This window comes from Paenibacillus tengchongensis (assembly GCF_008973665.1).
Lineage (GTDB): Bacteria > Bacillota > Bacilli > Paenibacillales > Paenibacillaceae > Paenibacillus_AQ > Paenibacillus_AQ tengchongensis.
Window position 1 is genome coordinate 288,357 of sequence record NZ_WACP01000003.1, and the last position, 56,437, is coordinate 344,793.

The window sequence follows — 56,437 nt, forward strand, 5'->3', positions numbered from 1 at the left end:
TCCGCGAGAAATACGCCCTGTATGAGAACAAAATCTGCACCGGAGACGACGGCCCGCGCTGCCGCGGATGCATCGAACTCCGTATCGCCGCCTCAGGCTATGAAATTGCGCTTGGCCGGGGCGACCATTACAGTTATTCCCGCACTCCCTGACCATTCCAGACAAACATCCTGATTCTCACTCCATTCTCAGCATACAAGTGAAAATATTCACGTAACATGATGATTATACCTGTTATAAGAACTTGTATTCCGCGATTCAGCAATACACAACCTGTATTACCTAACCCCCAGCTTCATTCAAACAAGGGAGGAACCCATATGTCTACTTTACCAAAGCAGAATGCGCTAGGTTTTTTCGAGATCCGGCTGGAATCCATCGGCGGGCTCGGAGCCAACCTTGCCGGTAAAATGCTGGCCGAGACCGGAGCGATTGAGCTCGGGCTGAACGCGGCCAATTTCTCATCCTACGGTTCGGAGAAGAAGGGAACACCCGTCAAGACCTTTGTGCGGTTCTGCGATCCCGAGGTGGAAATCCGCGACCACAGTCCAATCGAGGAGCCGCATGTCGTGGCGGTGTTCCATGAAGCGTTGTATAAGACGGTCAACGTGGTCAGCGGACTGCCGCTGGACGGGGTTGTGCTGATCAACACCACCCGGGACTTCGACGAGGTACGTGCCGACCTCAAGCTGGAATACGGCACCATCGCCCTGGTGGATGCCATGGGCATCGCGGTGGAGGAGAAGACGAAGGTCAACACCTCCATGCTGGGCGCGCTGTTCCGGATCTGCGATTTTCTGGACCCGGAAGCGATGCGCGCCGTCATCCGAAGAACGTTCGAAAAGAAGTATCCGCATCTCGTGGAGCCGAATCTGCGCACCTTTGACCGCGGTTACAATGAAGTGAAGTTCAAGACCTATGAAGCGCCGGAGGGTACGGCGGTGAAGCCCTTCAAGCGGGCCCAGTCTATGCTCGGGTACCGGACACAGCTGCCGGGCGGTCTCATTGCCGCACAGGCCAACAGCATTCTGAAGGACCTGAGCGGTTCGCGGGCGGGAATGATTCCCGTGTACGACGCGGATACCTGCATCAGCTGTGCAGCCTGCGACAACGTCTGCCCGGATTACTGCTTCGTCTGGGAGCCGGCCGAGGATAAGCGGGGAAGAGTGCAGCAGTTCCTGCGCGGCATCGACTACCAGTACTGTAAAGGCTGCCTGAAATGTATCGATGCCTGTCCTACGGACGCACTGAAGAGCACCCGCGAAGAGGTCGGTTATGCCGAGCAGCACCGCGTGGCCCAAGTATTCATATAGGCGAAAGGGTGGAGAAGAGAAATGGCAATCAGCGAAAATGAACTGACCAAGGCGTTGCCTGCCGAGCAGGTCACTTATTTTGAATCGGGCAATGAAATGGCGGCAACGGCCGCCGCACAGATCAATTATCATATTATGGGCTACTTTCCGATTACGCCGTCCACAGAGGTCGCCCAGTACCTCGACCAGATGAAGGCCCGCGGCCAGCATGATATCCAGCTGATTGCTGCTGACGGCGAACACGGCTCGGCCGGCATCTGCTACGGCGCGGCGCTGGCCGGTGCGCGCGTCGTGAACGCCACCAGCTCCCAGGGCTTCCTGTACATGCTGGAGCAGCTGCCGACCCAATCGGGTACGCGCTTTCCGATGGTGCTGAACCTGGTGACCCGCGCCGTCAGTGGACCGCTGGATATCCGCGGCGACCACTCCGACCTGTATTATGCGCTCAACACCGGCTGGGTCATTCTGACAGCCAGCACCCCGCAGGCGGTATACGATATGAACATTATCGCGCTTAAGGTGGCGGAGCATTCCAAGGTGCGGCTGCCCGTCATCGTGGCTTACGACGGCTTCTTCACTTCCCACCAGAAGCGTAAGGTGCAGTATTTCAAGGACAATGAGACTGTCCGGAACTTCGTCGGGCCGAATCCGAATCCCGGTTATCCGAATGTGTCCGACCCGGCGCATCCTGTGACCATCGGGGCGCATATGGGCGGCGACGATCTGCTCAATAACCATTATCAGCTGTCGGAAGCGCTGTATGCAGCGGAAGAGGTATACGAGGAAGTGGTCAGGGAATATGCGCTCCTGTCGGGCCGTGAATACAAGGTGCTGGACCTGTACCGCATGGAGGACGCGGAAGTCGCAGTCTTCCTGCTCAATTCGGCGGCGGAATCGGCCAAGGATACGGTAGACGCTCTGCGGGCGAAGGGGATTAAGGCCGGGCTGATCCGTCCGAATATTATCCGCCCGTTCCCGGCGGAGCAGCTGCGCGAGGCGCTGAAGCACGTGAAAGCGCTGCTCGTCGGCGAACGCGCCGACTCCTACGGCGCGGAAGGCGGCAATCTGACGCATGAGATCCGCTCAGCGCTGCAGGTCGATCCGGAGAACGAGACAGTGGTTCTCTCGCGGGTCTTCGGACTGGGAGGCAAGGACTTCTATGCCGACGACGCCCAGGCGTTCTTCCAGCTGGCGATCGAGGCCGCCGAGCTGGGTTATGCAGCGAAGCCGTTCGACTATCACGGCTACTATCCCGGCGAAGAGAAGAACACTTTGCAGCCGGTGATGGAGCCGCCGCACGGCGACGCCTTCAAGACTGGGCTGATCCAGGTGACGCAGAATGAGGAGACCGGCCTGCTGAAGGTGAAGCTGCCGCCGCTGCGCCAGCTGACCGCCAAGCCGCACCGCCTGGCACCGGGCCACGGCGCTTGTCCAGGCTGCGGCGCGCTGTCCGCGCTGGAGCTGTTCTTCAAGGGCATTGAAGGCGATATGGTCGTGCTGTTCCAGACGGGCTGCGCCTACGTGGTCACCGCCAGCTATCCGTATTCATCGCATAAGCAGACCTTCGTGCACAACTTGTTCCAGAACGGTGCGGCCACCGTCGCCGGGATGGTCGATGCGTTCTATGAATTGAAGCGCCGGGGCGAGATCGAAGTCGCGGACGATCTGACCTTCGTCATGGTGTCTGGCGACGGCGGCATGGACATCGGGATGGGCGCTACCGTCGGCGCAGCGCTGCGCAATCATAAGATGATTATTCTCGAATACGACAATGAGGGATACATGAACACCGGCTCCCAGCTGTCCTACTCCACGCCGATCGGGCACATGACGAGCACCTCGGGCGTCGGCAAGGCCCAGAAGGGCAAGAAGGGCCATCACAAGGATACGGCGCAGATTCTGGCGGCCTGCAACATCCCTTATGTATTTACCGCCGCCGAGTCGAACCCGCAGGATCTGCTGCAGAAGGCGGCCAAAGCCCAGTGGTACGCCAATAATGTCGGCACTGCTTACGGAAAGATTCTGTGCGCCTGCCCGCTGAACTGGAAATCGCCGGACGATAACGGAACCGAGCTGGTCAAAGCGGCCGTCGACTCCTGCTTCTTCCCGCTCTATGAAATTGAGCAGGGCATTACCAGCCTGACTTATAATCCGGAGCTGAAGAACAAGCGTATCCCTGTGACCGATTGGCTGAAGGGTATGGGCAAAACCAAGCATCTGCTCGGCGATGCGGAGCTGCTGCAGGATTTCGAGGCGGAAATCGAACGCCGCTGGACCCGGCTGAAGCTCAGAAGCGAGAATGCGCTGCTCTAAGCAGTCGTGACCCGTGGGCGGTTCCGCTTAATATAACTTGATTGAAGGGAGCTTTAATCATGGAAGAGCAACTCACCTCCGGCTGTGGAGCTACAGCCGAAGCCGATATTGATGAGAAGCTGGAGAAGATCGAAGCGGCCATTGAGCAGTTCCGAAGCATCAAAGGCGCGCTGATTCCGGTCCTGCATGAAGTGCAGGATGTGTACGGCTACCTGCCGGAGAAGATTCTGCAGATTGTCTCCAGGGCGCTGAACCTGCCGATGAGCGAGATCTACGGGGTGGCTTCGTTCTACCACTTCTTCTCCCTCACCCCCAAGGGAGACAACATTATCCGGGTCTGCATGGGCACCGCCTGCTACATTAAGGGTGCCCAGGCACTCCTTGACCGGTTTAGCACCGAGCTGAAGGTCCCTGTGCAGGGGACGACAGAGGACAACAAGTTCACGCTGGAAGCGACGCGCTGCCTGGGTGCCTGCGGACTTGCACCGGTGCTGACCATCGGCGAGAAGGTGCATGGGCGGCTGGTGCCGAACAATGTGCCGAAAATTTTGAAGGAATACTGATGCTCACCCTAGCGCGCGGGCGCGCGATTTTAAGTGGAGGTGCCTGACATGAAGCTGTTAACGGATCTTGATGCAATCCGCACGCTGGCGAAGGGCCGGCTCGATAACCGCAGGATCACCGGGCAGACGCCGGAGTCCATTCAGTACCGGTCCGTGATGGTCTGCGGCGGTACGGGCTGCACATCGTCGGATTCAAATGCCATCGTCGATGCGCTGAACCGGGAGATTGAAAGCTTAGGCATTCAGAATAAAGCGGAGGTGGTACGCACCGGCTGCTTCGGGCTGTGTGAGCTGGGTCCGGTCGTAATTGTGTACCCGGAAGGGATATTCTACAGCCGGGTAGAGGTGAAGGATATTCCGGAAATTGTGGAGCAGCACCTGCTGTATGGAACACCCTACGAGAAACGGATTTACGAGCAGACCAAGAAGGACGGCGAGCTTCTTAATTTTGAGGAAACTGATTTCTATAAAAAACAGGTGCGCATTGCTTTGCGGAACTGCGGCACCATTGATCCCGAGGTCATTGATGAGTACATCGCCAGCGATGGTTATACGGCGCTTGGCAAGGTCATTATGACGATGACTCCCGGCCAGGTTGTTGATACGGTTAAGCGCTCCGGCTTGCGCGGGCGCGGCGGCGGCGGCTTTAACACCGGGCTGAAGTGGGAATTCGCCGCCAAGCAGGAGAAGACGCAGAAGTTCATCATCTGCAATGCCGATGAAGGTGACCCCGGGGCCTTCATGGACCGTTCTATTCTGGAAGGCAACCCCCATGCCGTCATTGAGGCGATGGCGATTGCCGGGTATGCGATCGGGGCGAGCCAGGGCTTTGTCTATGTGCGGGCGGAATATCCTATAGCCGTCCAGCGTTTAATGAAAGCGCTTGATCAAGCCCGGAAATATGAGCTGCTCGGCGACAATGTGCTCGGCACGGGGTTCAAGTTCGACATCGACGTCCGGCTCGGCGCAGGGGCCTTCGTCTGCGGGGAAGAGACGGCGCTGATCCATTCCATTGAGGGCTTCCGGGGGATGCCGACACCGAAGCCGCCGTTCCCGGCCGTACAGGGGCTGTGGAACGAGCCGACAATTATTAACAATGTGGAAACGCTGGCCAACATTCCGCAGATCATCCTGAACGGGGCGGACTGGTATGCCTCTATCGGAACGGAGAAGTCCAAGGGCACGAAGGTATTCGCCCTCGGCGGCAAGGTGGTTAACACCGGACTTGTCGAGGTGCCGATGGGTATCACACTGCGCGAGGTCATCTTCGAGATCGGCGGTGGCATTCCGAACGGCAAGAAGTTCAAGGCTGTGCAGACCGGCGGTCCTTCCGGCGGCTGTCTGACCGAAGAGCATCTGGACTGTACCATCGACTTCGATACGCTGACCAGCCTGGGGTCCATGATGGGCTCCGGCGGGATGATCATTATGGACGAAGATACCTGCATGGTCGACGTTGCCCGGTTCTACCTCGATTTCACGCGCGACGAATCCTGCGGCAAATGCACACCCTGCCGGATCGGCACCAAGCGGCTGCTGGAGCTGCTCGACAAGATCACCGAGGGGAAAGGCACGCTTGCGGACCTCGATAAGATGGAAAGTCTGTCGCTGCAGATCAAGAATTCGTCGCTGTGTGCGCTCGGCCAGACGGCGCCTAACCCGGTCTTGTCCACCATCAAGTACTTCCGGGATGAATATGTGGCCCACATTACGGAGCAGAAATGCCCGGCAGGCGTCTGCAAATCGCTGATTTCCTATGAGATCGACGCGCAGCTGTGCAAGGGCTGCAGCCTCTGCGCCCGCAAATGTCCAACCGATGCCATCAGCGGCAAGCCGAAGGAGCCGTACGTCATCGAGAAGGCCACCTGCATCAAATGCGGCGTCTGCTTCGATGTCTGCAAATTCAAAGCCGTAATGATAGTCTGACAATAGGAGTGATCGGGTTGAAGACGATTAATATAACCATCGACGGAATCGATACGGAAATTCCCAAGGGCATGACCGTGCTGGAAGCGGCGCGCGGGCTCGATATTCAAATTCCCACCCTGTGCTATCTGCAAGGCGTCAACCACTCCACCAGCTGCCGGGTATGCGTGGTGGAGGTAGGCCCCAGGCTAATCGCCTCCTGCACGCTGATTGCCGAGGAAGGCATGCAGATCCGCACGAATACGAAGAAGGTGCGCGATGCCCGCCGGACTTCGGTGGAGCTCCTGCTGTCCGACCATGAACGCGAATGCCTCAGCTGTTCCCGCGGCGGCAGCTGCGAGCTGCAGTCGGTCTCGAATGATCTCAACATCCGCCAGGTGTCTTATGTCGGGGAGAAATCCAGCCAGGAGAAGGATTATACTTCTCCGGCCATCCTCCGGGATGCAGCGAAGTGTATTCTGTGCGGCCGTTGTGTCGGGGCCTGCGGAACCCTGCAGACCGTTCATGCTATAGGCTTCGCGGGGCGCGGCTTCGATACGGTGATTTCCACCGCATTCGGCCGGCCGCTGGCGGAATCGACCTGCATTAACTGCGGCCAGTGCATCATGGCCTGTCCCGTCGGCGCGCTCAGTGAGCACGAGAATATCGGCGATGTCTGGAACGCCATCGCCAACCCGGCCAAAACCGTGGTCGTGCAGACCGCTCCGGCGGTGCGCGTAGCACTCGGGGAAGAGTTCGGAATGCCGATCGGTTCCCGCGTCACCGGCAAGATGGTGGCCGCACTGCGGAGACTGGGCTTCGATAAGGTATTCGACACCAACTTCGGCGCCGACCTGACCATTATGGAAGAGGGGACAGAGCTGCTGAACCGGCTCGGCAGCGGGCAGAATCTGCCGCTGATGACCTCCTGCTGTCCGGGCTGGGTGAAGTTTGTGGAGCATAATTTCCCGAATATGCTGGATCATCTCTCGACCTGCAAGTCCCCGCATGAAATGGAAGGGGCGATGGTGAAATCTTATTTTGCCAAGAAGGAAGGGATTGCGCCGGAGGATATTGTCGTCGTCTCGATTATGCCCTGCACCGCCAAGAAGTTCGAGAGCGGCCGGGACGAATTGTCCGGCGGCGGGCTGTCTGATGTCGACTGGGTGCTGACGACCCGGGAGCTGGCGGCGATGATCAAGGAGGCCGGGATTGATTTCGCGAACCTGAAGGATGAGGCCTTCGACAATCCGTTCGGCGAGGCTTCGGGCGCCGGAGTCATCTTCGGGGCAACCGGCGGAGTCGCTGAAGCGGCACTGCGTACCGTGTTCGAGCTGACCTCCGGGCAGGAGCTGGAGACGGTCGAGTATACGGCGGTCCGGGGGATGGAGGGCATCAAAGAGAATGTGATCGAGCTGCCGGGCGGCAAGGAGATCCGGACAGCTGTGGTTCACGGACTCGGCAATGCCCGTAAGCTGATGGAAGCTATAGAGCGGGGCGAGAAGAGCTACGACTTTATGGAGGTCATGGCTTGTGCAGGCGGCTGTATTACAGGCGGCGGGCAGCCGATCCATGATGCGAGAACCGTGGAGACGGTCAATATTAAAGCGGAGCGGGCGAAAGGCATTTATTCCGAGGATGAGGCGCAAGAGATCCGCAAATCGCATAAGAACCCGCAGATTCAGAAGCTGTATGCGGAATTTCTGGGCAGCCCCGGCGGCCACAAGTCCCACGAGCTGCTGCATACTCACTATCTTGTGCGTTCCCGGTTCTGAGAGCAGGTTTCATCGAAGAGAATACTGGTCTGACCAAAATCAATTTTGCCTAAAGTGCAACTCGGGAGGTTGACGCCGTGCGGAAGGAATTGGAGGCGGCACATTTTATCGACGATGAGGAAATCCACCGGAGCTTGCGGGAAGCCGCAGTCAAAGCCGGGGACCAGGCCTATGTCCAAGAATTGTTGGCAAAGGCGCAGGAATGCAAGGGACTGACCCACCGGGAAGCGGCCGTGCTGCTGGAGGTTACCGATCCGGAGGTGCTCGCCGACATCTACACTTCCGCCAGGGCGGTCAAGGAAAAGATATACGGCAACCGCATCGTCTTGTTTGCCCCGCTGTACATCAGCAATTACTGTGTCAATAACTGCGAATACTGCGGTTACAAGCACAGCAACAAGGATTTCGAGCGGCGCAGGCTGCAGATGGACGAATTGGCGGAGGAAGTGCGGGTGCTGCAGGAGCTGGGGCACAAACGGCTGGTGGTGGAAGCGGGGGAGGACCCCGTGCATTGCGGGATTGATTATGTCGTGGAAGCGATTGAGACCATTTATGCGGTCAAGGTGGATAACGGCAGCATCCGGCGGGTGAACGTCAATATTGCGGCCACCACCGTCGAAGACTACCGGAAGCTGCATGATGCCGGGATCGGCACCTATATATTGTTCCAGGAAACGTACCATAGGCCCACTTATGCGGAGCTGCACCCGCAGGGCCCGAAGAGTGACTATGACTGGCATACCACGGCGATGGACCGGGCGCAGCTGGGCGGGATCGACGATGTCGGTGTCGGGGTGCTCTACGGACTGTATGACCACAAGTATGATACAGTCGCCATGCTGATGCATGCGGAGCATTTGGAGGAACGTTTTGGCGTCGGTCCACACACCTTGTCCGTACCACGCCTGCGCGTAGCGGAAGGTGTTAATTTGAAAACGTATCCATACCTGGTGGAGGATGCGGAGTTCAAGAAGCTGGTTGCCGTGCTGCGGCTGGCGGTGCCTTATGCGGGAATGATTCTGTCCACCCGCGAGGAGCCGGGGTTCCGGGATGAGATCATCAAGCTGGGAATTTCGCAGATCAGCGCAGGCTCCAGCACCGGTGTCGGGGGGTACATGGAAGCGAAGAAAGGGAATACCGCACGCTCCAAAGAAAAGCCCCAGTTCGAGGTCAGCGACCACCGCTCACCCGAGGAGATTATCTATAGCCTGTGCCGCGACGGCTATGTTCCGAGCTATTGTACTGCCTGTTACAGGGAAGGGCGCACGGGCGACCGGTTTATGCGGCTGGCCAAGTCCGGACAGATTCATAATGTATGCCAACCCAACTCTCTGCTGACCTTCAAAGAGTACCTGCTGGATTATGCCGGGGAGGATACCCGGGCGCTCGGCGAAGAGATTATTCGTCAGGGGCTGGAGACCATCCCCAAAGAATCTGCGCGGAAAATCACACTCGACCGGCTGAAGCGCCTGGAGCAGGGCGAGCGGGATCTGCGGTTTTGACGGATTTATTGCCCAATTTCCTGTTTCAACACGAAGGAGGAAGAAGCGATGCAAACGATACTGCCTACGGGCAAGATGCATATTTCAGTGTTCGGCCGAAAAAATTCGGGCAAATCCAGCCTGATCAACGCCCTGACCGGAAGCACCTCGCTGATGGTGGGCGACAAGCCGGGGACGACGACCGAGCCGGTCTATCAAGCTTTTGAGATGGATAAGGTGGGGCCTGTCATGTTTGTAGACACCGCCGGCATCGACGACGAGACGGAAACGGGGCCGTTTCTGGTGCAGAAGACGCGCGAGGTGATGGATCTCACCGATCTTGGCATCCTGATCTTCTCGGAGGAGAGCGACAACTTCAAGCTGGAGAAAGAGTGGTACCGCGAGCTGGATAAACGCCATATTCCCGTCATCGGCGTCATTACCAAGACCGACGACCATTATGTCGATACCGATTCGCTCAAAAGAGAGCTGGACATCCCGATCATCAAGGTAAGCGTGAAGCGGAACGTGAATCTCGGCGGGCTGCGCTATGCCATCCGGGACCGCGCGCCTGCTGAATTTGAGCGCAGCAGCATTGTAGGCGATCTGGTGAAGCCGGGTGATGTGGTGGTCATGGTGGTGCCGGAGAAGATTCCGGCCCCGAAATACCGGCTGGTCGCCTCCCAGCAGCAGATTCTCCGCGACCTGCTCGACCATCATGTGCTGGCGCTGACGGTAACCGAAGCGGAGCTGCCGGTGCTGCTGATGGATCTGAAGGTGCAGCCCGACCTGGTTATTACGGACTCACAGGTGTTCGGCATCGTCAATGAGATTCTTCCGGCCGAGGTGCCGCTGACGACCATTGCCGTGCTGATGGCGCGCTTCAAGGGCGATCTCGATACCTTCGTCGCCGGAACAAAGGTGATTGCCGGCTTGAAGCCAGGCGATAAAGTTCTGTTGTCCGAGGCGTGCATCCATCATCCGCACAACGGCGAAATCGACCGCGCGCTAGTCCGCGCCAAGCTGCACGAGGCGGCAGGCGGTGCACTGCAGATTACCTCAAGCGTCGGACCGGAATTCCCGGAGGATATTTCCCGGTATAAGCTGGTCGTCCACTGCGGGGGCTGCATTTTTAACCGCAAGCAGCTGATGGACCGGCTCGCGCGTTCCGGAGAGAAGGGAGTGCCGATTACCAATTACGGCATCGCCTTTGCTTACTTCAACGGCATCTTGCCGCGTGTGCTGGAAGTGCTGCATAAGTGAAAAAAGGCACAAACATTTCCCGCGCTCATCATCGCCGGGAAACCGATCATCTGGGCAGCCTGGATTTGCCCGCTGACGCCTATTACGGACTGCAGACAGCGCGGGCGCTGGAGAATTTCCCGGTCAGCAGCCGCCCGGTTCATCCGCAGCTGCTGCACGGCCTGTTTACAGTGAAGAAAGCCGCAGCGCTGACCCACTTGAAGCTGGGCAGCTTCCCGGAGCCGGTTGCCCGGGCTATCGCAGAGGTCTGCGATGAACTGCTGGCGGGAAATTACAGCGCTCAGTTCCCGGTGGATGCACTCCAGGGCGGTGCCGGGACATCGACCAACATGAATGTGAACGAGGTAATCGCCAATCTGGCGGCTCTAAGGCTGGGCGGAAGGTGCGGAGACTATTCACTGGTTCATCCGCTGGATCATGTGAACCGGCATCAGTCGACCAATGATGTATATCCGGCCGCCCTGCGGATTGCTGCCATCGGTCTGGTGCGGCGCGTAAGCGCCGCTTTTGCTTCACTGCAGGAGACGCTGCAGGAGAAGGAGCAGGAGTTCGCCGGTGTGCTCAAGCTGGGGCGGACAGAGCTGATGGACGCTCTGCCGATGACGGCGGGGCAGGGCTTTGGTGCCTATGCCAAGGCTATTGCCCGGGACCGTTGGCGGCTGTACAAGGCGGAAGAACGGCTTCGCGAAATTTCTATCGGCGGAACGGCTATCGGGACGGGCCTGAACGCTCCGCCGAAATACACGTATTACATGACCGACTTTCTTCAGGAACTGACCGGATATGGTCTGGCTCGCAGCGAATATCCGATGGACCAGACGCAGAATATGGATGTGTTTGTTGAGGTGTCCGGGCTGCTCAAGACGGCGGCCGTTAATCTGCTCAAAATCACGGGCGATCTGCGCCTGCTGGCCAGCGGACCGGCAGGCGGGCTCGGGGAGCTGGAGCTGCCGCCAGTTCAGGCAGGCTCCTCCATGATGCCGGGGAAGTGGAATCCCGTCATCGCCGAAATGGCCGGCCAGGCCGCCATGAAGGTCATCGCCAACGATACGGCCGTGACGCTGGCAGCAGCGGGTGGACAACTGGAGCTGAACGCCTTCACGCCGCTGATCGCGGATAGCCTGCTGGAATCGCTGGACATTCTGGCGCGCGCCGTAGAACTGCTTGATGAGCGCTGTGTGCGGGGTATCCAGGCCAATGCCGGCCGTTGCCGGCAGATGCTGGAGAATTCAACGGCACTAGCCACCGCTTTAGTCGGGCATATTGGTTATGAGCGTTCCGCTGAGGTGGCGCTTCGTGCAAGACGGGAGAATATAACCGTGCGTCAGGCCGTTCTTGAGTCCGGCCTGCTGTCTCTGGAGCAAATTGACCGGATTCTCAGCACAGAGGAAGTAACCCGGCCGGGAACTCCCGGATGTTAGCGCGGCACAGGTTTATGATCCACGGAATGAGAATAAGGAGAATGAGGATAAGGAGAATACTGCATGAGTCTGAACGACACGCCCCGTTCCGGCCGCCTGCATATCGCCCTCTTCGGCAGGCGCAACGCCGGTAAATCGAGCATCATCAACGCAATTACGAAGCAGGATATTGCCGTCGTCTCTCCGGTTAAGGGCACCACCACCGATCCGGTATACAAGGCGATGGAGCTGCTGCCGCTCGGTCCGGTGGTGTTCATTGACACCGCCGGCCTGGACGATGAGGGGGAACTCGGCGAGCTGCGCAAGAAAAAGACGCTGGAAGTGCTGACCCATACCGACATCGCGCTGATTGTCGTGGACGCTGACTGCGGTGCGGGTGCACTGGAGCGTCAGCTTGCCGCAGACATCCGCAGCAAGGGGATTACGGTCATCGGCATTCTTAATAAATGCGATTTGGTGGCGGGCCTGAGCGGCACGGGTCCGGAAGCGGTTGCGGCAGAGGTCCGGCGCATGGAAGAAGAGCTGGGCCTTACGGTAATGCCTGTCTCAGCCCGGGAGCGGTACGGCTTCAAGGAACTGAAGAAGGCGCTGGCCAACGCCATTCCGGACGAAGAGGATAAGTTCCGCATTGTCGGAGACATCATCGCCTCGGGTGACCTGGTTGTGCTGGTGACCCCCATCGACAAGGCGGCGCCCAAAGGCAGGCTGATTCTGCCGCAGCAGCAGACGATCCGCGACATTCTGGAGAGCGATGCGATTGCTGTTGTCACCAAGGAGCATGAGCTCAGGGAGACGCTGAACAGCCTGGGCCGGAAGCCGCGGCTGGTTATCACCGATTCGCAGGTGTTCCTGAAGGCGGCGGCGGATACGCCGAAGGATGTGGCGCTGACCTCATTCTCGATCCTGTTCGCCCGGAATAAGGGCGATCTGGAGGAGCTGGTCCGGGGCGCCCGCGCCATCGGACGCCTGCAGAGCGGCGACAAAGTGCTGGTCGCCGAAGCCTGCACCCACCACCAGCAGCCGGATGATATCGGCAGGGTGAAGCTGCCCCGCTGGATTCGCCAGGCCTGCGGCAAAGAGCTTCAGTTCGATCACGCGAATGGAATGAGCTTCCCGGAGAACATCACGGAGTATGCGCTGATCGTGCATTGCGGCGGCTGTATGCTGAACCGCCGGCAGATGCTGTGGCGGATAGAGCAGGCAAGGGCAGCCGGGGTGCCGATCGTGAACTATGGCGTAGCCATCGCTTACGTGCAGGGCATTCTGGAGCGGGCGGTCGCCCCCTTTCCCCTGGCACGGCTGGCCTGGGAGGAGGCAGGCGAACAGCCGCAGCTTCACTGACATGAATAGGGACTGATCCGGCTGCCGCAGGGCGGCGGGGATCAGTCCTTTTTTTTATCCATGAAATATATAAAACAGTGCGCATAATAGCATAAATACTTATAAGTACATATTTTAAAAGGTAAAATCTGCGTTGAAATGCTTATTTTCACTTGTCAAATCTACTTTATCGCAGTACAATCACTTACATAAACGCACAAATGCATAAATGTTCAAGTGAATAAGTGCATACGTGCAAATCCAAGAGGAGAATGTCCATGTTCCAAGAAGAACGGATTCAGGCGATTTCCGAGTATCTGACCCGGCACCAGCGGATTGATATCAAAGAGATTTGCCGGCGGTTCGAGGTATCGCGGGATACGGCCCGCAGGGACCTGCTGCGGATGGAAGAGCTCGGGCTGATTCTGCGCACGCATGGCGGGGCTGTGCTTCCTCCCAAAGGCGGAGCCGAGGTCTTTGAATATAAAGAGCGGCTGGAGCGGGAGTCGGACGAGAAGCGGGAGATCGGAATCTGTGCTGCTGCCCTGGTCAAGAACGGAGACCGGGTGCTGATGGACGCCTCCACAACCGTCCAGTTTGCCGCCGAGCATATTACTGCCGAGCAGATTGTGGTCGTGACCAATTCCATCGACATTGCCGATGTCCTTTCCCGTAAGCCGTCTGCCCGGACCTATCTGCTCGGGGGCGAGCTGAATGTGAAGCACCGCTTTCTGTTCGGCCAGTCGACCATCGACAAGCTGGCGGATTACCAGGTCGATAAGCTGTTTCTGGGGGCCTGCGGGATTACGGCGGAAGGCTTAACCTTTCCGTACGAAGAGGATGGGGTAGTCAAACGGGAAATGATCAAGCGGGCGGAGCAGGTCATCGTGCTGGCGGATCATACGAAGTTCGATAACCGGATGTTCTACCGGATTGCCGGCCTGGAGGCCATAGATTTGCTGATTACCGACCGGAAGCCGGAGGAGAAGATGCTGCGGCTGCTGGAGGAGCATCAAGTGGAACTGATAATTGTACCGGAGGATGATCAAGATGATTAAACTGATTGCTACCGATTTGGATGGAACGCTGCTGGACCGCTCACGGAATATCAGCGCTGAGGATTGGGCGGCGGTGAAGACGGCGTTTGAGGAGGGCTACCATTTCTGCGTGGCTTCGGGAAGAATGAATGCCGAAATCGTGCAGCTGATGACGGAATATGAAGGGCGTTATTTTACGGTGGGCCAGAACGGGGCGACGATTTACTCGAAAGAGAAGGAGCTTGTGTACCATGCGGCATTCGAGCCGCAGATCGCTGCACAGATTATGCGGACCGGCAAAGCCGCAGGCCATCTGAATCATTTTGTCCATTGCGCGGACGATTCCTATTATACGGAGGAACGCAATGCGGAAACGCAGCCGATTGAGGCGCGGATTATGACGGGCTGCACCGGGAATGCCCGGCTTGTACAGGATCTGGAGAGCGGGGAGCTGATCAGCTGCAAAATCTCCTTCTTTGGCGAATGGGAAACGCTGCTCCGTCTGCAGGATAACCTGCGGGAGCAATTTCCCGGCAAGCTCGAGACGTTTACCTCGGAACGGGATGTACTCGACATCATGCCGCTGAATGTCAGCAAGGGGACGGGGCTGCAGCATCTGCTGGATACCCTTGGGCTGGAGCCGCAGGAGATTGCCTGCATCGGGGATTCCTTCAATGACCTGCCCATGTTTGCGCTGACCGGACACAGTTATGTAATGGCCGGAGCACATCCTGATGTGAAGAAGCAGGCGAACCATGTGGTCCGTTCCGTTGCCGAGGCCATCGAGCACATTCATGCCTACAACCGGGAGCAGCGGGCATGTGGGTGCTAACTGGAGTGCTGTTGTGGGTATTCCTTTGCGGTTCGGTACTGCTTGCAGCGTTGTGGGCGGTGCCGGACGGAGGGAATGGAGAAGTGCGGACCCGGAGCATCAACGCTTCTAACCGCGATCCGTTCTCATTTCTATTTCATTAAGGAGTCAGTATGAAAAAAGTCAACGAAACCGCGCTTGTCTTTGCTTTCACATTAATGGCCATTGTACTGGGGACGACAGAGTATATCATCGTCGGATTATTGACGGAAATTGCCGCCTCGCTGAAAGTGACGGTGGCCGCTGCCGGGGCGCTGGTCTCCGGCTTTGCCCTGGCTTACGGGATCGGCACACCGGTGCTGATGACGTTCGTCAGCCGGTTCCCGAAGAAGCGGACCATCCTGACGCTGATAGCGCTCATCGTCGGCTTCAACCTGCTTAGCGCGGTCTCAACCACGTTCTTCTGGCTGCTGGTCACCCGGATTATCACTGCCATTCTGTGCGGGCTCAGCATTTCGCTGGCCTTGTCGGCGGTCAGTGTACTGGTGTCTGCAGAGCGCCAGGGCAAAGCGGTATCCTATATTCTTGGCGGCTTCGGGATTGCCAACGTACTCGGCGTTCCGGTCGGCACCTGGGTCGGGCAGCACTGGGAATGGCCGGCCGCTTTTGTGCTGACGGCTGCTCTCGGCAGTGCAGCGTTTCTGCTGAACTGGATGACGATCCCGGCTCATCTCCCCGGCTCGCAGGCTTCGCTGAAAGAACAAATCGGACTGCTCGCCGACAGGCGGATCCTGCTGGCCCTGTTCATTCCGATTCTCGGCATCGGCGCAGCTTTCTCACTGTACACTTATGTCCGTCCGCTGATGGCTGACTTTATGGAGGTCGCTCCATCTGCGGTAAGCGGGGTGCTGCTGGCTTACGGCGTGGCAACCATCTTCAGCACCTGGATGGGCGGGAAGGTAGCCACAGGCAACTCGGTCGGCAAGCTGCGGATTGTCTTTCTGGTACAGGCCGCCGTTTACGCCGTATTTTATTTTGCCGCACCGCTTCCCATACCGGGGCTGATGATGCTGATCCTGTGCGGAGCGGTATCGAGCCTGCTCAACGTAACCGCACAGCTCTACCTGATTGAGCTGTCGGTGGAGCGCTCTCCGGCCTCGCGCGACTTCGCGGCTTCGCTGAATCCGGTGGCCTCCAACTTCGGCATCGCCTTCGGCTCGGGCGTCGGAGGCGTGGCTATGGAGCAGGCCGGAGTTTCGGCTCTCCCCTGGACGGCGATGATCATCGCGCTGGCGGCCTTTGCCGTAACAGCGGTCAGCTACAGTCTGCGCCGCAAAGCGCAGACGCGGCAGCGGCAAGAGCTGCCGCTCAATGTCTGATTGCGCATTGCGTACGCTCTAATCCGAAATAGTCTTTATTGGCAAGACTTCGTAATAATAAAGGTAAAAAAATAACCCATTTAGCTAAATCACGCTGAGATAGAGTCAGATTATTCCACTAATTATCTAAAAATGGACTGTACACAGAAATTAGAAGCAGAAAAATCCATTAATTCCATGGGGACCCGATCCAACAGGCGTCTGATGCTCATTAAAGATTAAAATAGCCGAGCAGCATCCCTCCAAATGACAGGAGAATTGCGGCCCGGTTATTTTTCATAACGTTATTCAGTGTAAAGTTGCCTCAGACACATTAATATGATTGCTATGATATTCACTGCAAGCCGCAACAAAGGCCTGAAAGAGCCGCAGGCTGGCCGGATCGCTGCGGAAGGAGAATTCCGGGTGCCACTGCACAGCCTGTACGAACCGTTTACCCGGCATGTACAATCCCTCAATGATACCGTCGTCTGCGGTGGCCGAAACTTCTAGGGCTGGCGCTTTAATCCGAACTGCCTGATGGTGATAGCTGTTGACCTGCAGCCTGGCACTGCCGGCGATGGGGTAGAGCGGGCTGGATTCGGCAATAGTCACGGCATGGAAGGGAATATCATAAGGAGGCTTCTGCTGGTGCGGCAGACCGCCCGGCGTCTCAGCCGGCAAATCCTGAACCAGCTTGCCGCCGAGCAGCGCGTTAAAGAGCTGGATCCCCCGGCAGATGCCGAAGAGCGGCATGTCGGCCGCCAGCGCGAGCTGAAACAGCCGCCGCTCCAGCAGATCCCGCTCATGACAGACGGCGCCGCATAAATCGCTCACCGGTTCCTGATACAGCGCAGGCGATACATCATGTCCACCGGCGAAGAGCAGGCCGTCCAGTTTGCCGAGCAGAACCGGCAAATCTTCCGCGTCATGGACCAGCGGCAGCATTACCGGAATCCCTCCGGCAGCTGTAATTCCCTCCATATAACCGGGCAGCATCCAATAGCTGTCTCTGGCTTCGTCTACCAGCGGCGTAATGCCAATTACAGGTTTTGTACTCAATCTAACAGCCTCCTATCCGCCAATCTTCAGTTTTTAAATACAGTTGTACCGCATCCGGCACGGAAAGGAAAGTAAATATTTGTGAGGGTATCCGCAGTCATCTTAATGCAATCTTAATACCGCAGGCAAAGTTGTAACACCATCCAGATTTCAGGAATGATATACTAGCGCTAAAAGCAAAGCGGAGTGCAAGCTCCGGCTAGAGAAAGAAGAGGTTGCAGGGACATGGCAGTGTATCCATCCGCCGGCGGTTCTCTGCCCGAGCCAGATTCACCCGGGCCGGACGAGCCTAGAAGAGGCCGCTTAAAAATATTCTTCGGCTATGCGGCCGGCGTCGGCAAAACCTATGCCATGCTGAGCGAAGCCCATACGCTGCAAAAAGACGGCACCGAAGTCGTCGCCGGATATATTGAGCCGCATGTCCGGCCGGAGACGACGGCGCTGCTTGAAGGGCTGGAGCAGCTTCCGCCGTTTGAGCGGGCCGGCAAGGACAATGTGCAGCGCGAGTTCGATCTGGACGGCGCCATCCGCAGACGCCCGAAGCTGATTCTGCTGGATGAGCTGGCCCACACCAATCTGCCGGGCTGCCGCCACAAGAAGAGATACCAGGATGCGGAGGAGCTGCTGCGCGCCGGCATTGATGTCTATACCACTGTTAATGTCCAGCATATCGAAAGCCTGAAGGATGTCGTCGCCTCCATCACCGGAATATCCGTCAGGGAACGGATTCCCGACAGCCTGTTCGACAGTGCCGATCAGGTGGAGCTGGTGGATATTGAACCAGCTGAGCTGATCGGCCGGCTGCATAAGGGCAAGATTTACCGTGAAGAGCAGGCGCGCAAAGCGCTGACGCATTTTTTTGTCAAAGACAAGCTGATAGCCCTGCGTGAACTAGCGTTGCGGTATACCGCCGACCGGGTGGGCCGGATTGCCATGCATGTTACCGGCAATAGCCTGCCCGGCGGTTACAATACGAAGGAGCACATTCTCGTCTGCCTCTCTTCGGCAGCCTCCAACCGCAAGGTGATCCGCACCGCTGCAAGGATGGCCGATGCATTTCACGGCAATTTGACTGCGTTGTACGTAGAGAACTCGCAGAGCCGGGAGATGTACCCCCGCTTAAGGAATGAGCTAAGGCGCAATCTGCGGCTGGCCGAGCAGCTTGGCGCCCAGATCGCCACGGTCTACGGCGACGACATCCCGCTGCAGATCGCCGAATATGCCAGGGTGAGCCGGGTCTCCAAAATCGTGCTGGGCAAGTCGCCCAGCCGCCGCAGCTGGCTGCCGTCAGCCCATTTTGTCGACAAGCTGGCCGAGCTGGCGCCGAATATTGATATTCATATTATCCCCGACTCGGATGCCGCCCCTGCGTTCATCCGGCGAAAGCCGCGGCTCGTCGAGCCTCCGAAGCTCACGTTGGCCGAGGGGCTGAAGACACTGGGCATCCTGGCCGCCTGCACTGCGGCGGGACTATGGTTCCGGTCGCTCGGTATCCGGGAAGCCAACATTATTACCTTGTATCTGCTGGGTGTGCTGCTGATCGCTACAGTTACCAGGGGGAGGCTATACAGTGCGGCTGCTTCCATCCTGAGCGTAGTGGTCTTCAATTTCCTGTTTACCGAGCCTTATTATTCGCTCCGTGCCTACGACTCGGGTTATCCAATTACCTTCATCGTGATGCTGACGGCTTCGTTTCTGACCGGCACGCTGACCAAGCGGGTCAAGGATCAGGCCCGTCAATCGGCACAGAAGGCCTATCGTACAGAGGTGCTCCTGGAGACCAGCCGGCTGCTGCAGCAGGCCAAGGATATTCCATCCATCATGGAGGAGACGGCCCGGCAGCTGACAAAGCTGCTGGAACGAAGCGTTATGATTTATAACGTGGCCCGGGAGGGCCTCTCTGCGCCGCAGTTTTATCCCAAAGACAGCACAGACAGTGACCCCGTATCATATACCAGCCCTAATGAACGCGCTGTGGCGGAGTGGGTGCTCCGCAACAATAAACGCGCCGGTGCGACCACCGATACCTTCTCGGCAGCGGAGTGCCTGTATCATGCGGTCCGCAGCGGCGATACTGTGTTCGCTGTTGCTGGTGTTGTAATTGGCAGCAGGGAGGAGGCGCTTGACGTCTTCGAGAAGAGCCTGATGATTGCCATGCTGGACGAATGTGCTTTGGCGCTGGAGAAGGAATATTTAAACGAACAGCAGAAGAGAGCTTCGCTGCAGATTCAGCAGGAACAGCTGCGCGCCAATCTGCTGCGGGCCATTTCCCATGACCTGCGCACGCCGCTTACCAGCATCTCCGGCAATGCGGGGATCTTGATCAGCAACTCTGCCGCGCTGAAGGAAGAGCAGAAACGGGAGCTGTACACGGACATTTATGATGATTCCATGTGGCTGTTCAATCTGGTGGAGAATCTCCTCTCCATCTCACGGATTGACAACGAAACGATCCAGCTGCAGCTGCAGGCGGAATTGCTGGAGGAAGTCATAGCCGAAGCGCTCCTGCACATTAACCGGGCCGGGGCGGAGCATGTCATCCGGACAGAGCTTGGTGATGATCTGCTCATGGCCCGGATGGACCCGCGGCTGATCATCCAGGTGCTGATCAATCTGGTGGATAACGCCATCAAATACACGCAGCCGGGATCGCATATTACATTATCTGCCCGGCCGGAGGGCGGAATGATACGCGTGGAAGTGTCTGATGACGGACCCGGCATTGCAGCCAGCGCGAAGGAGAAGCTGTTTGAAATGTTCTATACAGCGGACAACGGCCGCAGCGACGGACGCCGCGGCCTGGGACTTGGCTTGTTCCTGTGCAAAACGATTGTTAATGCCCACGGCGGCGTGATGACAGTGCGGGATAACCCGCCGCAGGGGACCGTGTTCAGCTTTACATTGCAGTCTGAGGAGGTGTCTATGGATGAATAAACCGTTAATTCTGGTCGTGGAGGACGACAAACCGATCCGCAAGCTGATCGGCACAACGCTGGAGACCCAAGGGTATAAATATATTACAGCTGAAACCGGCGAGATTTCCATCATGGAGGCGGTCTCCAGACAGCCGGACATTATGATCCTCGATCTGGGTCTGCCTGACATGGACGGGGTGGAGATTATCCGCAAAGTGCGCGCATGGTCCAATCTGCCGATCATTGTCGTCAGCGCCCGGAACGAGGACCGCGACAAAATAGAGGCGCTGGACGCCGGCGCGGACGATTATCTGACCAAGCCCTTCAGTGTCGAAGAGCTGCTGGCCCGGCTGCGGGTGACGCTGCGGCGCATCCGTTATGACAGCGAGAAGCTGCCGAAGGATGCTTCCGTGTTCGTTAACGGCAATCTGCGCATTGATTATGCGGCGGGCTGCGTCTGGCTGGATGAGGAAGAGATTCATCTCACCCCGATTGAATACAAGCTGCTGTGCCTGCTGGCCAAGAATGCGGGCAAGGTGCTGACCCACAATTATATCCTGCGTGAAGTTTGGGGGAGTGCAACATACGACGTTCCGGCCTTGCGGGTGTTTATGGCTACCCTCCGCAAAAAAATTGAGAAGGGCTCTGCTCCGGTCAAGCATATACAGACGCATATCGGAGTAGGTTACCGGATGCTGCAGGCCGGTGGCGACGACAAGGCCGTCTGAGCTGCACCGGCATGAGGCGGCAAGGAAGCGTACGGATTGAAGCAGGCGGAAGAGGCTTGTGCAGATTATGGCGGTTCTGCCCGGATGCTGCGGCATAGTAGTATGGATACCCTGAATCTGACATACGGGTGGACGAGTTTGAACAATAATAGCTATTGGGAACTGGAAGCTGCCCCTAAGCCATGAAATGGCTTAGGGGCAGCTTCGTTTTTTGCCGCAAGTACATCTAGTTTCTAGTTGGATTTTGGCACACTAATTTAGTTGTTTTTACCGATTGGAAACATCTAAGTGGATTATCGCATCTTAATTTGGACAATTCTGACGTCATCAAAGATTGTCGTCCCTATTAAGTGGCGGGTATCCAACTAAATTTGCCGCAAGCGCCATACAGGTGAAATTAGGTAGCGATTTTCCAACTAAATAAGTTCAGTACAAGAAACAAAGGTACCCTGGAGGTAGCATTGCCTTTCCCGGAACATACCTGGATCGCCCCCATGCTAAAGCCCCACTATGAGGGGCTATTTCGCTTTGTCCGCTTTTTCTCCGGCTCTCAGCATCAGCGGATGATCTTAAGAGATTCTTTATGCCCCCGAGGCAAACCCTAACCCTAAACCAATTATGCCGGTGTTACGCTTGATTCTGGGGACACAACCCGATGACCGATAAGCGAAAGAAGGCTGTGTGATGGATGCTTTTTTGCAGAATGTAGGAATGATCTCGATCATCTTCGCGGTGCTGCTTGCCGCCAAAAGGGTTTTCGACCGCGCTGATCTGCGCAGAGCCGGCAGCTATGAGGATGCGGAAGAGGAGGAGAAGAAATCTTAATGCGCTCTTAATTCTTCAAGGGCAAACCCTAATCCTGAACTAACGGCGCAAGTGGTACGCTTTACCGGAAGTCATCTGAAGGAAGTTATTCAAGCGGAAGAGGAGTGAAGGGCAATGATGGATGTGTACATGACAGTGTCGCTGGCGGTGATCTTCGGGCTGTTCGCTGCCTTTGCAGAGTGGTGCGGGCAGATTACCCGCAGGCAGGGAGGCGAAGATCAATGAGCCTGGTCATGATCGCAACCGTCTTGCTGTTTCTGTATCTGGTATACGCCCTGATCCATCCTGAGCAATTCTAGAGAACGGAAGTAACGCGCGCAGGGCATATTTAAGGAGGGTCTATTTGTGGGGATTGTGCAAATTATTGTTGTTATAGCCATACTGGTACTGCTGGTCAAGCCGGTGGGAACTTATTTATATTATGTGTTCTCGGGGGAAACTAACCGTTCGGACCGTGTATTCGGCGGCATCGAACGCGGGATCTACAAGCTGAGCGGTCTGAGCCGGCGGGAGGAGATGTCCTGGAAAAAATATGCGCTTAGCTTCTTGTTCACCAATATTACGCTGGTTGCCTTCGGCTACATGGTGCTGCGCCTGCAAGGCTCTCTGCCGCTGAACCCCAACGGCACCGGGGCCATGGAGCAGAGCCTGACCTTTAATACCGTCATCAGCTTCATCACCAATACCAATCTGCAGCATTACAGCGGCGAGACCGGCCTTTCCTACCTCTCGCAGATTGTGGTCATCACCATGCTGATGTTCACTTCAGCGGCGAGCGGGTTTGCCGTTGCGGCCGCGTTTGTACGCGGAATAACCGGCAGACAGTCGCTGGGTAACTTCTTCGAGGATTTCGTCAAGGCGCATACCCGGGTGTTCCTGCCGGCAGCCCTGCTGATGACGCTGGTGCTCGTGGCGCTGCAGGTGCCGCAGACGCTGAAGCCGACGCTGGAGGTCGCCACGCTCGAAGGAGGAACACAGCAAATCGCTGTCGGACCGGTGGCCTCGCTGGAGTCCATCAAGCATCTGGGCACGAACGGCGGAGGCTTCTTCGGAGCCAACTCGGCCCATCCGTTCGAGAATCCGTCCCCACTGACCAACGTCATCGAGATTCTGGCCATGTGGACGCTGCCGGCGTCACTGCCGTATATGTACGGCTTGTTCGCCAGGAACAAACGCCAGGGCTGGGGCATATTCGCAGCCATGATGACCTTGTTCGTCCTGCTGCTGTCGCTGAACTATTATGCCGAGATGAAAGGCAATCCCCAAATTAACGCCATGGGAATAGACGTCTCGCAGGGCAGCATGGAGGGCAAGGAGGTGCGGTTTGGTGCACCTCAGTCCGCACTGTTTACAGCGGTAACGACGGCAGCCACGACAGGCAGCGTCAACAACATGCATGATACGCAGACGCCGCTCGGCAGCATTACCCCGCTGGCGCTGATGATGCTGAACAATGTGTTCGGCGGCAAAGGCGTCGGGCTGATGAACATGCTGATGTACGCACTCCTCGCCGTCTTCCTCTGCGGCCTAATGGTCGGCAGGACACCGGAATTTCTCGGGCGGAAGATTGAAGCCAGGGAGATGAAGCTCGTCGCAGTCGCCATACTCATTCATCCGCTGATCATTCTGGCACCCACGGCCGCTGCTTTCCTGACCGATCTCGGGCAAGGATCGATCACGAATCCGGGCTACCACGGGTTAACCCAGGTGCTGTATGAGTATGTGTCCTCTGCGGCGAACAACGGCTCCGGCTTTGAAGGACTCGCCGACAATACCGTGTTCTGGAATGTGACCACCGGAGTGGTGATGCTGCTCGGACGTTATGTTTCCATCATAGCCCTGCTGGCAGTCGCAGGCTCGCTGAGGAAGAAGCAGCCTGTTCCGGAGACGATCGGAACCTTCCGCACGGACAACGGCTTGTTCACAGGCATTCTGATCGGTACAGTGCTGATTATCGGCGCCCTGACGTTCCTGCCGGTCATCGTGCTGGGGCCCATCGCCGAACATTTGACATTATGGTAAGAGAGGGAGAACCAAGATGAGTAAAGTAGAGAAAAAGCAGCTCCTGACCGGACCCATCCTCCGCAGCGCCGTTAAAGACAGCTTCGTGAAGCTGAATCCTGTCATTATGATGAAGAACCCGGTGATGTTTGTCGTAGAGCTGGGGACCCTGATCGTCCTGCTGATGGTCCTGGCGCCCGGTTATTTCGGAGCCGAGGACGCGATTGGCTTCAATATCGCCGTCTTCATCATCCTGCTCTTCACGGTGCTGTTCGCCAATTTCGCCGAAGCGCTGGCCGAAGGCCGCGGCAAGGCCCAGGCGGATACGCTGAAGAAGACGAAGCAGGATATAGCCGCCAATAAGCTCAGCGGCGGAAGTCTTAAGGTAGTTTCTTCATCCGAGCTGCGTAAAGGCGATATCGTCGTGGTCAGCCAAGGCGAGCTCATTCCTGGCGACGGGGAAGTGATCGAAGGCCTAGCCTCTGTAGACGAGTCGGCCATTACCGGAGAATCGGCTCCGGTGATCAAAGAAGCCGGAGGGGATTTCAATTCGGTGACGGGCGGCACCCGGGTCGTCAGCGACGAGATTAAGGTCCGGATCACCAGCGACCCCGGCGAATCGTTCCTCGACCGGATGATCTCGCTGGTCGAAGGGGCCAAACGCCAGAAGACGCCGAACGAAATCGCGCTGAACACACTGCTGATCAGCCTGACGATCATTTTCCTGATCGTTGTGGTTACCCTGCGCCCGATAGCTTCGTATTTGAACGTGGAGCTGGAGATTCCGGTTCTGATCGCCCTGCTGGTCTGTCTGATTCCAACCACCATCGGCGGATTGCTCTCCGCTATCGGGATTGCCGGGATGGACCGGGTAACGCAGTTCAACGTGCTGGCTATGTCCGGCAAGGCCGTCGAAGCCGCCGGCGACATTAACACGATGATACTCGACAAGACGGGGACGATTACCTTCGGCAACCGGATGGCCAGTGAGTTCATTCCGGCAGGCGGTTCCGGCGAAGAGGAAGTGGCCGTCTGGGCCGCCGTCAGCTCGCTGGGGGATGAAACGCCCGAGGGCCGTTCAGTACTTGAACTGACGAAGCGGCTGGGCTACAGCTATGACGGCGGGATAGCAGAGCACGGGGAATTCATTGAGTTCCGTGCCGAGACCCGGATGAGCGGGCTGGATCTGGCCGATGGCCGCAAGGTACGCAAAGGTGCGGTGGATTCTATAAAAGCATGGGTCGTTGCCCAAGGCGGAAGCATCCCCGAACATCTGGAGCAGCTGTCAAGCCGCATCGCCGGCAAAGGAGGAACACCGCTGGCGGTTGCCGTGGACCATAAGATCTACGGGCTAATCTACTTAAAGGACACCGTCAAGCCCGGCATGAAGGAGCGCTTCGACGAGCTGCGCCGGATGGGAATCCGGACCATTATGTGTACAGGCGACAATCCGCTGACGGCAGCGACCATTGCTGCTGAAGCTGGCGTGGACGGATTTATTGCCGAGAGCACGCCGGAGAATAAGATCGAGGTCATCCGCCGCGAGCAGCAGGAAGGCAAGCTGGTGGCGATGACCGGTGACGGCACGAACGACGCGCCGGCGCTGGCTCAGGCCGATGTCGGGCTGGCGATGAACAGCGGCACAACAGCCGCGAAGGAAGCGGCGAACATGGTAGATCTTGATTCCGACCCCTCCAAGATTATCGAGGTGGTCGCTATCGGCAAGCAGCTGCTGATGACCCGCGGCGCGTTGACTACGTTCAGTATTTCGAACGATATCGCCAAATATTTTGCCATTATTCCCGCGATGTTCACATTGGCGATCCCTGAGATGGAGAGGTTGAATATTATGGGGCTAGGTTCGCCGAATTCAGCGATTCTGTCCGCTCTGATCTTCAATGCGGTCATTATTCCGCTGCTGATCCCGCTGGCCATGAAGGGCGTATCCTATAAGCCGATGAGCTCGACAAGCCTGCTGCGGCGCAATATCTTTGTCTATGGGCTCGGAGGGATTCTGGTCCCGTTTGTGGGCATCAAGCTGATTGATCTGGTGGTCAGCCTCTGGATTTAGGCTTGGAGCAGCTTACGTTCGGAATTGTAAAGTGAAAGGATGTATCCATAATGGCTAATTTAAACACACAGCCGGTTCCGCGCAGCGGCATCTCCACGGCTTCCTATCTGCTGAGCATTGTCAGACTTGCCCTGATCTTCATTGTACTGTGCGGGCTGGTCTATCCGCTTGTATCAACGGGGCTGGCTCAAGTACTGATGCCCTCGCAGGCGGGGGGAAGCCTGCTGAAGGACAGCGGCGGCAAGGTGATCGGCTCCGAGCTGATCGGACAGCAGTTTACGGACGCTGCCCTGTTCCAAAGCCGGATTTCCAGTATCGGATATAAAGCCGAAGCCTCCGGCTCGAACAACTACGGCCCGGGCAATCCAGATATGTTGCAGCGCACGGCGGATGCCGTCAAGGAATGGCAGGCGGCCAATCCGCAGGTCCCGCTGAGCGGGCTGCCGGTTGATCTGGTGACGAACTCCGGTTCCGGCCTCGATCCGCATATTTCACCGGAGGGGGCTATGGTGCAGGTGCCGAGAGTCAGCAGTCTGACCGGGATTCCGGCGGCAGAGCTGGAAGCCTTAGTGAATGAATATACCGAAGGGCGCGATTTGGGGATCTTCGGCGAGAAGCGGGTTAATGTCTTGAAGCTGAATTTGGCACTGATGGAGCGGAAGGGGTTGTAAATTTTACTGAACCTAAAAGTTTGACAGTACGTGCGCTCCTGATAAGATAGAGTAGACGAACATGAGAGGAGCGTGACGTGAAATGTCAGGTTCAGCTAGTATAGGCATCAAAGCGTTGACCTTGAACATGAAGGTGGACGGAGGCGAATTTGTAGTCCATCCTGTCTTGCTGTGGGATGAGCAGGAGAGAATACTCGTGGACACAGGCATTCCCGGCCAGCTGGAGCTGATTGCCGGGGTGCTGGAGCAGGAAGGCGTTCCGCTCGGCAAGCTCAGCAGGATCATCATTACCCATCAGGACCGCGACCATATCGGCAGTCTGCCGGAGCTGGTGAAGGCCACCGGCGGCAGCGTCCAGGTACTTGCCCATGAGGAGGCGGTACCTTACCTCGCCGGTGAGCTGCCGCTGCTCAAGAGCCAGCAGCTCGCTCCGCCGGTCCGGGTGGATACCGTGCTGCGGGACGGCGACCTGCTGCCGTATGCCGGAGGCATCCGGGTGATCTTCACGCCGGGTCACACGCCGGATCACATCTCGTTATATCATCTGCCGAGCAAGACCCTGATTACCGGGGACGCCCTGACTTCCCGGGATGGCGTACTCCTGCCGTTCGACTCCGGCTTTACGCTGGACCACAAGACCGCCCTGGCCTCTGTGGCCCAATTTGAGCCGCTTGAGCTGGACACCGTGGTCACGTACCATGGGGGGGTCTGCACAGAGAGAATTGATGAGCGGCTCCGTGAAATACTGGCGGGCGCATCGGCGTAACCGAACAGGCAACCCCCGGCTGCAGGGCATGCGGCCGGGGGTTAGAATAAAGACAATGCAGTCTCCGCAAAGCAACTGAATCGCTCTTGCCAAGGCCCCGCTTCGCGGGGCTGTTTGATTTCATTGACCTGCCTGAAGAGGTGTATCCCCGGAGGCAGACAGGATGTTTTCTTTTAAATTCACTCTGAACAGCAACGGATACAGCAAGGTTACCGCTAACATGACAGCACCGGCAGCGATAAAAATGGTGAATGCGTCAAAATATTCAAACAAAACGGAAAAAAGCAGAATGCCGAGCGGGGCCAGCAATTGTGCTCCCGTATTAATAATATTGAATACACGTCCCTGATAATGTTTGGGGATTTGCTTGGTCATCCAGATTGACACCGGGACATTGGCCTGGGTAACCACAATGCCCAGTAACAAGTTGAACACACTTACAATGATGATGGCATAAATCTGTTCAGCGCCGCTGCTGAGCAGAAGCCCGAATACCAGCAGCAGAATACCGATGACGTTGATCATTTGCCAGGAGCGATGCAGCGGGTAGCGGCTCTCCTTAGACACCGACAGAACAATCCCCGAAAGGATCATGCCCAGCGATATCAGGGCTTCCGTCCAGCCGTACACATAATTGGAGAAATGAAGCACATTGATTTGCATATAAGGCAGTCCCACGTTCACTGCACCCAGCATGAAATTGATCAGCATCGAGAAGAGGACGGCGAATACCAGATTTTTCATCGTAAAAATGAAAGTAAGTCCCTCTTTAAACAGGAGGAAGATTCCCGGCTCCGGCTCATGGGTGTCCGCTTGTCCGGAAGACTCCTCAGGTGAGAGAAAATGAAAGTTAATCGAGAGGATAATCAGGATCGTGACAATCTCCAGGCCGATTTCGGCAAGTACAATGGTTGCGAGGGGCAGGATGTCATATAGAAATGCCGCTGCGATCGGTGAAACAACCAGGGTCAGCGACACCAGGCTTTGCTGCAATGACTTCACTTTCTGGATATGCTCTTCGGTGACTATGTTAATAACCGACGCTATGGTCGCCGTGGACAGAAATTGATCTGATATTCTTAAGAATATCAGCAGTATGTAGGTGTAGATCAGATGCTCCGGTCCATCGAAAAACAGAAAAAGCGCATAAATTAGCAGGCTGACTATACTCAGACATTGAGCCATAACGATGATCTTCTTCCGGTCGAATTTATCGACAAGGCTCCCTGTAAAGGGCAGAAGAATCAGACTTACCAGGGGACCGATAATCTGCGAAATCCCGAAGCTGAGCGCCGAATCGGTATTCTTGAGAATCAGCAAGCCGATGATGAAGCTTAACATTCCGCTGCCAAAGTTGCCGGTTACCGTACTGAGCAGAAGTTTGACCATTTGCCGGTTGGAATCCGTGCGCATTTTGTCCATACATAACCTCCTGAATTAAACGTATGACGTAATAAAAACATACATACCGGCAATACAAACCCGTTTTTAATGCGTTAATCCATTAAACTTTTAGCTTTAATTTAATAAAAAGGTTAATCGAACCAATTACACTTCTATAATGTAATGTATCTTGACAAACAAACCGATACCATTTGAATGGCAGTATCTGAGAGATAAATGATGTCTCAATTATTAAGAAACTCTCCAAGCACGGGATATGCATCCTTTTTCATGGAAAGGCCGACCAAGATAAGTAGGGGACTTACTTTGAGGAAAGGGATGTGTATACGCAAATGCTGGATGAGTTAAACGAATGGATAAAGACCGACTACGGCAGTGCAACCCGTTTTATGGGCTTGGCCTTCAAATTCAAGCGAGGAATAGCTTTAATTGACCATTATACGGCCGAGGACGACTTTGCGGGCTTTAAGCTGGAATGGGTCAGTTTTGCTGATAAGGAAGATACTGCTTCGGTCATATGCATGAACAAAGAAGAACTGCAATTTATCCTAAAGGAATTAGCCCTGTAAATGCACAGGGTTTTTTGTTGCTTCCGGTTGCAGCCGTTCATGTAAGCCGGCAGTTACATACGGATTGGTCGAACCAATAGGGCATATAGTTGCGCAGAACGAGCGGAAGTGTTCCAACGGGCAGCATTCACTTATATTGCAAGACGGAGGTGCTTCTATGAGATGTGCGTGTGGACGTTATATTACTGGACAGGCGACTGCTATAGCCGGCAGGTACAAAGTTCCAGAGGTGCAGTGTATACACTGCATGGCGGACTTGCTTATGATCCCTTATGATACGCTGCTCGCCGAGTATTTGGGCATTTATGAATGCCGGCCATGCGCCCGCGACAACAAACGGAATGAGATGAGAAGGAGGCTGCTTGGAGTACAATAAGCAGTTTCATTTAGCGAAGGGAGGAATCTGGAATCATGGCTGAGTATCCGAAATGTGTCAGATGCGGTTTCCGTTATGTCACAGACAAGGCGAGAGAAAATTTTGTTATGGAAGGGATGCAGGGTGAGGCACTGCTGTGTCTGCATTGTCTGGGGGAACTGACCCGTAAAGTGATGAACAAGTATGGATATTTGGTCCACCCGGACGCTGCTGATGCTCTGGACAAACACCACAAGAGTATTCCCCGTTCAACATTGGACGGGTGCCGCCCCTGCATGCAAAAAAGAGGGGGACGATAATCCCGGGGCGCTTCTGTTAAATCTCGTCTGTCAATGCTTATATTGGGAATGGAATTTCCGGAGAGGCTCGGACAGCTCTCTTCGGAATGAAATGGGATCCGGAAGGATCCAATATAGGGGGGGTTAACGTGACGGAGAAGCAAAGGAAATCCTCAACCCAAAGACCGGCGCGCCAAAAGCAGGCGGTAAAGGCAAGAGCTGCGGGATCAGCAGACATTGCCGGCGGTGTACCAGAGGTGGACGGTCAGTTGATGGGGGAGTATATTCAGCAGCTCAGCGGGTCTGGTCCGCTCATTTACAATGCGCGGCACGAGGACGTAACACTAATCGTCGAGAATCTGGGGTACGGTGATGTGTATGCAAGCGGAAGCGATGATGTAAAGACCGGGAATGAGTCGCAACGGATGCTGTTCAAAGAACAACGGGCCTTCAGGACCCGGAAGCTATTTCTCGATTCGGCAAGTCAGCCCGTAATTTCCATTCTCGAGATTAAACAGTAAAGGCGGCGCGTCTCATGATTATAGACAGAATGGATGTCAGCTGCCTGCATTCGGTCCGCACGCTTCTGGGGATTGGCGGAGAGGATGATGCTACGCTCACCGATGCGGATATTCTGGATGCTGCGGTAATCGATGTGGCCGAATGGAGAGTAGCAGAACAGCTATCTGATAGTGAAGATGTATCCAGTCCACGGGTAAGACTGGCGGTCATTTATACGATGGCAGCACTGCTCTGTCCGGCTATGCCTGCCCGAATAGATATCAAGGTGCAAGGAATAGACAATGGCTGGAGCCGACAGCCTGCAGATTATAACTTACTTGAGAGCAAGCTGCAGGCTCAGGCTGACTGGCTGATCCATTCCCTTCTGACGGGCCCGTCACCGGGTGCATCTGAAGCGTTACCCGAAGCCTCAGAGGGTACGGACGGTGAAATGCAGGCATGAAATACGCCACAAACCAATTTATTAAGCGCTACGGAATAAAAGTTACTCTCAGACGATGGGAATATGGACAAGACGCCGTTACCCGGACCAGTCATATTCTGATCGGCAGAGGCCGCAAAAAAAATACGCCGATGCATTTACTGCAATCGTTGAGGGAAGGCATCTTTCCCGCCGACGTTGATATAGATAACGGATATTTTATTGAAGACGCCGTACGGGACGAAACCTTTATGGTATGCGGCATGCGGCCCGGCTACGGCAAAGGCGGAATGATCTCCATTGCCGCGAACCTTCTTTTGTGCAACAGCCGGCTTGAGCTTCGACGAGTTCAGTGGACGGGTGACGAGCGGGGCAACCTCATATTCGGGTTCAAGCAGCCGGAGGATTGGCAGCTGCCCTGCTGCATCAGGGAGGTAAACCATGGGCTGCAGCAGTTTGATGCCGGGGTACTCTCGGAAACGGAATATTTAGTATACACGCCCCGCTTCTTCCTCATGGAAACCGATCAAATCATGCTGGAAAACGGAGGGAAATATCAACCTTACAAGGTGCTCTTCAGCGACGAGTCCGCGTTCCCGGGAATGATGGTGCTGCAAGTTGCCCGTGATACCCGGAAGTAATCTACATCCGTTCAGGAGCTGAACCGCTGTGTACAGCAGATGCCGCTTACACACGGTCGCCTTCCATATAGATGGCCTGCCAGCGGCAAAAGTGCTTGCTGAATGCTATACCTATACCTTCTTTCGCTTTTGTACACAGTGCTGTTAAGAAGGGTTCAGATTTCCTTATATTGTGGATGAAGCATTGATACTAAAGGATGTGAAGAAATGGGAGTACCCGACCTAAGCGATGTGTACGCCTATATCCACCGGACACTTCGCGACGATTCCGGCCTGCAAAGCTTGCTCGGTTTGACCCCGGCAGCCCCCCTTGAGGATCGGGTCAAGCATATTCAGAAGCGGCGGCAGCCACATAATCTGGTTCAGGACAACTTGCCCCTCATCACATTTTACAAACTGCCGGGGACCAGAGGAGCAAATTATCTGGAGTACAGATTCTCTTTCCGCTTTGATATCTATACTTCAGATGATGTGGAGCTTGCCATCGGCATTGCGGATCGTATCAATAGGCTTTTTGACAACAGGTTTCTTCAAGGTTTGCCGGGAAGCTCATTTGGCGGAGAGTATATCACCTGCGCTGAAGAGGAAACCGATGTCAGAAACGGCTTTAAGTATTTCACCCAGATAGGCTTCACTATCGGGTTAGATGAAGATTAAGGGAGGTTTCCTGTAATGGGAGTTACCAAAAACAAAAAGATGATTATCAAAGGCGCCGGGAAATTTATGGCCAAACTGCCGAATTGCGATGAACTTATTACAATCGGCACGTTAAACGATATGAAGCTTGATATCCAGCTGGATATGCAAGATATTGAGGGCGGCGACTCCAGCGTACCGCTGGATACCCTGCTCCGGAAGAAAACCATTGATATTTCTGCGACTGCAGCCAAATTCGACTTGAATCTGTTGCGGCTGGTGCTGGGGTCTAAAATGCGTGAGGGTGTCTCAGGCTCTGCTTACAGTATGATTACAGAAATGGTCAACGTTCCTGCATCATCGCCGTACCAGGTTACTTTGACGCACAGCGCATTGAGCAGCCCTGCGCCAAAAGCGTATCAAAGCGCAGTTAACGGCACTGATGTATCGGGCGATGTCACCATTACAGGCAGTACCGCCCTGTTCGATATGGCACTTGCCGGTAAAACGGTGGTCATTGTATACGCTATTGCCCAACCAGGCGTGACTTCAGATCCCGACGGTTTTGTCTGGGTATTGGAAGAAAAGCATACCGTTGCGGCAAGCGGCGGCAATTTCGAGGTCAACCTGCTGTACAGCGGCAATCTGCATGCCGAGCCGCAAATATCGGTGCGTACACTGAAAGGCAATAAGCTGCTCAAAAAGACAACCGGTACCCCCGGCGAAGATCAATACACCGTCAGCAACGGGAAGCTGAGCTTTAACTCGGCGATGAAGGATGTAGATATCTACGTCAACTACAAACGCAATGAAGTCGTGGATATCCTCGATATTACGACCAAGGATTTCCCGCTGACTGTCCATGTCGTTCACGACGGCCAGTTTGAACAGAAGGATGGCTCCATCCAGGGCTTTCAGACGGAGCTCTACCAATGCCGGGTGAAATCGAATTTCACCCTGGACACCCAGCGTCAACAGGCGTCGACACATAATGTCACCTTGACGGTCATTGACCCGGAGCGCGCAGACGGCAAGCTCGGCAGCATTAAACGCTACGAAGCTTCTCCCGCAGCCCTGCTGGAATGTTAACAGCCGGACCCTCCTCGGAGGGTCCTTTTTCATACCCGTTGTTAAGACGGCTGCCGAGCAGCTTAGAATGATTTACGAAAGCGGCGGAAGGGTTATCCTCCTCCAGTCCGCCGCCCTTGCATGTGCAAGGCGCGCCAATGGGGGGAACAGTAAAGGGGGCGAATCGTATTGAGTGAACGGGAACGGGAGAACAGCATTCCCCGGGTGACGCCCGGCACAGGGGAACCTGGACAGCCAGCCGAAGAGGCACCGGCCACCACTGGCGAACAGCCAGCCGGGGACAATCCGATCAGTGAAGAAGAAGCGGGCATCCGCGAGAAGGTCTTTTTTGAAGAAGATGAGCAGGTGAAGCTGCGCGACGGCAAGACCTATTATCTGCCGCCGCTGGGGCTGAGAGACGCCCGCAAGCTGATGAAGAAGCTCAATTCCATCGATTCCGGCGTTATCATTGCCAACCTGATTCCGGAGGGCGTGGGTGAGGAAGACCGGTATGATGAGCTGCTTGATGTGCTGCTCATGGCCTTTAAGCCGTACTACAGCCACATGACGGTGGAGCATCTGGAACATTACGTGGATCTGGAAACCGCCAAGAAAATTATCGACTGCATGATCGGGCTGAATGGCTTAAAAAAGTCTCTGTAGCCACAAGGGAGCAAGAAGAAGCGTTCGACAACAAACCGCCGGTGGATTGGGCGAATATATTCTTCAAACTCGCACATTACTGCAATCTGAAAAAGCAGGATGTATGGGAACTGACCCTCCCTCAGTTGGGATACTATCTGGAGCAGTGCCATGAGCATATTGAATTCACCATCAAGATCTCTTCGATGTCGCTGGGCGGTCTCGGGTTGTTCGGCGGCGGATCCGCCGGTGGAGACGGCATGGGGGAGAAGGATGACAGCGGCGCATATGAAGACGGTTATAAGGTGGCCGATGCGGAGGACATGAACTTTCTGGCCCAGCTGCTTTAGTCCGTAATCACTCCTGTCTGCTCCTGAATGGAGGGGCAGGAGTTTTAATTTATAGAGGTGGTGACACAATCGTGAATACGCTTCAAACCGATATTGCCGCAGAGCTGCAGAAATCGTTAATGCACATGAAGCGCTTCGGGCAAGAGATGGAAACGTTGGACGACCGTTTCGGACGGCTCCGCCAGCGGATCGAAGCTGCGCGTTCAACCCTGGGCGGATTGAATGTGCAGTTAAATCCGGCAACAGGGCGGGTGGTGCAGGAAAGCGCTGCATTGCAGAGCACACTGCCGCTAACCTTGCAGCAGGGGAGCCAGCGCGAGTTATTCCGGAGAGCGGAGGCGGAGCTGAACCGGGAGCTGCAGAGATTTGTCAGAAATTTAAGCATTGAGTTGGATCCGAGCTACGCCGGCGGACAGCGTCTTGACATTGGGAATGAAGGAATCGGCGCCATCAATGATGAGCTGGCCAGCGTGATCAGGCAGCAGATTGACGCTCTGGCCGGAGACATTTCAGAAGCCGGCCGTGCCGGCGCAAGCATTCCCGGCGGCTGGCAGCAGGAGATGGGACAATCCACTGCGCGCGCTTTAGCCAAAACAATCAAAAGTGCAGTCATCAACAATCTGGCAAATCCGAAAATCCTTGAACCCGGTGAAATTGCCATTTCACCGGGAGAATTGACCCATACGTTGGGTACCCTCAAAGATAAGCTGCTTCAGGGCCTCGCCGCAGATTTGCCGGATGCTGCCGGCAGCGCCGGAAATACGAGGTTACGTCAGGTATACAGCGATATTGACAAACGCTTTGCGGTTTATGCAAACCAAACTGCAGCGGGCATCAACGAGATCATGAGCGGGAAGATCGAGCTTCCCGTAAGTGAGCTGACCGGGAAGCTAAAGAGCAGTGTCGAGAAAGAATTCAGTTCGTCCATGAATATTCCTGTGCATGACGGAATGGCAGATGACTGGAATCCCTTGCAGCTGCTGACGAATCAGCTGCAGCAAATCGGCAGGCCGCTGGCTAAACAGATGAACGCCGGAATGGATCAGGAAGCCGATGATCTCATCAAAGAGTTCAACGAAGGACAGGCGATGCCGTTTCCAAAGCTGAAGGGCCATTTGATGAAACAGATGGACCGCATTAACAGCCGGCTTCTAGAGAAGATCCGGGAACAGGCGGATGCACAGCTCTCAGCTATCATCCAGGAAATCAATGAGCTTCAGGCCCAAGCCGGACGTTTAGACCGTAAGGCAGATATTGAAGAAGCTGGGAAAGGCGAAGAAAGTGTTACAGCGGCAGCGGGCGGCGGTGGCAGCGGCAGTGGCAGCGGCGATGCCGGCGGAGGATCTGCATCGTCCGGCGGCAGCCAATCAACGTCTTCGAAGCAGCCGGAAGAGGGCGGCGGGGACAGCGGCAGTAAAAAGGACGGCAAATTCAGCCTGGGGGGTGCGGTGCTCCATTCCGTCCGTAAGCTGATCTCCGGCACGATCTCCGAGTTGCCGATGACGCTGTTCAATGAGGCTGTGGAGACCTTCAAGGCGATACAACCTGAACAGCTTAAGATGACCCAGAACCTGATGTTCAAGCCGGAATACCGGACTAAAGATGCCGGCGGCGGCAATGTGGCCGATATGTTCAAGGTCAATGCGGCGGTTAAAGCGCTGCAAGGGTTTATCGGGCAGCAATCCGTCTATTACGGGCAGGACTACAGCGAACTGTATAAGGTCGGAACCATCGGCTCCCAGTCGCTGTCCGACCCGGTGGAGATCAAGAAGTTTATTCAACTGACCGCGCAGCTCAAGACACTTGACACTGGCGGAAGCACCATGAAGATTGCCGCCGGGCTTGAATCGGTTAGATCCCAATTCGGTCTTGAAATGGCCGATATGCAGAAGCAGGTGGCAGAGCCGCTTGCGGCGGCGGTCAAGGCTTCCGGAGCATCTGTGGAAAAACTGCTGGCGGGCGTACAACGTTCGGCGGCGGTAGCGGGCAACCCGCTGATGAAGTCTAGCACAGCCATCGTGATGGCCGGGGCGGCGGCCAAAGCCACGGATGTGAAAGGAGCTGACGACGGCAGCCTGTATAAGGGTATGCTGGAGAAGCTGCAGAGCGCAGAAGCACTCAGCGAACTGCAGAAGCTGGGCATCAATCCGTATAATAGCGACTCACTCACAGGGAATGAAATTGTAAAGCCCGGGGAGGAATTGTTGAAATCGCTCGCGGAAGCCCTGGAGGGCAAAAGCGACCAAGCCAAGCATACTGCATATGACACGGTTTTCGGGACTCCCCTGGCCTCCAAAACATCGGCAGCCATGCATGAATTAATGAACAATTTCGTCGAGGTCAACGGTGCGGTTAAGCAGTTTGCGGATGATGCCGGCAGTAAGCCGTACCGTGACCTGATTCAAAAGTCTCTCGATAATCCTCTGGTGAACACAAACAGAGCCAAGGAGAGTGTCACCGTCGCCCTGGATGCACTACTGCAGGAATTGACACCTGCTATTAACCAGGTCTCTTACGGGCTTATCCATATGGCCAACTTTGTGGAAAAGAACGCCGATACCTTTGCGAAGCTCGGCGGCGTGCTGTCCAATGTCATTATCGGCCTGATGATGATGCAAGGCATCAAGTGGGGCGCCGGTAAAATCGGCGGCGGCGTGTTGCAGAATGCGGCCGCTGAGAAACAGAGGACAGGCTTTTTGGGCTATTTGCAGGAGCTGAACGGTACGCATCAGATCGGCGCGAATCTGCGTGGCATGACACGCGGCGAAGTGGAGCGGATGCAGCAGAATCCGCTGCTGGAGCGCTACATCAGCGAGATGCACAATATGTCCGATGTACAGAAGGAGCACTTGAAGAGTTACATTTCGGCAAAAGGTATCGGGGTTAACGATGCCCAAACGTTGTTCACTGTTATGGATGAAGCCAAAAACTGGACGCGACCGGAAGAACTTAACGACGATCAGAAATATGAACGCCACCGGCAGTACAACCACCGCATTTCCGCCCAGCCGGAGCTGGCAGGTGCGCTGAATGCCAGCTTCCTGCACCAGATGGAACGGGATGCTTCCGGCAGGGGAAGGTGGGACAGCAGCAGAAATAATACCGATTATGCCGATGCCTCCAACCGTTTGACAGGGATGACACAGGACGAGTTTCACGGCTTTGAAAGTCATCTGGCGCAGCGCCGTTTAAACGGTTTGCCGGCCATTGACAGCTATGCCAGCTTAGGAACGGCCCTGCAGGAGTACCAAACCCGGCAGTCACAGGCGGAAATGGCCGCCCGGCAATCAACTGGCACCTTTGGTGATCTTTCCCATGCCGTCCGCGGCATGAATGCCGAAATTTCCCGTTCCCAGAAGTTGAAGAACGGATTCAAACAATTTCTCAAAGATATTCCGGATCTGGGACGCGGCGCTCTGAGTTCGATTAAAAGCCTCGGTGCGGGAATCGCCGCGATGGGGCTGCAAATCGCCGCTTCCATCGTACTTGCCCAGGCGGGAAAAGCTGTGCTTGAAAACTATACCGCCACTGAGTCCGACCGGAAACTGACGAAGGCCGATACACTTGACAAGAATGCGGATGCCTTTGCCAATACGCTCCGGATCGACGGCGATCAGAATCTGCTTAAAAGTTTCGGGAACACGCTTTATGCGACATATGGCAGCATGATGAACGGTATCTCCAGATTTTTCGGCGGATCTGCGACCCATTACGGAGCCGGCAACATGAATGATATGTATACGGAAATGATGGCGGATTATAATTTCAGCGGAAGCCAATACCAGTTTGCGGAATACTTGAAGAACAAAGGGAAAGCCGAAGGAAAGACGTCGGAAGATTATGTCCGGGAATGGTATGCACAAAGCGATTCCGGTAAGGAGTCCCAGCAGCTTAGGCAGGAAGCGGCAACGCTGCAATATGAGCAAGCGCAGTTGGACCAGGCGGAGGAGGATCATTTACAGAAAATTGCCAAGGAAAACTACGCGAAGAAATATACTGACGGAACGCTGCAGTACTCGGCGATTAACGCCGACAGCGTGAATGAACGCATACAGGACAAGTTATCGGACATTAAGGATCAGAATTCCATGGAGACGCTGCGCGCACTGACGGGCGGCATGAGAACGGATTCGGAAGCGTACATCGCTATGCGCAAGGAGCAGGTAAGCCGGATGCGCAAGGTGCTGACCGATGAGCTCGCCATGATTGATACTTATATTGAAAATGCGAAAGCGGTCATGAACACCCATGACGTCAATTCGGAAGAATACAAAGAAGCGCAGCGTACAGTGGACGGTCTGACGGAGACGCGCAAAGACATTGCCGATAAAGGTGAAGCGGACATTTTGCAGGAGGAGCTGAATCAACAGCAGGAAGCTTACCAGAAAAGATTAACCAGCGTAAACCGGAATGTCCAGAAGATTGATCTTCTTGCCCAAGCGAAAGAACTTGCGGCGGCTTATAATATGGACAATTCTTCACAGGCTTATCTGGATATCATGAAGAAAATTTCTTTGGGCAAGCTCGATTCCATGAAGGCGGAGCTGGAGAACATGAAGAACATCCAGGCCGATGGCGAGAAAGCCGAAGAGCTGGCCATGAATGTGCTGCAGCTGCAAAATTCCATCAGCACCGAGGAGGCCAAGGTGAAGGAGCTCAATCTTGCTTCCATTGGAATTGGACGTCAAAAGATAGAAGAACACAATTCAGAGCGCGATAATGATTTGCTTGCGCTTCAGGTGCAGGCGGGGAATCCGGATGAATCCTCCCCGATCCTGCGCAACCAACGCATCGCCAATTATAAAGCGGAGATTACGGAGATTGCCGGTGTCATAAGCAATCTGAAGAGCAGGCTTACAAGTTCGCTTACGGAGGACGAAACCGTCAAAATCAATGCGGAAATCCGCGATCTGCAAAAGCAGTCACTCCAGGCCCAGCTGGGTATTCTGGATGAGGTTAAGACTTCCTCAGGCACCTTTAATCTGCCGGCGGGAGTAACGGCCATGTCCCGTTACGAGTATCTGTCCGCCCAGGGAACACATCAGTCTACCACTGTGGGCATGGGCGATGTCACAGTCAATATTACGCTGCCGAATGTAACCAACGGTGCAACCCAGTCGGAGCTGCAGACCATTGGACAAGGGCTTGGTCAGGGACTGGCCCAGGGCCGGCTGGGAGGTGTCCGCCAGCAGCTGGGAGGCAATCCGGTTACCGCCTACCGCAGCCATTACGGAAGATAAGAAACGCCTGCCCCGCCTTATAATGAGGTGGGGTATTTTTTCTGACAAGGAGGTTCTAACATGACACAGCAGAGTCCGATTTCCAACGAGGACGCGGTGTTCAAGAAGCAGCTATTCTACGATGACGGTAAACGGTACAGGAAAGTCCAGGCGAGGCTGATCACCGAATACAAACCACCTTCGCCTAATCTGAAATCACATGTCAATCAAACGCTTGCGTCCTCCGCAGGCTTGGTGCAGAGCGGTACTTCGCATTACGAAACGACGCTGACGTTGTTGTTCTATTCCAAGAAGGAGTATGCGGATTGGCTTCAGTACATCGGGTCCCAGCATAAATATTACGACGAAAAAGGCACGGTCTATGTAGGCATTGTCACCGGCCGGCCGGAGATCCGCACAGCCGAAGCGGAAACGAAATATATCGTTACAGCCGCCCTTTCCCTGGTCCGCAAGCAGGAGTTCGAGTATAGATACACTTCCAATTTCATTGATACGGAGGGGCATTGGGCGGCAAAACATATCGGAGATATGCAGCAAATGGGGCTGATCGCAACCAACTGGTCCGCCGACGGCGAAGACGTTGCGTATTTCCGTCCCGATGATCCACTGGTCCGTTCCGAGGCGGTAACGTTATTGATGCGCACGCACCGCTATGTGGACAAATTGCTGAGGGGGTATTGAGATGAAGCGCTGGATTGATGTAGATCCGCTGGACTGGTTCTACCGCGATACGCTGGAAATGAGCCGGCTGACGGCCAATCTACAGGGAGAGGAGGTCATCAGCGGGTTAACCTACAATGTGTTCGAACCGGGGCATGAACGGATCGTTAAACGCTTTATCACGGTTGAAGGCCAGCAGGAGCTGCTGATACCCGATTATAAGTATCAGGCGGACAACCCGCTTTATGTCCTGATAAACGGTGTAGAGATCGTTCCGGAGGCGGTGGAGGACGGCAAAGTCACGCTAAGCAATCCTCTGTCGGCAGGACTTGAGATCGTATGCATTGCCTACGGAAAGCCGGCCCTTAAGAACATCGGCTGTGTGGAAAGCCCATATGAGGGCTGCGCCAACCGCCAACACCCCTCGGCGGAATTGAAGCATAAGGCATCCTACGTATTCAGCTTCAGTCATACACCGGAGACTTGCACGGTTCTGGGAGTGAAGCTGAAGAGACTTATCGTCACCGTAGCGGCAGGCGAAAATGCCCAGACTAAAATTTATGACGCCATCGCGGATCAGCGGGATGTGTATGTTATCCACAAAGGCACGGTCTACCTCCCCTATATGTACAAGGATTTCCCTGCTGTTATCGGATACAATGCCGTCATCAGAGGGTCGGTTCAACGTAAGGTGGAGACGGTCATTGCCGAATCCCCGTGTGTCCGCTTCAACGACCGGTTCTTTCCCAATGTCCGGCTGCGCCGCGGCGAATTCTTCGCCTTAATGAGCCGGATCCTTGAGAATATCCATAACCGCTATACGGACAGGCAGTTCGCTGCGGAACGTATATTCTCCAGGGCCGTAACGGATCAGTCTGAGATTGCGGAGCATTGGTACGGCGACCGGGTATTGTCACTGCTGGAGCAGAGATTTATCGACGGTTATTATGTCTTTCCGCTGTATGCCGACGGTAAATTTGAGCCTGAAGCATGCATTACCAGGGCGGAGACGGTTACTTATCTAAACAGATTTATCGAATGGGTAACGGAGCGTTACCGCTAAGGAGGTGGGGACATGGCATATGTTTCAGACTTGAACAGCCCTTCGAAGCGGCTGCTTCAAGGAATTATGGAGCGTGTCAACGCGCTGGGGGACTCTCCCAAAGTAATCGTTGAACTGGACAAGCTCAGTTATGTGCCCGGTTTCCGGAGAAAGTACGATGCAGTTCAATATATTACCGATACCGTAGTAAGCGACCTTCTCTCCATCGACAAGGCTGAGAAAATCACCGATTATACGGACGGTACAGAACTGTCGGTTACCACCGAACTGACCAACGTATATATGTCCATGCCGATTAGGACAAGCAAGACAATGAGCGGCAAGTCCAATGATGAGCTGCACATTATGGGCATGCGGATAACCGATTGGTTCGATACGGACCCCCGCTGCTCCCGGAAGAAGCATAAAGGGATAGACCTTGACCTGGCGATCGGCGATCCGGTATATGCAGTATGGGACGGAACGGTATCCTATGCCCAGACCAACGGCGGATACGGCAAGGTTGTATACATTGATCACGGTAATGGCTGGCAGACCCGTTATGCCCACTTGAACAAGATCTCGGTCAGTAAAGGGGCGAGCATCGCAGCCGGAGAAATGGTGGGATATGGAGGCAATTCCGGCCATATCATTACAAGCGGAGGCGGAGACGGCTCGCATTTGCATTTTGAGGTCCGCAAGGAGGGAACTCCGCTCAACCCTGAACCTTTCCTGCGCGGACAAAAGACAATCCAGGCTCCCAGCAAGGCACCTTCGGCTGCCCCAGCCGCTAACCGGAGCAGCGCGGGAGTTATGGATTCATCTGCATCCGCTCCGGTAGAATACAATATCGAAGCTACCGCCTACACCGCCAGATGCACCGGCTGTACCGGCATTACACGCGGGGGGACGGATGTGCGCACGTGGAAGAATTGGAAGATCATCGCTGTGGATCCGTCGCTGATCCCGCTTGGGAGCCGGGTAGAGCTGATTGTGGACGGTGTGAACTGGGGGGAGTATCTTGCCGATGACACCGGAGGCGATATTAAGGGACACCGCATTGACATCCTGATGGAGACGAACGCCAAAGCGCTGGAATTCGGGCGGAGACAAGTGATCGCCAGAGTCATTAGTTTCGGCGACGGAAAACGGCGGGTGAGCACCGGAGACGATGGATCGGTCAGGCTGGGCAATGAGCTGGTGACCTATCAGGTCAACCGGACGACCAGCAAGCAGACCTTCTATCAGGACTACAGCAAGAAGCCTGTGCTGAATCCGGCTAAATTCACCGGTATAAGCGGCGCGGAACAATTCTATTTAAAGGACGGTACCGAACAGTTTGGCGTACTGGGATTCCGGACAACTGCCAATGCGGGGGCCGGCAAATCCTTTGTGTTTGAGCACGACTGGTTCCATCCGGGCAACCTGGGCTGGGCCTATATTGCCGATCTGGACCCGGATGACCGGGTCACTGTAAAGGTCGACGGTTATTTAATGGTTACCATAAATGGAGTCAATGCCAAGCAAGGGACCGCGTATCCTCCATCCATTCCGGTACCGAAGGGTCACCATACGGTTGAGATCGCCTTTGCCAATCCCTCGAAAGCATCTGCAGGCAAATTCGGCATCCTCTACCTCCGTGCCCGGGAGTTTGACGTGGAGACTGTAGAACAGAAGCAGGTTTGGGATTTTACCGATGAGATGAACTCACCGGGCCGCTGGACGCCTTACGGCACAGTGATTCAAAGCGACAAGGGAAGCTATCAGGCTATATCTACCAGCGGCGGGGAGGCAGGGATTGAGCGGGGAGGCAAAGTGAACCGTTTTCCCCTGACTTTAAATTTCCGGATCAAAGTCAAAGAGGGAACTTCGGGGAAGGTGGTAGTAGCCAACGGGGCAAAAGTGTTTGTAATTCATATCAGCGACAGCAGCGTTTCTACCAACGGCGGCGCTTATCCGATCGACAATACGAACGAATTCGTAGAGTATACCGCCACCTTCCATGATGAGACAGACATGGATCTCTACGTGAAGAAGACCGGCAGTGCCGGCACGGAACAGTGGGTCAACACCGGGATCCGCGGGTCGGCGGGGGAATACTCCATGAACCGTATCCTGTTCGCTGTCAGCAGCGGAGAACTGTATATCGACACGGTTAATTACTCCGCGAACGATTATGCCATCGAGCAGTTCGCCACGCATATTGCTTCTTCCTACCAGAGCAAATGGTATGAGGTCGGTGATTTTGTGTATGAGGACACCTATACTATTGATCTGGATGTCATGAACTGGGAAGTCAATAACCACCTGGATATGGCTTCTGCTACGGCACGGATTACGCTTGACAACAGCAAAGGGAAATACACGCAGACCTGGGAACGCAAGCCTGAATTTCCGGAGTCCTATAAGGTGATGGAGTCACCGCTCACATACTACGAAGAGGGCGAATTGGTCCACGTAATCAGCGAAGGCACTCCCATCCGCATTTATGCCGGGTATGGCGAAGAGGTGGTGCGGATTTTTACCGGTGTAATAAAGGGTGAGATTCAGGAAGATTCAGAGGCCAGAACTGTAACCTTCAGCTGTGTGGACAAGTTCGACATGCTGGAGGAGTTCGTCTTTTATAAACCGATGGCCTACCCTCCTGAAGAGGCGTACGCCGGCGACAACGGGGCATTTGCCTGGATCAAATCTTCGATTGTGGAAGATATTGCTGTAGCCGCAGGATTCACCTCCTGGAAAATACATGCCGAGGATTTGATGTATCCCGATTACGTCATCGACGATACGGTGTACATCGACGTCAACAAAGGCAAGAATACCTTCATGAAATTCAATAAGGAGAGTGGGGAACTCGCCGCTGTAACACAGGAAGACATTATGACCGTAGGAGGCTGGCAAAATCCGTTTGTGGCCTCGGTTACGTTTCCCGTCGGGACAAGAGCCTCGGATGCCATTGCCTCTTTAATCGAAGATATCCCCTATCTGTGCCGCTGTGACCGTTACGGCACCTTCCGGATGATGAAGATGGATTTCCTGGATTATGCCGACTGGCAGGTGCAGGACGGGAAGAAGTGGGATTTCATTGACGGAGAGAACCTGATCTCCCTTAACGCGCCTACGGATTATTCAGGTGTCCGGAATCATTTGATGATATCCGGCTCGAGCGGCATTGTGGAGCATTTTTTCGATAAAAGCCTCATTATTGCAACGAAAGGCAGCATCCGGACGGCAGGTATCCAGGAATCCTGGCTTGAAGAAGCAGACGGCGCTTCCATGCGCGGAGCCAAAGAGGCGGTGGCCAGCAAAGTGTTCTTCGACATTAAAAGGCAGGCCCGGACCAAGAATGTGGTGGTGAAAGGCAATCCGTTAATCGAGCTGCTGGATGCCGTATATGTCTATGACAGCCATACCTACACGGCAAACTATTTCCTGGTGAAAGGCAACCGGATCACAGGTAATGCGGAAGGCATTGTTAATTATTTGGAATTAACCTGGCAGACCCTTACGCAGGGCGCCTAACTCCCCATGAGAGCAGGAAACAATTACGTCTTAAGGCGTTAATTGTTTCCTGCTCTTTCTTATAATGCAATGGAAGTGAGGTGGAGCCTATGGCGATCGGCAATAATTTTATCAATACCAATGAAGTCTATCCAATCATAGATCTGATCCGCAGGGAAATGCAAAAGCAGGGCCTGTATACAGGGAACGGCAGCGATCTCAGTGTTATCGACCGTATCCTGCCCGACCCGAGTGTGGTCAGTGTAAATGCTTTGCGAGAACTGCCAGCATATCCCGCTCTGGTCACTCGGATGATATACACCTACGACAACGGGACGATTGAAAAGCTAACGCTGGAGAGAGACGACAACCTCATTGTGGAGGGGTTTCTTATCGAAATCGAGCAAAGAACCCTGGTCAATGAGCAGATGGAAGCGGAGTCCGGAATCACCGCCTTCTCTACCGTTCATGGAACCATTATTCGCGAAGACGGACTGTTTAAAAATCTTGAACTGAACTATACAAGGGCGGTGTAAACATGTCGAGTGGTGCGAACTTCGCCAGTTATCTTGTCGGCGGGCGGCTGGATCCGCCCTTTATGCCCACCAAGACAGCTCCCTTTATTCAAGGCGATATTCTGGAATCCAAAGGAATGGGAAAGGTGGAAAGCAGGCTTGCCGCTCCGGGGGATTGCGAGCTGTTGTCGGTCGCCGTAGGTGTATCGTACTACGAGCCCAGAGATTATTGGAATCTGTATGTCGGAAACCGGCTGGTGTGCCAGCGGATTTACACCAAGGATGTGCCGGAAGGGATGTATCTGACGGCGGTGATTCCGGTGAAGTCGGGGGAGCAGTTTCATATCGAATTCTTCAATGAAGGCGGCAAGCAGAAATTCATTTGGGTGAACTATCAAATGCTGAGATAGAAAGGAGGTGAATTCATCTATGGCCGATACTTCGTACCAGCCCACACCGTGGCTGGAGACGATGCTGAACGAAGAACATCTGCTGACGGGACTGGCAGGAATCTGTACCAGCAACGGATGGACAGAGCTGGCCTCATTTACCAAGGTCACCTTTTTGAATAAGCTGATCAAGCCTACCATCAAGAGGTTCTATCTGCCTCTGGCGCATCCGGAGATAGAACTCCCCGCGCTCCTGTATGACGATTATTACGTTTACCTGGACGGGGAGCCCTGCCCGTCATCCTATTACCAAGTTACGGAGAATGCTGACGGGACCCGCACTTTACTCTTTGAACCCGGAGTAACCGGGATGGCAGCCGTCTACTACAGCGATGTGCAGGGCACAGCCGAATTCGATTTCTATGTGGCTAAGCACAGCATTGTGCGGAACGCTTCCGGACATTTGTTCGGAATGGCGCAGCTTGCTCATCTGCACGAGCAAATTGCGGATACCGGATGTAAAGTGCCGTTTGCGATTATCGATCCCGATCGGCTATACGGTACCAGACTTGCCCCGCAGGACAGCGGGATGTTCTCGCGGGTGGTGCAAAAAGCTGAGGAGGACTGGCTGTACGAAGGGCATACGCTTTATTTTTATCAGCTGGAAAAATGGATCGGCAATGGAATCCGAGACGGGCTGATGATTACCGGCTGGGATAACGACACGGATGGTGCGCTCAAACGGTTGGCGCTGGATGCGGAAATTCAGAGCACGATGTGGGACCTTGATCAAAATACGCAGGCGCTGCAATTTAAGGTGACCGATAAATACCAGCAAATGTACCAGTCGCCGATCGTCATCTCCCATACCCGTATTCCGCAGCTGGAGTATGTGGACAAACTCGCCATGGCCGATGTAAAGCATACCAACTGGTGGAGCGACAGCAAGGTATTTGTAAAGGGCTTCGTTGACGGCAGGTCATTGATGCTGATCCTGATGGCGGATGCCGCTCCGGTCTGGGACAGAAATGCTGTGCCGGCCATCCCGCTATACATGGGCGATTTCGAAACGGGCGAGGGACATTCAGAATCCTCCGACCGGGAGCTTGTTTTCGAGTTCTACAAGACCGAGAAGAAAACTTCAACCATCATTACGAGCAGTCCTATGGTCAATAAAGGTTCGTACGTAAAGCTCTGGCTGATGGGCGATGTCGACGGGGACCTGCCGGATGAAGCAGTAACTGTCACCATTGCCGGACAGAACATCGGCAGCTTCACGACGGGTAGAGCAGACGAGCCGGAGGACAGCAAAAGCAAGGCCCATTACTTGGGCCAATTCGATATCACCAATATTGAAGGGAAGAATTCGGTTGTCATTGAAGCCCGGAGCGGGTCGGGTGTCAGTGGCTATGCGCCGGTCGCGGCCAGAATGTGGCTCGATGTCCACATCGAAACAGACAAGCAGGCGGAGGGCGCACCAGCGGCGCTGTTCTCCGGCTCGGCGCTCAGTAGCGGGCGGGCCGATGCCGAGCGTGCGCTGCAGGCGTCCGGCAGCTTCGATTATGACGATGCCGGAGAACGCCAGGAGCTGCTGCTGCCCATGATGAAGGACTATGTCCATTATCCAAGCAACGGTATTGATTCGGTGATGGTGAAACGCACCAAATACGGAGCGAGGTATCAAGCCCACTATATTGCCTGGGCCGTACCTTCGAACAGTATGCCGCCGGTCAGGGAAAACGCTGCCGGAAGCAAGCATCCGCGGGCCTGGACCAGCTATGCGAATGATGCCTATAAATATCAGTTTAACCCCTCCCGGTACAGTGACAAGGCGCACTCTTCCCGGGCAACGCTGATCCATCCTGAAGACGGCAAATACGGTACGCTGCGAAATGTTATTCTTGTCCCGCCTCTTACTATAATGAATGGGGATGAGTTGAAGGCATCCAAAGACAGCTGCGCCGATGATGAAAACGACCGGTACGATGTATATTCCTACTATTTGGTGGAAGGCATTTCCCCGCTGACGAAAAGACCGGCCACAGCGTTCAGGCCTGCGGGGCTGGGGATATTGAAAGAGGGCTACCTATTGCCGGAAATCCCTCCGCCACCACCGGAGCCACCGGGTATGACGGCATCTGTCAGCCCTTCATACGCTACGGTCACCGAAGGTGACAGCGTTAAGTTCACCTCGGATTACAGCAGGCATTCCCCGCTGACTAACTTTACCTGGGAAGCTTCAAGCGATGTAAACCGGGGACTGTATTCAGCCGGTGCAGCTTCCTTTATCTTCAAAGCAGCCGGCAGATACACCGTAACGTTTACTGTATGGAATGAGCTCGGCCAGAAGGCTTCCGCATCGGCAACGATTGTTGTGAATCCCAAGCCGGTTCCGCCGCCGCCGCCCGTCCCGCCGCCAAGCAATTCCATTCAGTGCGGGAGGAATACGCAATCCGGCGGAGGCTCCCTTACCGAAAACGAGCATGAGATGGGAGCAGCAAGAGGCACGGTCAAACTGACCTACAACATGAATTCCGCGCCTGACCGGCTGGATGTGTATTATCAGAATCAGCTGCTCGCCAGCACCAACAAAGAAGTGGCCGGATCCGGCACTCTTACTTTCAGCTACAACCCGGTTGGCGGTATCACGCAGATCAAGGTGGTTGTCACCTCCACTGCGAATTCGACCCAATGGGATTACCTGGTGAATTGCCCTGTATAATTCAGGCTTTCAAATATAAATGCACCATTTAAAGGAGTGTTTTATATGCCGTTTATCGACACAACGCCTGCATCGTTTACCCACAAGGTGACGGAGAACGATCTGCAACCCCGGCTGGGCGATTTGCTGCAAACCGCGGGATGGACCGTAGCAGCCAACTTTAAGAAGATCGTGCTGGATGCAGAATTGTTAAAATCCGGCGCCGGCAGTTCCGGCAATCTTTCTTATCCGATCACTGTAGCCGAGCATTTTATTTACGCCAATAAACTGGGTCATATGTTCGGCGTGGCCATCACCGGCCGCTGGAGTATGAAGTACGCCGATTTCGAAGTCAAACCGACGACCCAGAATCTGGAGTCATTCGGCGACTCCATGACCAAGCTGTTTCACCGGTACCGCAGTCCGCAAACGCTGTATGTCTACATTGTCGAGAAGCTCAACGGCCTGGCGCCGAACGGCAAGGACATTGTCCTGGCCTGGAAGGAGACCGGCGAAGCGGAACAGCTCCGGGCTGCGGTGGACATTGAAGTGGAAAGCTCTGTCTGGAAGGCGAACTCTTCTTCCGGGAACCCGACGTTTACGATTGACAAGGCAGATGGCACAAGAATGCAGTCGCCGATTATGCAGGCCGGTCTGCGTGCCAATTTTATGGAACAGTACTTCGACAGCACAGTCAATTCCACCGTTCAGTATACGAACTGGTGGCCTGATTCCGAAATCTCGATCCGGGGAACGTTGAGCGAGGATACACTCTTCTTCATCCTGCAGGCGGATAATGTGCCTGCACCTGAAGGAAACCTTGTTCCGATTATCCCGCTGTACTTCGGTAAGCTGGATGCAGTGGAAGAGGGGGATGACGCTTATGCACTGTTCGCCGGCACCGTGCCCCTGAAGAATACGGCCAAAGAGGTTGCGGAGTATGACTATGATAATACAGCCGACCGGCAGCCCAATATTATGCCGATCTTAAAGACCTATCCGTCATTCCCGGCCAACGGTCTGGACAATGTCATGATTCACCGCTCCAAGCTGGGCGCACGTTACCAGGCGCATTATCTGTCCTGGAATTCGCCTGCAAATGCGATGCCGCCTGCCCGCACCTCGGCCGACGGAAAACGGGATTACCCGCGGGCCTGGAATAATGCCGAGAATCCGTTGTACAAATATAATTTCAACCCTTCCCGCTACAGCGGCAAGGTTCACACTTCCAAGGTCTATGTGGTACATCCCGAGGAAGGTGTGCGCGGTTCGCTTAAGGATGCTGTCGCTCTGTCTGCCTTCTCGTTCAATGCGAATAAGCTGCGCATCAAAAAGAATGAATGTCCCGATGAGTTTGACGTTTACCGCTATTTCCTGGTGGAAGGCGTATCGCCGCTGACGAAGAAGCCGGGAACCCAATTCCGGCCGGCAGGAATCGGTTTATTCCTGAATACGGTCGATAAAGAAGGCAACGAAGTATCCTGATTCCCGCTGCCGCCCGGCGAAATCCAGAACATAACTATAGAAGAGGTGAATGACCGTGACATGGTTTGATGCAGATTCCACAATCCAGCTGTTTCCGCAAGATTTGGAGAAAAGATTTAATGATAACGGTTGGGCAACTTATATTAAATATCGTGCCGCTACCGGAGATTCAAAAAGTGCCAGCACCAAATTTGCTGATGTACGCCTGTTCCGCTCTACCGGAACGGATGGACAGATCCGTAATTTCGGGATGGTCTACGGGTACGGCGGAGTGATCCGTCAACCGGGGGAAATGGATTTTGTCTCCCAGAACTCTGTACTGGGCAAAGCCAAGCTGGTAGAAGGATCGAATACGAAATATCAGATTCTGGTATATCCGATTGAAGCCGATTCGGAGATCATTTATAAGAATGGTGTGCTGCTTGCCAAATCGGAATATACAGTCGATCCCGCAGCCGGAACATTTACGCTGAAGACAGCACCGCAGGCAGCGGATCAATTCACCGTTTCCTATGCACCTGCCCCGAATGCCCCGAGCATGCCTAAACGCCTCTTCTTCTTCACCTTCGATGATGTGCGTTCCGAAAAAATCGTGGAAGCCGTAAGCGGCGGGGTAAAAGCAGGCGATCCTGAATCCATCCTGCCTGATGGTGATGGCACGAGACGGATTTTTACAATCCCGACTGCCTCAACCATCAAGGCCGGCTCCATCCGTCTGTATATCAATCAGGTGGAGATTTCAACCGAACACTATACGGTAGATTATACGGCCAACACCATCACGATTGCGAATACCAGACCCGCACCGGATGCGGGGGCTGAGCTGTACGTTTCGTACACGCGGATTCTGGCGGGAACCGGCACATCAACACTGAATTTCGGCGATATTCTGTCCAGAAGCTTCGACCCGGGAGACGCGAAAAGTATGATGAACGCGGTGTACTCCTGCATGTATTATATTTACCCGTCGCTTCCGACCGCCTTGTCCTTTACGCCGCTGGATAATTTCGACCGGGGCTGGCAAAGGGACAGCACCATGTACTATTGGGGGAATTTCACCAAGGACCGGATTGTCATGTTCCTCCGTCCGGACCCGACGGCAGGCGCGGAGAATACGTACTACGCTCCGCTCTATATCGGAAGAATGTCCACGGTAGGAAAGGCACCGCGCAAGAATCATGTCATTTTCTCCGGCTGCCGGACCAAAGACGAGATTGCCTGGTCCAAGGATATGAAGCTTGGAGCGACTTATGTGGATTACGGCAATCATACGTCCAACGGCAACAGCTCCGTGCAGCTCCAACAATCGATTGGCGGCACATATTACCAGCAGCATTATCTGGCTTTTATTACCCACGACAAGATGGTGGACGGAGGCGAATCGAAATTCAATCCTTCCGCATACAGCGGTAAATATCATATTTCACCGATGTATGTAGTCCATCCGAATGACGGTTTTGTCGGCAGACTGGATGAAATTTACGCGGTGCATCCTAAAAACATCTCACAGCTGGATGAATTGGAAGTGGTGGAGACTGCGACAGGCGAAGACCTGGGCAAGGGTGATGGAAACAATGCGGTATTCCATCTGTACCACCAGCCTTCGCTGAAGGATGACGGTACACCGTTTAATCTGACCGTAAAAGTTGCCTGTGCGGAGCAAGTCCTCGGTACAGATTACACCATTGATTATGTAACCAAGACCATTACGTTCTTGAGCGGGAAAATTCCCGCAGCAGAGGCTGAAATTACTGCAACGTATGAATATAAGCAAATTTACCGCTATACACTGGCCGATACGCCGGTAAGTCCATTGACGCTGGCAACCATCAGTCCATTTGCGCCGATCGGACTCGGTATTCTGAAAGAGACACTTGTGAAAAACAGCTAATCCAAAGGGGGTGGCGGTGTGCTGAACGGTAATAAATCTTACCTTCTCAGCTTCACCGCCCTTTTTTCTAAAAAGGGCTATGAACTGGCGCTGGGCGTTGACACGCAGTTTGAGGATGTTCGGGATACGCGTTACCATCTGACCGCACCCGCCTTCAGCACCTACCGGACATTGATTCTGCAAGAGTCAAAGCATGCGCGCAAATCCCCTTATCTGGCGTCCAGCCTGTTTGGCTATGGAATGAAGGAGGCGTCAAATGAGATGGAGCTGGATTCCCTGCTGGTGCAAAACACCTACGCCCAAGTGGTTTCTTATTTATCCAGCGTACAGGAACATTTAAGCGGAGATTCCATACAGGTTACCACCGGCCCCTTCATTTCACCGCTGTATGCGCATAAAAAACAGGCCGAGGCGGAAACCGTACGGCGATGGACCGCTGCTCAGCAGCAAGCTGGAGATACAGGCTTTCAAGAGGCTGTTCCGGGGTGGAAGGCTGTTCATGAGACTGTGCTGCACAAGCTCTCCGGGTATACTTTGCACCCTGTACAGCTATGGATGGACGGACAGATTCAGGCTGGCATTTCGCTTGAAGCCGCGCACGGAAATTATGAAACCGGCGAATCTATCCTGACGGGGGAACCATATGGATTTCTGCCGGCAGAAAGCGTGTCAAGAATCATGGATATTCCCGAATCCCCGCATGGTCTGGTGATTACAGACCGTTATGAAGCCGAGATACTCCCGCTCACGGATGCGGAGAACCGCCTGGAACGCATCGGACTGTTCCAGGAATTCAGTGCGGCTTGGAATACGTCTACAGATTTTGCCGGCGAAGTGATGTTGTGGGAAGGTTATGAAATCGCGGGACAGGGCACAGGAGAAGAGGATCTGATATCAAGTGAACATGCTCCGGGTATATCTGCATCTTCTTTCTTTCTCCTGGCGGGTCATCCATTTAAGGACGGCTGGCAGGAGCAGCTTCAAGACATACTTCACCGTGACGAACTGGAGGGTGAACAGGTTCTTTTTGGGGATGAAGCTTATATTGCGGTGTCTGGACATCCGTTGGAGAAATACGTACATTCCCTTAAGTCAACGGACATTGAAGATGCGTCGAACGGACAATTTACCGGATCCGGCAGTATGGCATACCGTGCAGATGAGCCCTTAACATTTACTGCCCCTGAACCAGCAGCCGGAGCTATGCCTTTGATCAGCGAATGGATGGGTCACCGTTATGATCCCCAATATGAGATTTATATCACGGAGCTGCAGCCCGGTCTTCATGCCGCAATGCCCCTTAGTGAACTGGAGCAGTTCAAGGAAGCCGGGGGCCAAGACCGGATAGATGTGCATCATCTTTCAGAGCCGGGTCATGCGGAACCTGTTACTGCCACGGGATACGCATCTGTAAATATATCCGCAGAGACCATCAAAGGCTTGGTTTATGCCGCACCTGAAGTATTTAAAATGATGAGGCTGATTGAAATCATGCACGGGCAGCAGGTTCTGGACCTGATTGAAGCAGAGATTGACAATATCGTACACCATACACTCAGAGAACGTGTGTCTGATGCAACTGCCGCGGTTTCCGATGCGGTAAAAGACAAGCTGCATTATGCGCTCCAAAGCTATAAAGTGGAGGGTGATCATGCGGAGACTGTGGAAGCGGATCATACGGCGGAAGGCAGCAGAAATGAATGGACAGCCGCAAACGGGGAAGCACATGGCATCCATAGGGAAGAAACAGCGGATGCTGCGGCTGTTCCGTATAAGGCGGATGCCGCGTCCGGTTTATCGGATGGGCAGTTTGGAGCGGAAGAAGAGAGTGAGGGCTCCGGGTTTACGGAGACGATTCCAGGCTGCAGTGTGGAATCAGCTGCCGATACAGCCACCCAGCCGTATCTTGCCGGTGTTGACGCCAGCCATAGCGGCTCCAGTGCCGCGCTGAACGATAACAGCCATGATGCTCAGGCAGAAGATGCCGCAGAAACGGAGCTTCGCAGAGATGCTTATGTATGGCATGTTAACGTCGCCGGATTGAATACGGCTGAGGGAGAAAACACTGACTACGCTCAGGCTGACGCTCTCGACCAAGCGGAAGCGATTCGTTCCAAGCCGGTTCTTACAGGCATTCAGAGTGAAGCTGATTATACCGAATCGTTACCAAGTATCCCAAGTTATATTATCGAAGGAGCACGCGGCGAGGACACGGATGCCGGCAGATCTGAACACCTGGAGACTATACCGGCAGCAGAAATGGGCGTAGCTCAGCAACGGGAAGCTGAGTCAGAGATTGAGCGTCTTGTGAAATCATTCAGCATAGATTATTCAGACACCGCCATAGTTGGAGATTCGGCCGCAGACCTGCATAAGGATATCACAGAGGAACGCGTCGTCCAAGCTAATGGCTACGCTGCAGAAGGCTTGACCGTCGAATGGAGCGAAGCGGGTACTGAAAGTGCGGATGCCGGAAACGCATTGCACACAAGCGGAGGCACAGCCTCAGATCAGGAGGCGGATCGCAGCATTACCGCAGGTGCAAACCGATACGGCACAAGGGAGGCCGATGCTGCAGATCCGCTTCGGGCAGAACGAAACCATGCTGCTGAGGCAGAGCTTACTAAGCAATTGGCCCAGGCTTTGAATAGGGCTGCCGAAACCGCTGTTCAGGAGGCAGTGAAAGCCGGAGCACACAGCAAAGCAACGGGACAAATCTTCGAATCCGTTGAGGCAGGACCGGCATTTATACAAGAAGCCGTCACCGAGTATGGAGCGGAAAGCCGGAGCGATACCCGCTATGAAGCTGAAGAAGTCTCTTATACGGCTATGCAGCTGCAGGATACGGCGGATAGCCTGCTGCAGAATGCAAGCAGAACTAGCGGTGAGATCGCCCATGACGGGATGAGGTTAAACGGGGAACAGCCTGCAGATTTACAGATTCCCGAAATTCAGGGCAGAAACGGACAGAGGCTGGTCCAAGCTGTACCCGCGCATGAACCGGAAGCGTTGGGCAATTCGTTTGCCGCAGGCAGCAAGTACGGAAACTTTGAATCCAGCAATGAAGAGCTGAAACCAGTTGCTCCGGCCAACAGCTATGAAGCGGAAAGCGGTGAGCTGAAGAACGCTGGGCTGGACAACAGCTATGAAGCGGAGAACGGTGAGCTGAAGAACGCTGGGCTGGGCAACAGCTATGAAGCGGAGAACGGTGAGCTGAAGAACGCTGGGCTGGGTAACAGCTATGAAGCGGAGAACGGTGAGCTGAAGAACGCTGGGCTGGGTAACAGCTATGAAGCGGAGAACGGTGAGCTGAAGAACGCTGGGCTGGGTAACAGCTATGAAGCGGAGAACGGTGAGCTGAAGAACGCTGGGCTGGACGATAGCTATGAGGCGGAAAGCGGCGAGCTGAAGAACGCCGGACTGGGCAACAGCTATGAAGCGGAGAACGGTGAGCTGAAGAACGCTGGGCTGGGCAACAGCTATGAAGCGGAGAACGGTGAGCTGAAGCAGGCTGTACACGGTAACAGCTACGAAGCGGTGAGCAGCGGTCTGGATCAGGCTGTAGCAGGCAATAGCTATGAAGCGATAAGCGGCGGGCTGGATCAGGCTGTAGCAGGTAACAGCTACGAAGGGATAAGCGGCGGGCTGGATCAGGCTGTAGCAGGTAACAGCTACGAAGGGATAAGCGGCGGACTGGAACAGGCTGTAGCAGGTAACAGTTACGAAGCGATAAGCTGCGGGGTGGAACAGGCTGTAGCAGGCAATAGCTATGAAGCGATCAGCGGCGGGCTGGAGCAGGCTGTAGCGGGTAACAGTTACGAAGCGATCAGCGGAGGGCTGGAACAGGCTGTAGCAGGGAACAGTTACGAAGCATTGAGCGGTGAGCTGGAGCAGGCTGTAGCAGGCAACAGCTACGAAGCGATCAGCGGCGGGCTGGAACAGGCTGCAGCAGGGAACAGTTACGAAGCATTGAGCGGTGAGCTGGAGCAGGCTGTAGCAGGCAACAGCTACGAAGCGATAAACGGAAGGCTGGAGCAGGCTGTAGCAGGCAACAGCTATGAAGCGTTGAGCGGCGGGCTGGAACAGGCTGTAGCAGGGAACAGTTACGAAGCGATCAGCGGCGGGCTGGAACAGGCTGTAGCAGGCAACAGCTACGAAGCGATAAGCGGAGGGCTGGAGCAGGCTGTAGCAGGCAACAGCTACGAAGCGATAAGCGGAGGGCTGGAGCAGGCTGTAGCAGGCAACAGCTATGAAGCGTTGAGCGGCGGGCTGGAACAGGCTGTAGCAGGGAACAGTTACGAAGCATTGAGCGGTGAGCTGGAGCAGGCTGTAGCAGGCAACAGCTATGAAGCGTTGAGCGGCGGGCTGGAACAGGCTGTAGCAGGCAACAGTTATGAAGCGATAAGCGGCGGGCTGGAACAGGCTGTAGCAGGGAACAGTTACGAAGCATTGAGCGGTGAGCTGGAGCAGGCTGTAGCAGGCAACAGCTATGAAGCGTTGAGCCGGG

General features: G+C 54.9%; 41 protein-coding genes (1 of these 41 running past the window's edge). 39 read left to right on the forward strand and 2 right to left on the reverse strand.

Translation table 11 applies throughout. From position 1 onward, the window contains the following. The 13 genes from hydE to F1381_RS07080 form a co-directional block, all read left to right on the forward strand. Positions 1 to 152 carry the final stretch of a [FeFe] hydrogenase H-cluster radical SAM maturase HydE gene (gene hydE, locus F1381_RS07020; protein WP_151734105.1) on the forward strand. It extends 904 nt beyond the left edge of the window, so the window shows 152 of its 1,056 coding nt (coding positions 905-1,056); the start codon falls outside the window, past its left edge; the stop codon is at positions 150 to 152. A gap of 168 nt (positions 153 to 320) precedes the next feature. Continuing rightward, a complete protein-coding gene (locus tag F1381_RS07025) occupies positions 321 to 1,313 on the forward strand; it encodes a 2-oxoacid:acceptor oxidoreductase family protein (RefSeq protein ID WP_151734106.1) in 993 nt (330 codons plus the stop codon). Between the two features lie 21 nt (positions 1,314 to 1,334). Continuing rightward, a complete protein-coding gene (locus F1381_RS07030; RefSeq protein WP_151734107.1) occupies positions 1,335 to 3,626 on the forward strand; it encodes a thiamine pyrophosphate-dependent enzyme in 2,292 nt (763 codons plus the stop codon). A gap of 59 nt (positions 3,627 to 3,685) precedes the next feature. Beyond that, complete coding sequence (nuoE, locus tag F1381_RS07035) at positions 3,686 to 4,189, forward strand: NADH-quinone oxidoreductase subunit NuoE (protein ID WP_151734108.1); 504 nt, start codon at positions 3,686 to 3,688, stop codon at positions 4,187 to 4,189. A 48-nt stretch (positions 4,190 to 4,237) separates the two neighbouring features. Beyond that, positions 4,238 to 6,115, forward strand: coding sequence for an NADH-quinone oxidoreductase subunit NuoF (nuoF, locus tag F1381_RS07040; RefSeq protein ID WP_222850423.1), 1,878 nt, complete (start codon positions 4,238 to 4,240; stop codon positions 6,113 to 6,115). Positions 6,116 to 6,123: 8 nt separating this feature from the next. Continuing rightward, complete coding sequence (locus F1381_RS07045; protein ID WP_246187935.1) at positions 6,124 to 7,869, forward strand: NADH-dependent [FeFe] hydrogenase, group A6; 1,746 nt, start codon at positions 6,124 to 6,126, stop codon at positions 7,867 to 7,869. A 77-nt stretch (positions 7,870 to 7,946) separates the two neighbouring features. Beyond that, complete coding sequence (hydG, locus tag F1381_RS07050) at positions 7,947 to 9,371, forward strand: [FeFe] hydrogenase H-cluster radical SAM maturase HydG (RefSeq protein WP_151734110.1); 1,425 nt, start codon at positions 7,947 to 7,949, stop codon at positions 9,369 to 9,371. A 48-nt stretch (positions 9,372 to 9,419) separates the two neighbouring features. After that, on the forward strand, positions 9,420 to 10,613 hold the full coding sequence (gene hydF, locus F1381_RS07055; protein ID WP_151734111.1) for a [FeFe] hydrogenase H-cluster maturation GTPase HydF: 1,194 nt from the start codon (positions 9,420 to 9,422) through the stop codon (positions 10,611 to 10,613). After that, positions 10,610 to 12,034, forward strand: coding sequence for an aspartate ammonia-lyase (locus F1381_RS07060; RefSeq protein WP_151734112.1), 1,425 nt, complete (start codon positions 10,610 to 10,612; stop codon positions 12,032 to 12,034). Before hydF (F1381_RS07055) ends, F1381_RS07060 begins: the two co-directional genes overlap by 4 nt. A 63-nt stretch (positions 12,035 to 12,097) precedes the next feature. Further along, a complete protein-coding gene (hydF, locus tag F1381_RS07065) occupies positions 12,098 to 13,375 on the forward strand; it encodes a [FeFe] hydrogenase H-cluster maturation GTPase HydF (RefSeq protein WP_151734113.1) in 1,278 nt (425 codons plus the stop codon). A 257-nt stretch (positions 13,376 to 13,632) separates the two neighbouring features. Beyond that, positions 13,633 to 14,412, forward strand: coding sequence for a DeoR/GlpR family DNA-binding transcription regulator (locus F1381_RS07070; RefSeq protein WP_151734114.1), 780 nt, complete (start codon positions 13,633 to 13,635; stop codon positions 14,410 to 14,412). Beyond that, entirely contained in the window at positions 14,405 to 15,223 is an 819-nt protein-coding gene (locus F1381_RS07075; RefSeq protein WP_187355228.1) for a Cof-type HAD-IIB family hydrolase, read from the forward strand. Before F1381_RS07070 ends, F1381_RS07075 begins: the two co-directional genes overlap by 8 nt. Before the next feature lie 152 nt (positions 15,224 to 15,375). Beyond that, a complete protein-coding gene (locus F1381_RS07080; RefSeq protein WP_151734116.1) occupies positions 15,376 to 16,581 on the forward strand; it encodes an MFS transporter in 1,206 nt (401 codons plus the stop codon). Between the two features lie 288 nt (positions 16,582 to 16,869). Here F1381_RS07080 and F1381_RS07085 read toward each other — a convergent pair whose 3' ends face one another. Further along, the gene (locus tag F1381_RS07085; protein ID WP_151734117.1) at positions 16,870 to 17,622 is read right to left on the reverse strand and encodes a gamma-glutamyl-gamma-aminobutyrate hydrolase family protein; all 753 of its coding nucleotides are present in this window, start codon (positions 17,620 to 17,622) and stop codon (positions 16,870 to 16,872) included. A gap of 225 nt (positions 17,623 to 17,847) precedes the next feature. Between F1381_RS07085 and F1381_RS07090 the strand changes: the two genes are divergently transcribed. The 8 genes from F1381_RS07090 to F1381_RS07120 all read left to right on the forward strand — a co-directional run bounded on the left by F1381_RS07090 (position 17,848) and on the right by F1381_RS07120 (position 27,599). Continuing rightward, a complete protein-coding gene (locus F1381_RS07090) occupies positions 17,848 to 20,556 on the forward strand; it encodes a sensor histidine kinase (RefSeq protein WP_151734118.1) in 2,709 nt (902 codons plus the stop codon). After that, positions 20,549 to 21,265 carry a response regulator gene (locus F1381_RS07095; RefSeq protein ID WP_151734119.1) on the forward strand — a complete coding sequence of 239 codons (717 nt, stop codon included), beginning with the start codon at positions 20,549 to 20,551 and terminating at the stop codon, positions 21,263 to 21,265. Before F1381_RS07090 ends, F1381_RS07095 begins: the two co-directional genes overlap by 8 nt. A gap of 684 nt (positions 21,266 to 21,949) precedes the next feature. Beyond that, a complete protein-coding gene (locus F1381_RS28155; RefSeq protein ID WP_187355229.1) occupies positions 21,950 to 22,090 on the forward strand; it encodes a hypothetical protein in 141 nt (46 codons plus the stop codon). Between the two features lie 233 nt (positions 22,091 to 22,323). Beyond that, positions 22,324 to 22,389 carry a K(+)-transporting ATPase subunit F gene (gene kdpF / locus F1381_RS29240; protein WP_425495253.1) on the forward strand — a complete coding sequence of 22 codons (66 nt, stop codon included), beginning with the start codon at positions 22,324 to 22,326 and terminating at the stop codon, positions 22,387 to 22,389. Between the two features lie 46 nt (positions 22,390 to 22,435). After that, positions 22,436 to 24,112 carry a potassium-transporting ATPase subunit KdpA gene (kdpA, locus tag F1381_RS07105; RefSeq protein WP_151734121.1) on the forward strand — a complete coding sequence of 559 codons (1,677 nt, stop codon included), beginning with the start codon at positions 22,436 to 22,438 and terminating at the stop codon, positions 24,110 to 24,112. Between the two features lie 16 nt (positions 24,113 to 24,128). Then, positions 24,129 to 26,162 carry a potassium-transporting ATPase subunit KdpB gene (gene kdpB / locus F1381_RS07110; RefSeq protein WP_151734122.1) on the forward strand — a complete coding sequence of 678 codons (2,034 nt, stop codon included), beginning with the start codon at positions 24,129 to 24,131 and terminating at the stop codon, positions 26,160 to 26,162. Between the two features lie 50 nt (positions 26,163 to 26,212). Continuing rightward, entirely contained in the window at positions 26,213 to 26,833 is a 621-nt protein-coding gene (gene kdpC / locus F1381_RS07115) for a potassium-transporting ATPase subunit KdpC (RefSeq protein WP_151734123.1), read from the forward strand. 82 nt (positions 26,834 to 26,915) lie between these two features. After that, on the forward strand, positions 26,916 to 27,599 hold the full coding sequence (locus F1381_RS07120) for an MBL fold metallo-hydrolase (RefSeq protein WP_246187936.1): 684 nt from the start codon (positions 26,916 to 26,918) through the stop codon (positions 27,597 to 27,599). A gap of 120 nt (positions 27,600 to 27,719) precedes the next feature. Here F1381_RS07120 and F1381_RS07125 read toward each other — a convergent pair whose 3' ends face one another. Then, on the reverse strand, positions 27,720 to 29,021 hold the full coding sequence (locus F1381_RS07125) for an MFS transporter (RefSeq protein WP_151734124.1): 1,302 nt from the start codon (positions 29,019 to 29,021) through the stop codon (positions 27,720 to 27,722). A 314-nt stretch (positions 29,022 to 29,335) separates the two neighbouring features. Between F1381_RS07125 and F1381_RS07130 the strand changes: the two genes are divergently transcribed. The 18 genes from F1381_RS07130 to F1381_RS07220 form a co-directional block, all read left to right on the forward strand. Next, the gene (locus F1381_RS07130) at positions 29,336 to 29,572 is read left to right on the forward strand and encodes a hypothetical protein (RefSeq protein ID WP_151734125.1); all 237 of its coding nucleotides are present in this window, start codon (positions 29,336 to 29,338) and stop codon (positions 29,570 to 29,572) included. A gap of 803 nt (positions 29,573 to 30,375) precedes the next feature. Beyond that, positions 30,376 to 30,747 (forward strand): hypothetical protein, encoded by a 372-nt coding sequence (locus F1381_RS07140; protein ID WP_151734127.1) that lies wholly within the window; start codon positions 30,376 to 30,378, stop codon positions 30,745 to 30,747. Between the two features lie 14 nt (positions 30,748 to 30,761). Further along, positions 30,762 to 31,190: a hypothetical protein gene (locus F1381_RS07145; RefSeq protein ID WP_151734128.1), complete on the forward strand. Its 429-nt coding sequence runs from the start codon at positions 30,762 to 30,764 to the stop codon at positions 31,188 to 31,190. Then, complete coding sequence (locus F1381_RS07150; protein WP_151734129.1) at positions 31,187 to 31,810, forward strand: hypothetical protein; 624 nt, start codon at positions 31,187 to 31,189, stop codon at positions 31,808 to 31,810. Before F1381_RS07145 ends, F1381_RS07150 begins: the two co-directional genes overlap by 4 nt. A gap of 207 nt (positions 31,811 to 32,017) precedes the next feature. Further along, positions 32,018 to 32,467, forward strand: coding sequence for a hypothetical protein (locus tag F1381_RS07155; RefSeq protein ID WP_151734130.1), 450 nt, complete (start codon positions 32,018 to 32,020; stop codon positions 32,465 to 32,467). Positions 32,468 to 32,482: 15 nt separating this feature from the next. Beyond that, positions 32,483 to 33,535: a hypothetical protein gene (locus F1381_RS07160; protein ID WP_151734131.1), complete on the forward strand. Its 1,053-nt coding sequence runs from the start codon at positions 32,483 to 32,485 to the stop codon at positions 33,533 to 33,535. Positions 33,536 to 33,703: 168 nt separating this feature from the next. Next, positions 33,704 to 34,177: a DNA polymerase III subunit gamma/tau gene (locus F1381_RS07165; RefSeq protein WP_246187937.1), complete on the forward strand. Its 474-nt coding sequence runs from the start codon at positions 33,704 to 33,706 to the stop codon at positions 34,175 to 34,177. 41 nt (positions 34,178 to 34,218) lie between these two features. Then, positions 34,219 to 34,506 (forward strand): hypothetical protein, encoded by a 288-nt coding sequence (locus F1381_RS07170; RefSeq protein WP_246187938.1) that lies wholly within the window; start codon positions 34,219 to 34,221, stop codon positions 34,504 to 34,506. A gap of 71 nt (positions 34,507 to 34,577) precedes the next feature. After that, positions 34,578 to 39,746, forward strand: coding sequence for a phage tail tape measure protein (locus F1381_RS07175; RefSeq protein ID WP_151734133.1), 5,169 nt, complete (start codon positions 34,578 to 34,580; stop codon positions 39,744 to 39,746). Positions 39,747 to 39,806: 60 nt separating this feature from the next. Beyond that, positions 39,807 to 40,427 carry an S-layer homology domain-containing protein gene (locus F1381_RS07180; RefSeq protein ID WP_151734134.1) on the forward strand — a complete coding sequence of 207 codons (621 nt, stop codon included), beginning with the start codon at positions 39,807 to 39,809 and terminating at the stop codon, positions 40,425 to 40,427. Between the two features lies 1 nt (position 40,428). Further along, positions 40,429 to 41,469, forward strand: coding sequence for a hypothetical protein (locus F1381_RS07185; protein WP_151734135.1), 1,041 nt, complete (start codon positions 40,429 to 40,431; stop codon positions 41,467 to 41,469). Positions 41,470 to 41,481: 12 nt separating this feature from the next. Beyond that, positions 41,482 to 44,970 carry a peptidoglycan DD-metalloendopeptidase family protein gene (locus F1381_RS07190; protein WP_151734136.1) on the forward strand — a complete coding sequence of 1,163 codons (3,489 nt, stop codon included), beginning with the start codon at positions 41,482 to 41,484 and terminating at the stop codon, positions 44,968 to 44,970. 89 nt (positions 44,971 to 45,059) lie between these two features. Then, the gene (locus F1381_RS07195; protein ID WP_151734137.1) at positions 45,060 to 45,485 is read left to right on the forward strand and encodes a hypothetical protein; all 426 of its coding nucleotides are present in this window, start codon (positions 45,060 to 45,062) and stop codon (positions 45,483 to 45,485) included. Positions 45,486 to 45,487: 2 nt separating this feature from the next. Next, entirely contained in the window at positions 45,488 to 45,874 is a 387-nt protein-coding gene (locus F1381_RS07200; protein ID WP_151734138.1) for a Low copy number virion structural protein, read from the forward strand. Between the two features lie 19 nt (positions 45,875 to 45,893). Beyond that, positions 45,894 to 48,575 (forward strand): PKD domain-containing protein, encoded by a 2,682-nt coding sequence (locus F1381_RS07205; protein WP_151734139.1) that lies wholly within the window; start codon positions 45,894 to 45,896, stop codon positions 48,573 to 48,575. Between the two features lie 45 nt (positions 48,576 to 48,620). Further along, complete coding sequence (locus tag F1381_RS07210) at positions 48,621 to 50,039, forward strand: hypothetical protein (protein ID WP_151734140.1); 1,419 nt, start codon at positions 48,621 to 48,623, stop codon at positions 50,037 to 50,039. Between the two features lie 103 nt (positions 50,040 to 50,142). Continuing rightward, a complete protein-coding gene (locus F1381_RS07215) occupies positions 50,143 to 51,930 on the forward strand; it encodes a hypothetical protein (protein ID WP_246187939.1) in 1,788 nt (595 codons plus the stop codon). Between the two features lie 18 nt (positions 51,931 to 51,948). Beyond that, a partial coding sequence (locus F1381_RS07220; RefSeq protein WP_151734142.1) for a hypothetical protein occupies positions 51,949 to 56,437 on the forward strand: 4,489 nt, incomplete at its 3' end.

Coding starts and splice junctions, on each gene's coding strand:
- F1381_RS07025 (WP_151734106.1), top strand. CDS start 321: ATGTCTACTTTACCAAAGCAGAATGCGCTAGGTTTTTTCGAGATCCGG.
- F1381_RS07030 (WP_151734107.1), top strand. CDS start 1,335: ATGGCAATCAGCGAAAATGAACTGACCAAGGCGTTGCCTGCCGAGCAG.
- nuoE (WP_151734108.1), top strand. CDS start 3,686: ATGGAAGAGCAACTCACCTCCGGCTGTGGAGCTACAGCCGAAGCCGAT.
- nuoF (WP_222850423.1), top strand. CDS start 4,238: ATGAAGCTGTTAACGGATCTTGATGCAATCCGCACGCTGGCGAAGGGC.
- hydF (WP_151734111.1), top strand. CDS start 9,420: ATGCAAACGATACTGCCTACGGGCAAGATGCATATTTCAGTGTTCGGC.
- hydF (WP_151734113.1), top strand. CDS start 12,098: ATGAGTCTGAACGACACGCCCCGTTCCGGCCGCCTGCATATCGCCCTC.
- F1381_RS07070 (WP_151734114.1), top strand. CDS start 13,633: ATGTTCCAAGAAGAACGGATTCAGGCGATTTCCGAGTATCTGACCCGG.
- F1381_RS07075 (WP_187355228.1), top strand. CDS start 14,405: ATGATTAAACTGATTGCTACCGATTTGGATGGAACGCTGCTGGACCGC.
- F1381_RS07080 (WP_151734116.1), top strand. CDS start 15,376: ATGAAAAAAGTCAACGAAACCGCGCTTGTCTTTGCTTTCACATTAATG.
- F1381_RS07090 (WP_151734118.1), top strand. CDS start 17,848: ATGGCAGTGTATCCATCCGCCGGCGGTTCTCTGCCCGAGCCAGATTCA.
- F1381_RS07095 (WP_151734119.1), top strand. CDS start 20,549: ATGAATAAACCGTTAATTCTGGTCGTGGAGGACGACAAACCGATCCGC.
- F1381_RS28155 (WP_187355229.1), top strand. CDS start 21,950: ATGGATGCTTTTTTGCAGAATGTAGGAATGATCTCGATCATCTTCGCG.
- kdpB (WP_151734122.1), top strand. CDS start 24,129: ATGAGTAAAGTAGAGAAAAAGCAGCTCCTGACCGGACCCATCCTCCGC.
- kdpC (WP_151734123.1), top strand. CDS start 26,213: ATGGCTAATTTAAACACACAGCCGGTTCCGCGCAGCGGCATCTCCACG.
- F1381_RS07120 (WP_246187936.1), top strand. CDS start 26,916: ATGTCAGGTTCAGCTAGTATAGGCATCAAAGCGTTGACCTTGAACATG.
- F1381_RS07125 (WP_151734124.1), bottom strand. CDS start 29,021: ATGGACAAAATGCGCACGGATTCCAACCGGCAAATGGTCAAACTTCTG.
- F1381_RS07130 (WP_151734125.1), top strand. CDS start 29,336: ATGCTGGATGAGTTAAACGAATGGATAAAGACCGACTACGGCAGTGCA.
- F1381_RS07145 (WP_151734128.1), top strand. CDS start 30,762: ATGATTATAGACAGAATGGATGTCAGCTGCCTGCATTCGGTCCGCACG.
- F1381_RS07150 (WP_151734129.1), top strand. CDS start 31,187: ATGAAATACGCCACAAACCAATTTATTAAGCGCTACGGAATAAAAGTT.
- F1381_RS07155 (WP_151734130.1), top strand. CDS start 32,018: ATGGGAGTACCCGACCTAAGCGATGTGTACGCCTATATCCACCGGACA.
- F1381_RS07160 (WP_151734131.1), top strand. CDS start 32,483: ATGGGAGTTACCAAAAACAAAAAGATGATTATCAAAGGCGCCGGGAAA.
- F1381_RS07180 (WP_151734134.1), top strand. CDS start 39,807: ATGACACAGCAGAGTCCGATTTCCAACGAGGACGCGGTGTTCAAGAAG.
- F1381_RS07185 (WP_151734135.1), top strand. CDS start 40,429: ATGAAGCGCTGGATTGATGTAGATCCGCTGGACTGGTTCTACCGCGAT.
- F1381_RS07190 (WP_151734136.1), top strand. CDS start 41,482: ATGGCATATGTTTCAGACTTGAACAGCCCTTCGAAGCGGCTGCTTCAA.
- F1381_RS07195 (WP_151734137.1), top strand. CDS start 45,060: ATGGCGATCGGCAATAATTTTATCAATACCAATGAAGTCTATCCAATC.
- F1381_RS07200 (WP_151734138.1), top strand. CDS start 45,488: ATGTCGAGTGGTGCGAACTTCGCCAGTTATCTTGTCGGCGGGCGGCTG.
- F1381_RS07205 (WP_151734139.1), top strand. CDS start 45,894: ATGGCCGATACTTCGTACCAGCCCACACCGTGGCTGGAGACGATGCTG.
- F1381_RS07210 (WP_151734140.1), top strand. CDS start 48,621: ATGCCGTTTATCGACACAACGCCTGCATCGTTTACCCACAAGGTGACG.